This is a genomic window from Streptomyces phyllanthi (assembly GCF_009377205.1).
GTDB lineage: Bacteria > Actinomycetota > Actinomycetes > Streptomycetales > Streptomycetaceae > Streptomyces > Streptomyces phyllanthi.
This window is the reverse complement of sequence record NZ_VJZE01000003.1, coordinates 1-57,671: the sequence shown is the minus strand read 5'-3', so window position 1 is coordinate 57,671 and position 57,671 is coordinate 1. Positions and strand designations below refer to the sequence as shown.

The 57,671-nt window shown below is 69.5% G+C and carries 44 protein-coding genes (1 of these 44 running past the window's edge); 16 read left to right on the top strand and 28 right to left on the bottom strand.

All coding sequences use genetic code 11. From position 1 onward, the window contains the following. From FNH04_RS48830 to panB, 14 genes are all read right to left on the bottom strand, one after another. Nucleotides 1–232, bottom strand: the 5' portion of a protein-coding gene (locus FNH04_RS48830) for a PqqD family protein (protein ID WP_152779384.1). Its footprint begins 56 nt before the window's first position; 232 of the gene's 288 nt are visible here — the first part of the coding sequence; it begins with the start codon at nucleotides 230–232; its stop codon lies off the left edge, out of view. Beyond that, entirely contained in the window at nucleotides 229–1,017 is a 789-nt protein-coding gene (locus tag FNH04_RS01160; protein WP_152779382.1) for a nucleotidyltransferase domain-containing protein, read from the bottom strand. The genes FNH04_RS48830 and FNH04_RS01160 overlap by 4 nt, the downstream gene beginning before the upstream one ends. 31 nt (nucleotides 1,018–1,048) lie before the next feature. Further along, on the bottom strand, nucleotides 1,049–2,305 hold the full coding sequence (locus FNH04_RS01155; RefSeq protein WP_152779380.1) for an MFS transporter: 1,257 nt from the start codon (nucleotides 2,303–2,305) through the stop codon (nucleotides 1,049–1,051). Next, nucleotides 2,283–3,311, bottom strand: coding sequence for a diiron oxygenase (locus tag FNH04_RS01150; protein ID WP_152779378.1), 1,029 nt, complete (start codon nucleotides 3,309–3,311; stop codon nucleotides 2,283–2,285). Before FNH04_RS01150 ends, FNH04_RS01155 begins: the two co-directional genes overlap by 23 nt. Nucleotides 3,312–3,313: 2 nt before the next feature. After that, entirely contained in the window at nucleotides 3,314–5,485 is a 2,172-nt protein-coding gene (gene asnB, locus FNH04_RS01145; RefSeq protein WP_152779376.1) for an asparagine synthase (glutamine-hydrolyzing), read from the bottom strand. A gap of 346 nt (nucleotides 5,486–5,831) precedes the next feature. After that, on the bottom strand, nucleotides 5,832–6,761 hold the full coding sequence (locus tag FNH04_RS01140) for an NAD(P)-dependent oxidoreductase (RefSeq protein ID WP_152779374.1): 930 nt from the start codon (nucleotides 6,759–6,761) through the stop codon (nucleotides 5,832–5,834). Continuing rightward, the gene (locus FNH04_RS01135) at nucleotides 6,748–7,785 is read right to left on the bottom strand and encodes a TauD/TfdA family dioxygenase (RefSeq protein ID WP_152779372.1); all 1,038 of its coding nucleotides are present in this window, start codon (nucleotides 7,783–7,785) and stop codon (nucleotides 6,748–6,750) included. The genes FNH04_RS01140 and FNH04_RS01135 overlap by 14 nt, the downstream gene beginning before the upstream one ends. A 74-nt stretch (nucleotides 7,786–7,859) precedes the next feature. After that, entirely contained in the window at nucleotides 7,860–8,618 is a 759-nt protein-coding gene (locus FNH04_RS01130) for a hypothetical protein (RefSeq protein WP_152779370.1), read from the bottom strand. Continuing rightward, complete coding sequence (locus FNH04_RS01125; RefSeq protein WP_152779368.1) at nucleotides 8,615–9,964, bottom strand: aminotransferase class III-fold pyridoxal phosphate-dependent enzyme; 1,350 nt, start codon at nucleotides 9,962–9,964, stop codon at nucleotides 8,615–8,617. Before FNH04_RS01125 ends, FNH04_RS01130 begins: the two co-directional genes overlap by 4 nt. Continuing rightward, complete coding sequence (gene panC / locus FNH04_RS01120; protein ID WP_194236499.1) at nucleotides 9,961–10,827, bottom strand: pantoate--beta-alanine ligase; 867 nt, start codon at nucleotides 10,825–10,827, stop codon at nucleotides 9,961–9,963. The genes FNH04_RS01125 and panC overlap by 4 nt, the downstream gene beginning before the upstream one ends. Nucleotides 10,828–10,829: 2 nt before the next feature. Beyond that, complete coding sequence (locus FNH04_RS01115) at nucleotides 10,830–11,447, bottom strand: dTMP kinase (protein ID WP_152779364.1); 618 nt, start codon at nucleotides 11,445–11,447, stop codon at nucleotides 10,830–10,832. After that, a complete protein-coding gene (locus tag FNH04_RS01110) occupies nucleotides 11,447–12,583 on the bottom strand; it encodes a serine hydrolase domain-containing protein (RefSeq protein WP_152779362.1) in 1,137 nt (378 codons plus the stop codon). The genes FNH04_RS01115 and FNH04_RS01110 overlap by 1 nt, the downstream gene beginning before the upstream one ends. Continuing rightward, entirely contained in the window at nucleotides 12,580–13,632 is a 1,053-nt protein-coding gene (locus tag FNH04_RS01105; protein WP_194236498.1) for an alcohol dehydrogenase catalytic domain-containing protein, read from the bottom strand. Before FNH04_RS01105 ends, FNH04_RS01110 begins: the two co-directional genes overlap by 4 nt. Nucleotides 13,633–13,762: 130 nt before the next feature. Then, the gene (gene panB, locus FNH04_RS01100) at nucleotides 13,763–14,500 is read right to left on the bottom strand and encodes a 3-methyl-2-oxobutanoate hydroxymethyltransferase (protein ID WP_386573826.1); all 738 of its coding nucleotides are present in this window, start codon (nucleotides 14,498–14,500) and stop codon (nucleotides 13,763–13,765) included. 530 nt (nucleotides 14,501–15,030) lie between these two features. Here panB and FNH04_RS01095 point away from each other — a divergent pair. Continuing rightward, entirely contained in the window at nucleotides 15,031–15,945 is a 915-nt protein-coding gene (locus FNH04_RS01095) for an ArsR/SmtB family transcription factor (RefSeq protein WP_152779356.1), read from the top strand. Here FNH04_RS01095 and aepY read toward each other — a convergent pair. From aepY to FNH04_RS01030, 13 genes are all read right to left on the bottom strand, one after another. Next, the gene (gene aepY, locus FNH04_RS01090) at nucleotides 15,906–17,144 is read right to left on the bottom strand and encodes a phosphonopyruvate decarboxylase (protein WP_322722284.1); all 1,239 of its coding nucleotides are present in this window, start codon (nucleotides 17,142–17,144) and stop codon (nucleotides 15,906–15,908) included. The two genes, FNH04_RS01095 and aepY, sit on opposite strands and share 40 nt — an antisense overlap. Further along, nucleotides 17,141–18,085 carry a phosphoenolpyruvate mutase gene (gene aepX / locus FNH04_RS01085; protein ID WP_152779351.1) on the bottom strand — a complete coding sequence of 315 codons (945 nt, stop codon included), beginning with the start codon at nucleotides 18,083–18,085 and terminating at the stop codon, nucleotides 17,141–17,143. Before aepX ends, aepY begins: the two co-directional genes overlap by 4 nt. 57 nt (nucleotides 18,086–18,142) lie before the next feature. Beyond that, complete coding sequence (locus FNH04_RS01080; RefSeq protein ID WP_152779349.1) at nucleotides 18,143–19,165, bottom strand: C-terminal binding protein; 1,023 nt, start codon at nucleotides 19,163–19,165, stop codon at nucleotides 18,143–18,145. A 77-nt stretch (nucleotides 19,166–19,242) separates the two neighbouring features. Further along, nucleotides 19,243–20,643: an aldehyde dehydrogenase family protein gene (locus FNH04_RS01075; protein ID WP_152779347.1), complete on the bottom strand. Its 1,401-nt coding sequence runs from the start codon at nucleotides 20,641–20,643 to the stop codon at nucleotides 19,243–19,245. After that, the gene (locus FNH04_RS01070) at nucleotides 20,640–22,001 is read right to left on the bottom strand and encodes a cupin domain-containing protein (protein WP_152779345.1); all 1,362 of its coding nucleotides are present in this window, start codon (nucleotides 21,999–22,001) and stop codon (nucleotides 20,640–20,642) included. The genes FNH04_RS01075 and FNH04_RS01070 overlap by 4 nt, the downstream gene beginning before the upstream one ends. A 124-nt stretch (nucleotides 22,002–22,125) precedes the next feature. Continuing rightward, the gene (locus tag FNH04_RS01065; RefSeq protein ID WP_322722279.1) at nucleotides 22,126–22,905 is read right to left on the bottom strand and encodes an SDR family NAD(P)-dependent oxidoreductase; all 780 of its coding nucleotides are present in this window, start codon (nucleotides 22,903–22,905) and stop codon (nucleotides 22,126–22,128) included. Continuing rightward, complete coding sequence (locus FNH04_RS01060; protein WP_152779342.1) at nucleotides 22,902–24,359, bottom strand: condensation domain-containing protein; 1,458 nt, start codon at nucleotides 24,357–24,359, stop codon at nucleotides 22,902–22,904. Before FNH04_RS01060 ends, FNH04_RS01065 begins: the two co-directional genes overlap by 4 nt. Continuing rightward, nucleotides 24,359–29,785, bottom strand: coding sequence for a type I polyketide synthase (locus FNH04_RS01055; RefSeq protein ID WP_152779341.1), 5,427 nt, complete (start codon nucleotides 29,783–29,785; stop codon nucleotides 24,359–24,361). Before FNH04_RS01055 ends, FNH04_RS01060 begins: the two co-directional genes overlap by 1 nt. Beyond that, entirely contained in the window at nucleotides 29,775–34,928 is a 5,154-nt protein-coding gene (locus FNH04_RS01050) for a non-ribosomal peptide synthetase (protein ID WP_194236497.1), read from the bottom strand. Before FNH04_RS01050 ends, FNH04_RS01055 begins: the two co-directional genes overlap by 11 nt. 93 nt (nucleotides 34,929–35,021) lie before the next feature. Further along, nucleotides 35,022–35,807 (bottom strand): ABC transporter permease, encoded by a 786-nt coding sequence (locus FNH04_RS01045; RefSeq protein WP_152779337.1) that lies wholly within the window; start codon nucleotides 35,805–35,807, stop codon nucleotides 35,022–35,024. After that, complete coding sequence (locus FNH04_RS01040; RefSeq protein ID WP_152779335.1) at nucleotides 35,794–36,618, bottom strand: ABC transporter permease; 825 nt, start codon at nucleotides 36,616–36,618, stop codon at nucleotides 35,794–35,796. The genes FNH04_RS01045 and FNH04_RS01040 overlap by 14 nt, the downstream gene beginning before the upstream one ends. Further along, on the bottom strand, nucleotides 36,615–37,589 hold the full coding sequence (locus FNH04_RS01035; RefSeq protein WP_152779333.1) for an ABC transporter ATP-binding protein: 975 nt from the start codon (nucleotides 37,587–37,589) through the stop codon (nucleotides 36,615–36,617). The genes FNH04_RS01040 and FNH04_RS01035 overlap by 4 nt, the downstream gene beginning before the upstream one ends. Beyond that, a complete protein-coding gene (locus FNH04_RS01030; RefSeq protein WP_152779331.1) occupies nucleotides 37,586–38,725 on the bottom strand; it encodes a peptidogalycan biosysnthesis protein in 1,140 nt (379 codons plus the stop codon). The genes FNH04_RS01035 and FNH04_RS01030 overlap by 4 nt, the downstream gene beginning before the upstream one ends. Nucleotides 38,726–39,347: 622 nt before the next feature. Between FNH04_RS01030 and FNH04_RS01025 the strand changes: the two genes are divergently transcribed. From FNH04_RS01025 to FNH04_RS00980, 10 genes are all read left to right on the top strand, one after another. Then, on the top strand, nucleotides 39,348–40,235 hold the full coding sequence (locus tag FNH04_RS01025) for an NAD(P)-dependent oxidoreductase (RefSeq protein ID WP_152779329.1): 888 nt from the start codon (nucleotides 39,348–39,350) through the stop codon (nucleotides 40,233–40,235). Beyond that, nucleotides 40,232–41,515, top strand: a complete 1,284-nt coding sequence (locus FNH04_RS01020; RefSeq protein ID WP_152779326.1) for an ATP-grasp domain-containing protein — start codon at nucleotides 40,232–40,234, stop codon at nucleotides 41,513–41,515. The genes FNH04_RS01025 and FNH04_RS01020 overlap by 4 nt, the downstream gene beginning before the upstream one ends. Nucleotides 41,516–41,567: 52 nt before the next feature. Then, nucleotides 41,568–42,989: a 4-hydroxyphenylacetate 3-hydroxylase N-terminal domain-containing protein gene (locus FNH04_RS01015; protein ID WP_152779324.1), complete on the top strand. Its 1,422-nt coding sequence runs from the start codon at nucleotides 41,568–41,570 to the stop codon at nucleotides 42,987–42,989. Nucleotides 42,990–43,048: 59 nt separating this feature from the next. Further along, entirely contained in the window at nucleotides 43,049–44,065 is a 1,017-nt protein-coding gene (locus FNH04_RS01010) for a methyltransferase domain-containing protein (protein ID WP_152779322.1), read from the top strand. A 2-nt stretch (nucleotides 44,066–44,067) separates the two neighbouring features. Beyond that, nucleotides 44,068–45,060, top strand: a complete 993-nt coding sequence (speB, locus tag FNH04_RS01005; RefSeq protein WP_322722273.1) for an agmatinase — start codon at nucleotides 44,068–44,070, stop codon at nucleotides 45,058–45,060. Continuing rightward, nucleotides 45,057–46,229: an aminotransferase class I/II-fold pyridoxal phosphate-dependent enzyme gene (locus FNH04_RS01000; protein ID WP_152779320.1), complete on the top strand. Its 1,173-nt coding sequence runs from the start codon at nucleotides 45,057–45,059 to the stop codon at nucleotides 46,227–46,229. Before speB ends, FNH04_RS01000 begins: the two co-directional genes overlap by 4 nt. Before the next feature lie 76 nt (nucleotides 46,230–46,305). Then, on the top strand, nucleotides 46,306–47,442 hold the full coding sequence (locus FNH04_RS00995; RefSeq protein ID WP_228030949.1) for a GNAT family N-acetyltransferase: 1,137 nt from the start codon (nucleotides 46,306–46,308) through the stop codon (nucleotides 47,440–47,442). Nucleotides 47,443–47,524: 82 nt separating this feature from the next. Beyond that, the gene (locus FNH04_RS00990; RefSeq protein WP_152779316.1) at nucleotides 47,525–47,905 is read left to right on the top strand and encodes a RidA family protein; all 381 of its coding nucleotides are present in this window, start codon (nucleotides 47,525–47,527) and stop codon (nucleotides 47,903–47,905) included. Nucleotides 47,906–47,939: 34 nt separating this feature from the next. Then, nucleotides 47,940–49,211 (top strand): phosphonoacetaldehyde reductase, encoded by a 1,272-nt coding sequence (locus tag FNH04_RS00985; protein ID WP_152779314.1) that lies wholly within the window; start codon nucleotides 47,940–47,942, stop codon nucleotides 49,209–49,211. Between the two features lie 565 nt (nucleotides 49,212–49,776). Further along, nucleotides 49,777–51,069 (top strand): MFS transporter, encoded by a 1,293-nt coding sequence (locus tag FNH04_RS00980; protein ID WP_152779312.1) that lies wholly within the window; start codon nucleotides 49,777–49,779, stop codon nucleotides 51,067–51,069. A 121-nt stretch (nucleotides 51,070–51,190) separates the two neighbouring features. On the opposite strand, the gene FNH04_RS00975 is transcribed toward FNH04_RS00980, so the two are convergent. Then, entirely contained in the window at nucleotides 51,191–52,156 is a 966-nt protein-coding gene (locus tag FNH04_RS00975; RefSeq protein WP_322722265.1) for a LysR family transcriptional regulator, read from the bottom strand. A gap of 121 nt (nucleotides 52,157–52,277) precedes the next feature. Here FNH04_RS00975 and FNH04_RS00970 point away from each other — a divergent pair, with 121 nt between their 5' ends. From FNH04_RS00970 to FNH04_RS00950, 5 genes are all read left to right on the top strand, one after another. Continuing rightward, nucleotides 52,278–53,258 (top strand): fumarylacetoacetate hydrolase family protein, encoded by a 981-nt coding sequence (locus FNH04_RS00970; protein WP_152779308.1) that lies wholly within the window; start codon nucleotides 52,278–52,280, stop codon nucleotides 53,256–53,258. Continuing rightward, nucleotides 53,255–54,226: a cyclase family protein gene (locus FNH04_RS00965; RefSeq protein ID WP_152779307.1), complete on the top strand. Its 972-nt coding sequence runs from the start codon at nucleotides 53,255–53,257 to the stop codon at nucleotides 54,224–54,226. The genes FNH04_RS00970 and FNH04_RS00965 overlap by 4 nt, the downstream gene beginning before the upstream one ends. A gap of 187 nt (nucleotides 54,227–54,413) precedes the next feature. Beyond that, nucleotides 54,414–55,577 (top strand): FAD-dependent oxidoreductase, encoded by a 1,164-nt coding sequence (locus FNH04_RS00960; RefSeq protein WP_152779305.1) that lies wholly within the window; start codon nucleotides 54,414–54,416, stop codon nucleotides 55,575–55,577. Beyond that, a complete protein-coding gene (locus tag FNH04_RS00955) occupies nucleotides 55,574–56,617 on the top strand; it encodes an amidohydrolase family protein (protein WP_322722261.1) in 1,044 nt (347 codons plus the stop codon). Before FNH04_RS00960 ends, FNH04_RS00955 begins: the two co-directional genes overlap by 4 nt. Before the next feature lie 14 nt (nucleotides 56,618–56,631). Beyond that, nucleotides 56,632–57,570 (top strand): VOC family protein, encoded by a 939-nt coding sequence (locus FNH04_RS00950; protein WP_152779303.1) that lies wholly within the window; start codon nucleotides 56,632–56,634, stop codon nucleotides 57,568–57,570. The last annotated feature ends 101 nt before the right edge of the window (nucleotides 57,571–57,671 follow it).

Below are 57,671 nucleotides of genomic sequence, written 5' to 3'. Positions count from 1 at the left end.
CGACGTCGGCGAGGGCCTGTGCCTCCTCGATGCCGTACTCGGCGGCGACGACGGCCGCGACGTCCGCCACGGTGCGACGCCCGTCCATGCAGCGGTAGATGAGTTCCGCCGAGTCGGACAGCTCCAGGGCCTGGTCCTTGAAGCCGATCACCAGGCCGCTTTCGACCCGGCGTACGCGAAATCCCAGGCTTCTGCGCGGCACGTCGGACGGGCCGACCGAGGCGGCGGTCACGAGGTCTCCACACGCATCGCGATTTCCTGGCAGATGGTCAGGACGTCGTTGATCCAGGGACGCGGGTCGTCCGGATCGTACCCGCGCATGGTCTCCAGAGCCCAGTAGTCCTCGAACGAGAGAAATTCCGAGGACACGGCCCGGAACCGGTTGGGCCGCCACTTGGGCAACTGGCTCCCGTACTCGCCCTGCCCTTCGAGAAGGGCGTCGACGGCGAATCCCAGCGCGGCACGGGCGGAGAGAGTGGCGCTCTCCAGATTGCCCGCGTCCATCTGCCCCAGCGCGTCCTCGACGCAGTCATCAGCGGCGCCGAGCGAGCGAGCCACGACGAAGGAGCGGAAGGCGGACTCCGAGAGCCGCCGGCGACTGGCGTCGATCCATTCCTGACCGAGCAGGACCAGACAGTTCTGCAGACGCGAGAGGGCCAGCTCCTCCCGGGGCGCCAGAACACGGGCGGACACGACCCCCCGGTTGTACTCGCCCCAGGAGACCTTTGCGAACATTTGCTCGAATTGTTCCTTGAGCCAGTAGGTCACCTCCCACTTCCTGTCTCCCGTGTAGAACATCTCGGTCCGCACACGAGGAGGATTCAGGGGCATGGCTATGGTCCCGTAGCCGGTGGACTCCCACTCGTCCGAGCTGACGATGTAGATGTCGAAGTCGCTCCGTTCGTTGTGCCAGCCGCGCGCGGCCGAACCCACGACGAAGGCTGCGAGGCAGCCCTCCGGAACGAGTCCTCGTTCCCGAAGCGGCTGGAGCCAGGTGGCGGTGTCGACGTGTTGCACTCAAGCGCCTTTCGATGGTTGCCGGTTGACGTCAGCCCGCCTTCGGCAGTTGCACGGTGTCGCCCAGCTCACGACGTCGGGCGACGGGGCTGAGCATGAGGATGGCGGGGGCCACGAGAGCCAGCGCGCATGCCGCCGAGAGTGACCACCTCAGACTGCCGAACTCGGCCAGCAGCCCGGCGAGTACGGCCCCCAGTGGCAAGGCACCCCAGGAGACGAACCGGACCGTCGCCATGACGCGTGCGAGCAGATCCGGCGGACTGTCGATCTGGCGGTGGGTACGCGTCAGAATGCTGCCGATCACCGTTCCGGCCGCGAAGCCGCCGTATCCGAGCCCGAAGAACCAGGCGTTGCCGGGCTGCGTGGTCAGTGGCATCGCGAGGGCGAGGACGGCTCCACCGACGCTCGCGCAGAGGAGGGCGCGCGCGGTGCCCACCTTCGCCGCCAGCTTCGTCGCGACCGCGGCACCCGCGAAGGAGCCCACGCCGTCCAGGGCGATGAGGACTCCGACCATGAGAGGCGACATCTCCGCCACTCGGACGAGATAGGTGGGCACGAGCGCCGCCAGGGCCCCGTTGACGAAATTCGTGGCGGTCGCCCACAGCATGCACGGGAACATGACGGGGTGTCCGACGACGAAGGTCCACCCCTCGCGGATCTGCTGGAGGGCGCGGGACCGCGGGGCACTGCCCGCGCGGTACTCGGGCAGGCCCCTGAGAGTCATGGCCGAGATCAGATAACTCGCCGCATCGATCACCATGGCCCCCGCCGGGCCGACGAGCTGGACCAGGGCGCCCCCCAGGGACGGCCCGCCCGTCTGGGTCACCGCGACCGTCCCCGACATGAAGCTGTTGCGCGAGTTCAGCTCCGCCTTGTCGACGATCTTCGGCAGGAACGTCGAACTGCCGATGTCGGACAGGACGTTCGCAAAACTGGTGATCAGCGTCGCCACCAGCAGCTGCCCGTAGGTCAGCGCGCTCAGGGCCCAGGCGAGCGGTATGGAGCCCACGGCCGCCATGCGCAGCAGGTCCATGGTGATCCGCAGGCCCCGAAGGGGGAACCTCTGGACGATGACTCCGGCGGGAAGCCCCAGGACCAGCCAGCCGACCTGGCCGGCCGCCGCCAGCAAGCTCACCTGAAGGGTGGACACATGAAGAGTCGAGACCGCGACCAGGGGAACGGCTATCAGTGTGACGGCGGATCCGACGCCGCTGGCCGTGTTCGCCGTCCAGAAGCGCCAGAAATATCTCGATGACGCCGTGTCATCACCGATCACCACAGTGCCCATTTTCTCTTTCTTCTCCTGCCGTATGGCCCATGAGGCCGGCTTCTTCGAAGCGCTCCCGGGTCTTCCCGTCGTCGAGGGCGCCGACCTCGGCGAAGTAGCGGACAAGGCCGGTCGAGGCGTCGGCCATCTGACGGGCCAGCTGTTCCTTCGGCCAGGATTCCGCGAGGACTTGCTCGATCTGCCCGCTCGTCAGGCCGAGCGTCCGCAGATCCTGGGCCACCCTGGCGTAGTCCGGTTCGAGGAACGCGTGGATCGCCGCCGGGACCTGCGGTCCCACGGCTCTGCGCTCCTGTGCGGTCAGGGCTGCCCACAGATGGTGGAGCAGTGATCGGAAATAGACGTGGTGCCGCCCTTCGTCTTCGGCATGGTCCCGCACCTGCTCGCGAACCGACCGAGGAAGCCGACCGTCCCGGGGAATGTCCGACAGAATTCCGGAGATCAGGGTTTCACTCACGATGGCGAAGACCATCGCTTCCACCCCTCTGATCTCGTGGGGAAGTTCCTCACGAAGGGCGCCAAGACGCCCGACGAACGCCGGCGGATCGTCGTCCGGAAAGGCCTGCGGAACACCGGAGGCAAGCTCGATCTCGTGCGCGAAGTCATACGAGACCTGGGCATGCCACGCCTCGTCCGTGACTATCTTGAACGCGTCCGCCTTCATCCGCTCCGGCAACTGCAGACCGGACCGCCCCCTGCTGATGGCTGTGGCGACCGGGATGACGGCTGAACTTTCGAGTTCCGATGTGAAGTCGAGATAGCCGTAGAGGCGACGCAGCAGCAGCCATTCCACCCGTCCGTCACCGCAGTCCGTGACCAGCGGGTGCATCGCCACGGGATACAGTTCCGGAGGAAAGTAGACGGTCCCGGAACTCTCGAAGGACCGCTGCGGCTTGCGGCGGACGCTCGCCAGTTCGTTCCAGCGCCCGAATCGACTGGTGTAGGAGTCCAGTCGGCCGCGCACTTCACCCTCTCCTTTGGCCAGCGGCTCGACTGCCGTTTGGTACATGGTCAGTCTCCCAGCGAGATGAAACCCAGATCGAGAAGGCTGTCCAGATCGCCTCTGACGTCCGTCATCTCTACATCCGCTGTGGCCAGAATGTCGCTCATCCTGGCCACACCGTCGATTTGCCGGAGAACTCGGAGCACATGGGCGTCCTCTTCCAGCACGAACTCGATCTCCCCGTCCTTGAGGAGATACCACGTGGAGTCGACCGGGTTGGTGAGCAGCAACACACCGTCCGTGAGTGACGGAACGCCACCGGTGTCCGGATCGCCCGTTCGGAAGTGATCGTCCGCTTCGGCAGCCGCGACGGAACTGCCGGAGTACTCAGCGCGGACGGGCCCGGCGGACAGTTCCTCGAGAACGGGCGGATTCCCGGTCAGCTCCGCGAGCAGCCCCATGTTCAGCACGCGCATGAGCATTTCCACAGCCGGGGAATCCGTTGTGCCCTCCCCCAGCACCTTCAGGTACGTCCAGACGGATTCCGCGTCGATGAAGTCGCCGGCTCCGGGGGCGGCGAGCGCCCGCTCCACCAGCTCGTACGAGTTGGCCTTCATGAGGTCTGCGAGCATGCGGTAGGCGTGACGGGTTCCCGATCCATAGAAGAAGGGGGCCTTGGGGCGCTCGGCGATCCGGGCGGGCAGCCGGGTGCCGACCGCGTCCCGGAGTATGCGCTTGTTCCACAGGAGCCGTGGACGCAACCGGTCCGGCACCACTGCGGTCAGCTCGACGAGACGGTGGTCGAGGAAGGGCACTCGTGCCTCGATGCCGCTGCCCGCCGCCGTACGGTCCTCGTGCCAGACGTTGTACTGCTGGACCTTCATGTACTCGGACGCGAAGTAGGAGCGGTACGCGTCACGCGGCCCGTGCGCACCGCGGCCGTCGAGTGCCTGCTCCGCGATGAAGGACGGGCCCTCCGCCCACCAGTGACGCAGAGCCGGATGCCGGTCCAGTCGCGTGTTGCGGTCGAGATAGGCGAGCCCCGCCGCGAAGGAGTCCCAGTCGTCTCCCCCCATCGCATGGGAGTAGCCTCCGTTGAACTCGTCGCCGGCGGCGCCGAGGAGCATTCCGCGCAGCTCGGGTCGTTCCTGGCGGGCGAAGCGGTGGAGTTCGTGCTTGTAGTAGATCTCGGGACCGCACATCGGGGTTTCCGTCAGCCACAGGAGCCGGACCCACTCCTCCGGTGCCGGGGCGTGGGACTGCGGGAAGATCACCTGGTGGTTGGGGACTCCCAGCTCGCGCGCGATCCACTCGGCGTGCTCGGCGTCGCCGTTGTCCCGGGTGCCGCCCGTGAGGGCGGTGAAGGTGTGCATGCCCTCGCGCCTGGTTCCGGCGAGTGCGAGCACGGCGGACGAGTCGATGCCTCCCGAGAGGAACAGTCCGAGCTCGCTGTCCGCATCGGCACAGTCCCGGACGGAGTCCTCGAGGATCTCGCCGTATCGCCGGATGAATTCATCCGCGCCGGTGGCCTGTTCGGTGTGCGAAGGAATCTCCCAGTAGCGATGCTCGGATGTGCGGCCGTCGCGGAGGTCGATGCGGAGGATCGTCGCCGCCGGGACCAGGTCGACGCCGTCGAACCAGGTGCTCACCGAGGACTGGTTGAAACTCGGCGCCGCGGCGAGGGCAGGGGTGGCCAGGGCGCCCTCCCAGTCGAATCGCCTGGGCGTATCCGGGTCGGCGAACAGGCCCTTGATCTCTGATGCCAGCACGATGCGCTCGTCGTTGCGGTGGTAATAGAGCGGCTTGATGCCGAATCGGTCCCGGGCGAGAACCAGCTGGTTGTTCACCCGGTCCCACAGGATGAGGGCGAACATACCCCGTACGTCACGCAGGAATTCCAGTCCGTACTGCCGGTAGAGATAGAGCAGGACTTCGCAGTCCGAGCCCGTCCTGAGCCGCACGCAGCCGGGCAGCGAGGCTGCGAGCTGCTTGTGGTTGTAAATCTCTCCATTGGCAATCAGAACGAGGTTGCCGTCATCACTGACCAGGGGCTGACTGCCGTCTTGGGGGTTGACGAGCGAAAGCCTGGTGAAGGCCAGTCCGACCGGGCCGTCATGGAGTATTTCCCGCTCGTCCGGCCCTCGGTGATCAAGTATGCGGACCAGTTCGTTCAGTACGGTGTCGGCCTCCGGCCCGAGATCACGTCCGTCCAGACGGGCCACTCCCGCGATTCCACACATGGCAATTCTCCCGGATGTCAGGCCTCACGTCATGGACGCCTGGGCGAGAATGGGCGCCCTCGGACAGAGGGCGCCCATCAACTGATGTGATCAGGCGTTGCCCTTCAGAATGGCGCTCTGAGAGACCGGCTTCGCCGACGGCTTGGTGTACTTCTGCATGGTGATCCACCTCCCCCGCGCAACTCGTTGAATTCCGAGGTGTTTTGCACAGAACACGGCCCTGTGGAGAATTTTCCGGGCCGGTGAGCAAATGCTATCCGGGCCGGGCCGAAGTACCCACCGTGTTCGTCGGCTGACGAACACGGTGTCCGGCAAAGCCGGAGATGTCCGGCTGAGGAGGTCCTCGTCATCGCTCCAGGACGAGCTTGATTCGCCGCAGGACCTCGGCCGTCATTCCCTGTCGGGTCGTCGTGGTGGCGCTCCCGATATGCGGAGTGAGTACCGCCCGGGGATTGCGGCGCAACTCGTCGGGGACCAGGGGCTCGTCCTCGAAGACGTCGAGCGCGACTCCACCCAGATGACCCGACTCCAGCAGTTCGACCATGGCCGACTGGACGACCACTCTGCCCCGGGACGTGTTGACGATGACGGCTCCGGGCGGCAGGGCCGCCATCACGGCCTTGTCGACCATCCGGTCGGTCCGCGGGGTCAGGGGAACATGGATCGTCAGGAAGTCACTGACCCGTGCGAGGTCGGCCGGCGTCTCCTGAGGAATCAGGTCCGGTGCGTGAACTGCCTCGGGTCGATGCCGGAGATAGTGGACCTCCATGTCGAAGGCCCGCGCGCGCCTGGCCACCGCCTGACCGATCGCGCCCATTCCCAGCACCCCGAGCCTGTGGCCGGCGAGTTGCGCACCCAGAAACGCGTCGGGCTCCCAGCGCCAGTCCGCCCCGGTCCGGACGAACCGGTCGGCCTCCACGATCCTTCGGGCGCAGGCCAGCATGAGGCCGAAGGTGTGCTCGGCCATCGCCGCCGCGAGAGTGCCCGCCGCTGTCACGACACGCACGCCCGCGCGGGCACACGCTTCGAGGTCGACATGGTCCGTTCCGACGGAATAGGTGCCGATCACGCGCAGGCCGTCGCCGGCCGCCCGCAGCAGGGCCTCGTCGACCCGCTCGTTCGCGGTCACCAGCAGGGCGTCACAACCGGCCACCGCTCGCAGCAGGCTGTCCCGATCATGGCCGTGCCACGGTTTTGGGGACAAGGGCTGGAGCAGGGCGGCGGACAGGCCCGGGAGATCGGCGGTGACCAGGATTCTGTGGTCAGCTGTTCGCATCGCGGCTCGGTCGCATCCCGTATCGGTGACGGCACAGCGTGGTCGGGAAGACCCGCCCGCCGTCGAGGTTGACCCACTGCCGCAGCAGCAGTCGGCCGCGGTCGCCGGTGGAGGCGTCGGTGAACGCCCGACGGGAGTGCACGACCACGTTGTTGTTGACGAGCTGCAGGTCGCCGGCGCGCAGGGCGTACTCGGTGGCCGCTCCCGGCTGGGCCGCGAGCGCCTCGAAGAGGTCCAGGGCGTAGCGCTCCAGATCGCTCACGGGGACGCTGGTCCTGGTCCAGGCCGAGTCGACGTAGTCCCGCAGGAAGTACCGGCAGGTCAGTTGTCCGTCGTAGTAGCCGAAGACCGCGTTGCGGTAGGCCGGTGGCTCCTCCTCCCCCCGGTTCTCGTAGACGAATCCGTTGTAGTAGAGGCCGAGCAGTTCCGGCGCGCGCGTCAGCAGCTCGTTGTAGATCGTCATGGCACTGCTGATCAGCGATGCGCCGCCGTTCTCGGCGGGCCGTACGCACAGCAGCAGCGCGAGGTCGCCGTCGTCGGAGTGGAACCGCAGTGCGCTCGTGGTCTGGTGGCCCCGGACGGCGTTGTTGTCCAGACCGCCCTTGCCGTAGTCGCGCACATCGGCGATGTACTCGCCCTCGGCGTTCTGGATGACCGCGGTACCCATGACCGCGCCGAGCGCACGGTAGAGGCCTCGTGTCTCCTCCGGCGAGAGGTCGTCCACCGGCAGTCCGCGCAGGACGGCCGTACCGATGTGGGTCTCGGTCCGGTGTGCCGTCGCGTGCGTCAGCGCGGACAGTTCGGGCATCGTCTCCCGGGCGAGATCGCGCCAGACCGCCCGATCGGCGTGGAGCGACAGTGCGGCCTTGCCGAGCGCGCTCACGAAGGCCGATATCTCGCCGAGGTGCTGGGGCGTCAGTTCGTGCAGGACGCCCTCGGGCCGCGGGAGGTCGGCGGCGACCCACGCTGTGCCGTCCGTGACCGGCTGCGTGAGGATCGCTTGTGGCATGTCAGGAATCGCCATCCGTACTCAGTCTCCTCGTCATCACGAGTACCGCGCCGTCGATGACCGGCGCGGTGAGAATCGCTTGCGGGATGTCAGGATTGGCCCGCCGCGCCCGGTCTCCTCAGCACCACGAGCACCGTGCCGTCCGTGGCGTCGATGGTGTCCTCGCAGTCCAGGCCGCCCGCCGCCGCCACGGTCGACAGCAGCTCGTCCCTGCTGAAGCGGGCCTCGCGGCCTCTGGCGCGCAAGTGGTCCCGCATGACGTCACCCGAGATGGCGCCCCATACGGGGAGAGGGATGTCGCGGTCGGGGAGCACCGAGTAGTCGACCTCGCCCGCATCCGGTCGCCAGAACAGCGCCTGCTCCGCCGGTGTGAGGGCGGCGTGGATCTCCGAGTCGCGTTCGTACAGGCCGAAGCGTACGGTGACCGCCAGGATCCCGGCCGGCGCGACGAGATCGCGCAGTCCTCGGATGCCGGCCGGCAGATCATGAGCACTGAAGCGGTTGACCAGCCGGTCCGCGAGCACGAGCTCGTACGCCTGCTTCAGGTGCCCGGGGATCGGCCGGGTCACATCGACGAGGTGCCGCCGGTCCTCGACGAGCCCGAGCGTATGGCTCGCCGCCCGCAGGATGCCGGGTGCGAAGTCGAGTACGTGCAGGTCCGCGCCCGCCTGCTGGGCCGCCGTGGACAGGGAGACCGTACTGGCGCCGACCACTGCCGTCCGCGCACCGGGCCGCATCCGCCGTGTGAACTCCCTCTGGTGCTCGGGGGCGGGACCGCCGTAGTAACCGGAGTTCCAGTAGTGCTCGCCGACGAGGTCCCAGGCGCGTGCCTTGGCCGGGCCGTTCACCGGGCCTCCTCGGTGACGGCGGCCACGATCGCCGCCCGCAGCTTCGAGACGATCTCCATGACCTCCGTCGCGCCGGTGATCAGCGGCGGGCAGAGGGCGATCACATCGCCCAGATCCCGAACGATCAGGCCTCGCGCGCGGGCTTCGGCCGCAACCCGCCGCCCGATCCCGCGTTCGGGGTCGAAGGGCCGGCGGGCGACGCCGTCGGCCATCAGTTCCACCGCGGCCAGGCCGCCCACGCAGCGCACCTCGCCGACGACCGGCAGGTTCAGCAGTTCCTCCAGTGAGGTCTCGAGCAGCGTCTCCAGCTCGGCGACCCGCTCGTAGATCTTGCGTTCACGGATGATGCGCAGGTTGGCCCGCGCGACCGCCGCGGCGACGGGGTGGCCGCCGAAGGTCGATCCATGCCCCAGGACACCGTGCGTGTCGGCCGCCGCCGCGATCGCGGCGGTGAGGTCGGCGCCCAGCAGGACCGCGCCCAAGGGGGCGTACCCGGCAGTGATTCCCTTCGCGACCGTCACCGCGGCGGGTTCGAGGCCGAAGCGCTGGTAGCCGAAGAGATGTCCCAGTCGGCCGAACCCGCACACCACCTCGTCGGACACCAGCGGAACGTCCAGTTCTGCCAGCAGCCGCGCCATCGCCGGCCAGTAGCCGTCAGGGGGCACCAGCACGCCTCCCGCCGCCATGACCGGCTCGGCGACCATGGCGGCCACGTTCTCCGGCCCGGCTGCAAGGATGCGCTCGCGTGTCGTGCGGACGATCCGGGCGACGTACTCGTCCTCGCTCTCGCCGTCGAGGTGGTCGCGATAGAAGTGGACCCGGGGCACCCGGACGGTGAAAGGCAGCGGCAGGTCGAATCCGTCGTGCTGGCGCGGGATCCCCGCCAGAGTCGCGGCGCCGAGGGTGGTGCCGTGGAAACCCGAGTCCCGGGTGACGATGAGCTTGCGGGCGGGAGCACCGCCGGTGTTGCCGGCCAGCCAGAGGAACTTCAGGACCGATTCCACGGCCTCCGACCCGGACGCACCGAAGTACACGGAGCGGAACTTTCCGCCCGCGGCCTGCAACAGCTCTTCCGCGAGGAGGACCGTCTCGGCGCTGGTACGGCCCAAGGCACAGGCGAAGGCGGGAAGTTCGGCGTACGCCGCGGTCGCGGCCGCGATCAGGTCCGGCTCCGAGAAGCCCAGGTTGGCGTGCCAGAGGCCGGACAGCGCGTCGATGTACTCCCTGCCGCCCACGTCCCGGACGCGGATACCGTCGCCCTCGGCGATGATCAACGGCGGCTCCTGCCGGTGCACTCGGTGATCGGTGAAGGAGTAGACGACCGGCCGGGTCGCCAGGCCGGTCATGGAGCAACCTCCGTCACGCGCATGTTGTCGATGAGACGGACACCCTCCAGGTGCGCGGCGGCGAACAGCCGTATCGGGGCGTGGAAGTCCAGCGTCCGCACCTCGGTCAGGGACTCCTCCTCGCAGGCCACGAGGTACTCGACTTCGAATCCCCGCTCGGTGAGGCAGTCGCGGGCCGCGGCGAGCACGGTCGGCAGCGGGTCGCCGTCGAGCAGCCTCGCCCGTGACTGCAGGAGAACCCTGTGGATGTGCGGAGCCACGGCCCGCGCGTCGAACAACAAGCCCTTGTTGCGGGAGGACATGGCCAGCCCGTCCGGTTCACGCCTGGTGACGCCCCGTACCACACGGACGGGCAGGCGCAGATCCTGGACCAGGGTCTCGATGATGCGCAGCTGCTGGAAGTCCTTCTCTCCCCAGTAGGTACGGTCGGGCCGGACGAGATTCAGGAAGAGCAGGCTCTCCGTCACCATTCCGTCGAAGTGACCCGGCCGGGTTCTCCCGCAGAGCTGATGGCTCAGGCGGGGCACGGACACATGGGTGCCGAAGTCCTGCAGGGTGCGGGCGCGTCCCGGGAAGATCTCGTCCCAGTCCGGCAGGAACACCACGGTCGTCCCCCGTGCCTCCAGCAGCTTCAGGTCGCGCTCCACGGTCCGTGGGTAGGAGTCGAAGTCCTCGTCCGGTCCGAACTGCAGCGGGTTGACAAAAATGCTGCAGATGACCAGATCGCATTGCTCGCGGGCCAGGTCGACCAGGCTCAGATGGCCCTCGTGCAGCGCGCCCATGGTCGGTACATAGCCGATGACCGAACCCGACAGGCGTCCGGCGTCCCACTCGGCGGCGAGCTCCGGGGCTGTGCTGATCACTCTCACAGGAGCCCGTCCAGTTTCCCCGCGACCGCCGCGACGACCCGCCGGTGCACGTCCTCGGTGGTGCCCTCGGCCTCGACCCAGGTCCATTGGGACGCCTGTGGCAGCTCGGAGTAGGCCGCTCGCATGCGGCTGATGAACCCGAGGTCGATCCACTCCTCGGGGTCGCGGGCCTTGACCCGGTCGAACGCCACGGAGGGCTCAAGGTCCATCATCAGGGTGAGGGTCGGTTCCGGCAGCCCCCTGAACATGCCCTCGATCAGCCACCGGTTGCTGGCTCCCAGTGCCTCGGCCGCGGCGATCTGGCAGTAGGCGTACCGGTCGGCGATGATGAGGTCGGTTCCGTCCGGGGCGGTGCCCAGCGACGACATGGCGACCCACTTCACCGCCGCGGTCATGACCTTGTGGGTGTCCGGGCCGAGCATGGCGAACCGGTCGACGTGGCCGTGTTCGACGGCGATCTCGTCCAGCCGGGTCGACAGCCCCTGCAGGCTCGGGTTGGGGTGGACGAACACGGAGAGACCGCGGTCTTCACAGGCGGCCTTCAGCATCTCGATCTGGGTGCTCTTGCCGGCACCGTCGAGCCCGATGAACGCGACGATCGGTGGTGTGGTCATCACAGGCTCACCTTCCGCTGGAGGTGGTGGTCGGCGAGTTCGGCGAAGGTGGCTTGCAGGACCCTCGTCCGCCCGTAGCACGGCGCCGCGAACAGCATGATCAGCTCTTCCTCGAGATCGACGATGAAACTGGTACCGGCGCGCCCCAGCCAGGCGAGACGGCGGGCTTCGGCCGGGCGGCAGGTGCGCGGCCAGATGCCGAAGTTCAGGCTGAATCCCCACCCCGGGCCCGGGATGTAGTCGGGCCCCGTGTCGTGCAGACCGACGATCTGGTCCGACAGAAGCTCGGCACACGCTGCCTCGCTCAGGAAGGCGGAGCCCGGGGCGGGAAAGAACACGGCCTTGAGGAAGGTCAGATAGTCCCGCAGGCTGGCCAGGCCGCCGCTGCCGGCGGACCTGTACCCCGCCGTTCGGCGATCGAGGTCCGTCAGCGACTCCCCGGTGGGCGGATCCATCGGGGGCTGGAGCACGGACTGCATCCCGAGGCCCGGTGGCAGGAAGAACCCGCTCGACGCCATCCCGAGCGGTTCGAACAGATGCCGGCTGAGGAGCAGGTCGAGCGGTGTCCCGAGGTGGTGTTGGAGCAGCAGGCCGGCCACGTCGGCGGAACGGCCGTACTCCCACTGCTTCCCCGGCGGTGCCGAGAGCCGGCAGTCGAATATGCGGCGCAGGAAGTCGGTCTCGTCCGTGTCGTAGGCGCGGTCGGTGTAGTCGAACGGCAGGACGCCTGCCGCTCGGTACTCCCGCTGCATCCGCTCGTGTTCCTTCGAGCCGGCCAGGCCGGAGGACATGGTCAACAGCTGGCGCAGCGTCATCCCGGCCGGGACCCGCACTGCGGCCAGCCCGGCCGCGAGCTCCCGGACCGGCATGTCGAGACCGGGCAGGAGTCCGGCGTCGATCAGCCGTAGTGCCAGCGTGGCCAGCATCGGCTTGGTCATGGAGTAGAGGCGGATCACGCTGTCCTGCGACACCGGTCGCCCGGTCGGCGAGTTGCGTCCGACGAACACCGCCAGATCTCTGCCGGCCGCGACGTCGTGGATGCACGCCGCACCGCCCACGACACGACCGGCTTCGGCCTCCGCCGTCAGGACGGCTCGGCAGTGTTCGGCGAGGGATTCCAGCTCCGGGCGCGTCACAGGCCACCCCTGTCGAGGTCAGGCACCAGGCTCACTCGTCCGCTCTCGTGGCGCTCGGCGGCGGCGAGGGCGTCGTCGATGTCGTCGAGCGCGTAGTCGGCCAGGGGGATCTCACGCAGTGGAGTCGGCCCGGACAGCAGATCGACGGCAGCGATGAGATGGCGCTGCTGATAGCGGATCACACTGGTGACGGTGACGCCCTTGCGCGTCAGCACACCGGGTATGAAGGACACGGTGTCGGTGGGGCGGGTGTTGATGATCCCCATCATGACGATCTGGCCTCCCGGCCGGACCTGTTCGAGCGCCGTGACAAACGACTCGGGTGATCCTGCCGCGACCACCACGACGTCGTAGACCCCGCCGAGAGTCCCCGCCGACGACACCTCCCCGAGGGAACGCGCGTTCGGAAACCGCTCGGCGATCCGCCGCCGCGAGGGGACTCGGTCGTACACGTCCCACGCCGCCACCGCGGAACCACCCGCGACGGTCGCGAGCCCCAGCGCGCCGGCACCGATCACCAGACACGGTCCGTCCACCAGGTCGGGCCTGATCGCGTCCACCACCGCAAGCCCCTGTGCCACCGCGCAGTTGGCCAGGGCCGCCAGCTCGCTGGGCATCCCGGCCGGAACCTTGACTCTGATCTGTTCCGGGTGCAGCTGGTAATGGCTGGCGAACGCGCCGCGGAAGTGTGGCCGCCGGAGGCTGGAGTGGCCCCATGAGTCGTAGGCGCGCTCACACAGGTGGGTGCGGCCGAGGGCGCACATCGCACAGCTGCCGCAGACCCGGAAGTAGGTGCAGACAAGCCGGTCCCCTTCGGAGAGGGGTTCCCCCCGGGCGTCGACCATCGGGGAGCCGTCCGTTCGCACGATCCGTCCGACGAACTCGTGACCGAGCACGCAGTCGTGCAGGGTGGGGTGCCCGCCCCGCCATACGTGCACGTCACTGCCGCAGATGTTCGCCCGCTCGACAGCGAGCAGTGCCCCTCCGGGCCGTGGCGGCAGCAGCGCGTGTTCCCGCCGTTCGAGGCCGCCGTCCGCGAGAGCGTTCACTGTGACACCTGTCGTCATGGCGTCCCTCCGGCAGTTCTGGGGGAGTGTGTCTTCGGGTGGCACCAGTCGGGCGCGGACACCCGCCCGGTGCGCTCGGGAAGCTGTCGAGGAGCGGGCTCATCGCGTGTGATCATTCGAACGCGTGCTCCGGCCCGGGGAACGCGCCGGTGCGCACCTCGCCGGCGAACGCGCGGACCGCCTCGTCCAGCGTCCCCGCGAGATCGGCGTACCGCTTCACGAACCTGAGTGGCCGACCGGTGCGCAGACCGGCCATGTCCTGCCAGATCATGACCTGCGCGTCGCAGTCGGCGCCTGCGCCGATACCGATGGTCGGCACGGGCAGCTCGGCGGTCAGCTGCTTCGCCACCAGCGCGGGAACCATCTCCAGCACCACGGCGAACGCCCCGGCTTCGACCACCGCCCGGGCATCCTCCAGCACCTCGGAGACGGCCTCGCCGCGGCCCTGCACCCGGTAGCCACCCAGTTGGTGCTCGCTCTGCGGGGTGAACCCGATGTGCGCCATGACGGGGATGCCCGCCTGCACGATCCGGGCGATCTGCGGCGCCACGCGCCGTCCGCCCTCGAGCTTGACGGCCTGGCAGCCGCCCTCCTTCATGAACCGGACGGCGGTACGCAGCGCCTGCTTCGGCCCGTTCTCGTAGGAGCCGAAGGGAAGGTCGCCGACCACGAGTGCGTGCTCCGTACTGCGCACCACGGCCTTCACGAGCGGCAGCAGTTCGTCGACGGTCACGGCGACGGTCGTGTCGTGACCGTAGACGTTGTTCGCGGCCGAGTCGCCGACCAGCAGCGCGGGCACGCCCGCGGCGTCGAAGATGCCGGCCGTGTACTGGTCGTAGCTGGTCAGCATGGCCCATCGGTGCCCCGCCTCCTTTGCCGCGCGCAGGTGTCTCGTGCGAACACGGCCACGGGTCGGCCATTCAAACGTCGCGGGCGGTTCTTCCCTGGAGTCCTCAGGCATGACACATCCTTTGAATCATGGTGCCGTGGATCCCCTCGGCAGAGACGATTTCACCGATGGCCAAGGGGAAATCCCTGAACGCAATACAGCGGCCGTGATGCACCGTCAGCGTTCGGAGGCGGGGAAGTTCACCGTCCAGTTTCGGGCAGCGCAGAATTTCACCATTGAGCCCCCGTTTCCATGCTCAACCCAGCCGCCGCTGACGCGTTTCAGTTTCACAAGATCGTCTGGGATCGGTTTCCGACCCTATCCGACGCCACACGAGAGACACAAGAGTGTCAAACTTCACTCCGACTTACCGTCATAAGTGCCTGGGTATCAATGCCTGGTATCAATGCAGTTGTCTTCACACACTCCTCTGTCGTGCCCAACTACACCCAGACGCCCACTAAGGCGTGTCCTCACATCAGGGAAATCCCGTGATCCGACTGCACCTTGATAACGAGAGCCTGCGTTCGATCAGGCTGGCACTCAGCCCGTTATGGGAGACTCTTGGCAGCCTGGCACTCTTCGCCCGTTACCGCGGCGCGGTTCCGTCACCGTACGCAAGCTGGATGCACTACGCACGGCGATCGGTGCAACCAGAAGTAATGGGTCCACTTCTTGATCTGACACGCAGACAAGAGGCGGCGTTCCTGAAGCGAGCCTACGCCTACATTCCCGACCCGTCCCGAACGACCCTTTCGGCCGAGCTCAACTTCCTGCGGCAGGACGGAAACACACCGGGCGAAGAGCAACTGGTGGACCTGCTCGAACAGTACTGGCACGGGGCGATCGGCCCCTACTGGAACTCGATCCGTACATCACTGGAGGAGGAAGTCCTCTTCAGGGCACGGACGCTGGCCGTCGGCGGCCCGGAGGCGATGCTCGCGGAACTGGGAGGCCGGGTGCATTGGCAGCGGCCGACATTGACCGCCCCCTACCATCTGGACCTCACTCGTTCTGTTGCCCGCGCGCAACTGGTATTGATACCCAGTGTGTTCTCGGGCGGTACGCGCATGTTTACCGTGAATGAACCGACCATTGCGATGTCGTACCAGGCTCGGGCGTCGGGATTCCTCCCCCTGGTCGCGGACACGAAAAGCGATGAGGAGAGCAAGGACCGCTTGGCGCTGCTCATCGGAACCGGCCGGGCGCGGATCATGAGGGCGCTGGAGATGCCCAAGACCACCACCGCCGTCGCCCAGTCGCTCGGTCTGGCGAAGAGCACGGTCTCCCAGCACCTGGCGGTACTCACCTCGGCAGAGCTCGTCTGGAGGCAGCGTCTCGGCGGCCGGGTCTTCTATCAGCTCGATCACAGTGGATTCGCCCTTCTTGAACAGTTGGGGGACTGATACGTCGCGCTCGGCCCGAGGCCCGGCCACGACGACGCGCCGGAGTTCCCTCCGGTCAGCCCCGTCCAGGCCGCGAGCCAGGAGCGGAACCGGTCCGCCACCTCGCGCGGACTGATGGTCGGTCTCCCCAGTCCGGAGACCGACCCCGGCGCGATACGAAGGTGCACCAGGTGCGGACCGGGTGACGAAGTGAGCGTTTCCAACGCCTTGCTGAAACCGGCCAGGGTGTTGCACCGGGTGGCCGTCCGATAGCCGCACGCGGCGGCTATTGCGGCGAAGTCGACCCCCGGGGAGACGGTCGGCTGGCCTCCCGTCGAGTCATGACTCGCGTTGTCGAGAACGATGTGCACGAGGTTGCCCGGCTGCATGGCCCCGATCGTGGCCAGGTTGCCCAGTTTCATCAGCGCGGCGCCGTCCCCGTCCAGGACGACCACGGGCCTCGGTGAGTTGAGGGCCACTCCCAGGCCCACAGCACTGACGCAGCCCATGGAGCCCACCTGGTAGAAGTGCTGATCCCGGTCGGCGAGTGTGTACAGTTCACGCCCACCCTTGCCGGTCGACACCAGGACGGCCGCCTCGTCGGGAACCCACGCCAGGAAGCTCGTCAGGGCCTGGAGCCGGGTCGCTCCGGAGAAGCTCTCCCGGAGATCGGTGATGTCGCCCGTCGACGGCGCAATGGCATGCGGCGCGCTCAGGGGCATGTCCGCCACCGAGCCGGCGGCCATGACCAGTGCGCTGGTCCTGCGGTCCGCCGCTGCCCGGACGGCCCGGTCCAGGGTTCCCCCGACCATGTCGTCGGCGGTGGGGAAGGGCTCGTGGCCGATCTCCATCAGCGCGAGCAGCCCGGGGGTGATCCGGCCCATGAGTTCGTGCTGCGGTTCGTCCGGCTTCCCCGGCTCCCCCCGCCAGGTGCAGATGAGCAGGGTCGGGATGCGGAACGGCCGGTTCAGCGAGGTCAGGGGGTTGACCATGTTCCCCAGGCCGGAGTTCTGGCACATCGTGATCGTCTGTCGGCCCGCCAGCCAGGCGCCGGCCGACAGGGCGATCGCCTCCCCCTCCGAGGTGGCCGGGACGTAGTGCAGGTCGGCATCGGAGATCACATGGTTGATCAGAGGCGTCAGCAGAGAGCAGGGCACCCCGGCGCAGAAGTCGTAGCCGCGCTCCGCAGCCGACCGGACAAAGGTCTGGGCGGAGATCACCAGACCTCCTCACCCAGCGGCATGCGCTGCGGCAGATAGCGGTGCGAGGCCCTCTCCAACTCCGGGTAGTCAAGAAGGTCGAAGACCTCCTTCAGCGGTGCGATGCGACGCTCCACCCCGGTCACCGTCCGCGTCTGCCTGACCTCTCGGCAGGCGGAGCGCATGGCCGCGATCGAGGCCCGCATCATGTGGTTGGCCCAGATCACCGCGGAGACTCCGTGCTCCTGGAACGCGTCGGTCGGGACCGTGTGGTACGTGGTGGGCGTCACGATGAGAGGGCACCGCTCGGCCCACTCCTGCGCGAACCTCAGGATCTCCTTGCCGTCCGTCTTCTTGGAGTGAATGAACACGGCGTCGGCTCCGGCCTCCCGATACGCCTCCGCCCTGCGCAGCGCCTCGCCGAATCCGTGACCGGCCACCAGAGCCTCCACCCGCGCGACCACGGTGAACGCCGGAACGGTCTGGGCGTCCTTGCAAGCCTTGATCTTGCCGCAGAACTCGTCGATCTCCGCCAGCGGATGGCGCTCCCCCACGAAGGAGTTCAGCTTGGGGAAGACCTTGTCCTCGATGCACACACCGGCCACGCCCATGCGGCACAGGCTGGTGACGAGACGTCTGGCGTTGTTGAAGTTCCCGAAGCCGGTGTCACCGTCCATGAGCACCGGAGTGCTCACCACCTCGGTGATCGAGCCCACGACGTCGACGACCTGCGTCCACGACAACTCGTTGCTGTCCCGGACGCCGAAGGCCGTGGCTATGGAGAGGCCGGAGGCCCAGATCGCATCGAACCCCTCGTCCTGGACGATCTTCGCGGACAGGCCGCTGTGCGCCTCCATGAGGAAGCCCAGGGAGTCGCTGGTGAGCAGCTCGCGCAACCGGTCGGCCGGTTGCGAAGGAGCGGGGCCGCGCGGGACCGGTGTGCCGGGTCCTTCGACTGTCATCGATGTTTCTCCGTTCTGAGCATGACGTTCGCGGGGTCTGCCGGCAGAGGACCGGGCTCACACCACCCGGCCGAAGCGCGGGGGCTCGCCGGTGGTGAGGGTGTGGGCCACCTCCTCGGCGACCCTCGTCCGCTGGCTCACCTCCGATTCCTCGGAGAGGAAGGCGCGGTGCGAGCTGACCACGACGTTGTCGAATTTCAGGATCTCCCGGTTGACCTCGCTGCGATTCGGGTCCTCCGGCGTGAACACGTCCGCCGCGTAGCCGTTCAGTCGGCCTCCCCGCAGCGCCTCGAGCACCGCCTCCGGGCGGACGAGCCCGCCCCGGGCCGCGTTGACCAGTACTGCTCCCGGTCGGAGGTGGGCGAGTGAGGTCTCGTTGATGAGGAACCGGGACGAGTCGTCCAGTGCGGCGTGGAGCAGGACCGCGTCCGACTGGGTCAGCAACTCCTCCAGGCTGTGCGCCTTGCGGACGCCGTGGCCGATCATCAAGTCGGCGTGCACCCAGGGGTCGTAGGCGACGACCCGGCCGTAGAAGCCCGTCAGCCTCCTGCTGACGGCGCGTCCGATGCGGCCGAATCCCACCAGGCCTGCGGTCAGTTCCTGAAGCCGCCTGGGACGTCCGCCGGTGAAGATGTTCCAGCGGTCCTCCTTCACCGCCTGGTTCTGCACGCAGATGTGTCTCTCGAGGGCGAGCAGCAGCGCCATCGTGTGCGTGACCACCTCGTCGACGCAGTAGTCCGGCACGTTGAAGGCCGGTATGCCGCGCCGGGCCAGGACCGGCGCGTTGAGATTGTCGACACCGACCCCCTGCCGGGCGACGACCTTGCACGTGCCGGCGAGCACGTCGGCCAGCTCTTCGGTGACCTGGGCGCGGTACACGACGACGGCGTCGGCTCCCGCGATCCACTCCAGGAACTCCGGTCCCTCGGTGACGAACGCCCCATCGCGCATCAGCCCCAGATCGAGTCGGGCGTCGCCGGGGAGAGCGGCATGCTCGATTCCGGCCAGTCGTGGATCGACCTCTCCATGCTCATCCAGCGCCCACGCTGGGTCTGTGTAGACGACTCGGTAGTCGGACATGGGCTTCCCCTCACGGGCTCGGCGGCGTCGGAATCGGGTCGGAATCGGATCTGTGCGTCGTCGTGCGGCTCAGCCCCTCACAGGACGAGGGTCCGCACCGTGGTCATCTCGTGGATCGCGAAACGCACACCCTCGCGTCCGACACCGCTGTCCTTCACCCCTCCGAACGGGATGTTCGGGGAGTCGAACTGAGGGCCGTCGTTGACGATGACCGCGCCGACCTCGAGTTCGTCCATGGCTTGGCGGACGGCGCTCAGCCGTTCGGTGAACAGTCCGGTCTGCAGCCCGTACCGGGTGCCGTTGGTGATCGCGATCGCCTCGTCGAGCCCGCTGACCCGGATGACCGGGGCACACGGTCCGAAGGTCTCCTCTCGGACCAGCCGGACGTGCCGTGGGACCTCGTCGAGCACCGTGGGCCAGAATTGGGCGCCCTCGCGGTGGCCTCCGTGGACGAGCCTGGCCCCGGACCGCACGGCCTCCTGGACGCGTCCCTCGACCGCCAGCGCCGCCGCCTCGTCGATCAGCGTCCCCACGTCCGTCCCGGGGTCCCGGGGGTCGCCGACCACGAGGGCCGCTGCCTGCTCCCGGAGCAGTTCCACGAACTCCCCCGCCACGTCCTCGTGCACCAGGATTCGTTTGACTCCGCGACAGGACTGACCCGACGTGGCGAAAGCGCCTGCCGCCGCCGCCCGGGCCGCCGCCGGAAGGTCCGCGTCGTCCAGGACGATCAGCGCCCCGCTGTCGCCGAGTTCGTAGGTGGACCGGCACATGCCGATGGTGGAGGCGATGTGCCGTCCGACGTCCGCGCTGCCGGTGAAGGTCACCATGTCGATCAAGTCGCTGGTGATGAGCGCCTGCCCGGTCTCCTCCGGCGTGCCGGTCAGCAGCGTCAGCATCGGGGCCGGCAGGCCGGCGTCCAGCAGGCACCGGACGAAGCGGATCGCGGTGAGGGGCGTCTTCTCGGACGGCTTGAGCACCACCCGGTTGCCCGCGGCGATGGCCGGCCCGACCTTGTTGACCACCTGATGGAGCGGTCGGTTGAACGGGGTGATGGCGGCAACCACGCCCACCGGGTCTCGCCTGGTCACGGCGGTTCGACGGTGGCGCGCCGCGGTGACGTCCGTGGGTATCGCCTCGCCGCTAATCCGTTTCGCCTCCTCCGCGCAGAGCCGCAGCAGCGCGAGCGCGCGGCCGACCTCGCGGTCGGCGTCCTTGCGGGCCAGCCCGGACTCCCCGCAGATCGACTCGGCGAAGCCGTCCGCGTCCGCCTCGACCCTGGCCGCCGCCTCGGTGAGGATCTCCGAGCGGTCGAAGGCCGTGAACCGGGGACGGTAGGCACGTGCCGCGCGAAGCGCGGTGCGGACCTGGTCCGCGTCCGCCACGCCGACACCGCCCACGACGTCGCCGGTGTACGGATTGCGGACCTCGACGGTGCGCTCGCAGGCGACCCACTCACCCGCTACGAGAATCTCGTTCATCCCGCGGACTCCTGGTCTCCCCAGCCGATGCGGTCATGGCGTCCGCGGCGCAGTGTCGCGTCGGTGCGGAAGGTGTTCGTCATCTCCATGCGGTCCAGGTAGGAGTACCCCTCCCCGCTGCTCATCTTGATGAGCGCGCCCTGGCCGCTGAATCCATGGGCGACGCAGGCACCCACCCAGAGGCTGTCGTCGACGCCGAGCTCGGCGGAGCGGCTCGTACCGTCCGAGCCGGTCCAGTGCAGCAACGGCGACCCCTCGGTGACGAGGTAGTGGGTCGGGCCGTGTTCGCACAGATCCGGTTCGAACTCCGGGGACCGGTTGTCCACCAGGACGAAGAGGCCGTACAGGTCCGGCAACTGGGGTGAGGCGGCCATCGAGGCGACGGTGTACGACCTGAACCTGCGGATCCCGGCGATGCTGTCGTCGAGCGAGCCGTACGTCTTGCCGACCGCGTCGTGGGAGCGGTGCACCGGCAGCAGTGTCCGGTAGTCGACTCCGAGACACCGGGACAGAGCGGTGATGCCGGCGGGATCGAGTGCGTTCGTCCGGCCCCGGAGGTAGGCCGTCACGCCCTCCGGGTCGATACCCGCGGCCTCAGCGGCGCTCTGCGCGTCGAAGCCCCGGCGGTCCAGCTCGATGGCGAGCAGTGCCGGGCCATGGGGGGCCTCGCCCAGGTCCGCCGTCAGCCGGGCGAAGGCGGGCTCTCCCCAGGTATTGAGCCCTTCCGTGAAGTGGTGAAGGTTGGAACGCGTGGTGTACGAGAGGATCCGCGCGGGCTCGCCGGAGGCCAGGGAGTAGGTGTGCGGGCAGTAGGGAGGCTCGACATAGGAGTCCCCCACGATCCAGGAGCACGCCGAGTCCCGGTTTGCTCGCAGAACGCTCCAGGTGGCGTCGGTGAGTTCGTCTCCCCAGCGGCCGTTGATGTCGCCCGGACCGAGATTGACGGTGATGGCCGGCTCGAGGTGGCCGTTGTTCAGCTCGGGCAGCCGGTCCTGCGGGCAGAGGATGTCGAGGATGACCGGGGCGATCCAGCCCGTCGGCGCGGGCAGGGTGTAGTAGTTGTAGAACTCGATCCCACCGCGTTCCACCGTCCTGCCGGTGGCTTTGAGCTGATCGGCCGTCTGGTGGATGACCGTGGGCAGCTCGTCGTCGCCGCCGAGTTGGCCGACCGTGATGTTCAGGTAGTCGGCCAGCCCGGCGGCGTCCCGGCCCGGGAGCAGTGTGCTGCGGTGACGCAGGATCTCATCCAGTACGGCCGTACTCACCGCGGTGTGCGCGCCGACGAGGTCGGGCGTCACCTTGCGAGCGTTCAGCCAGTGCCTCAGTTTGTAGGGGTCAACGACGACGGATCCGTCCATGCCATCCTCTTCGTCACGGAATTCGGGAACGTAAGCCGACTGTGTGGTCGGGGAACGGGCAACCGCTCGGGGAACGGGCTGACCGGCGGACCGCGGGTGGGTTCACCCCGCGGCGCCCGGTGTCTCAGGAGCTCATCGCGCCGTCCACGACGAGATCGTGTCCCGCGACATATGCGGCTTGCGGCGAGGCGAGCCACAGGACCATGTCCGCGATTTCCTCTGCCGTCCCGATCCGCCCCGAAGGGCTCTCCGCGGCCATGCGCTTTCGCCGGTCCGCCTGGCTCTCGCCGGGGCGCGTTGCCCACATGGGGGTGTCCACCGGCCCCGGTGAGATGGCGTTGATCCGCACGTTCTCCGCGATGAACTCCCGTCCGGCGGCCCGGGTCAGAGAGAGCACGGCGGCCTTGGACGCGGAATAGGCGGCCAGGAGCGGAAGCGTCATGTGCGCGGCGTTCGAGGCACTGTTGACGATGACCCCTCCACCGTTTCGGCGCATATGGTCGACCTCGCGCCTCATCAGCAGGAACGTCCCGGTGAGATTGGTCGAGATGACTTCCTCCCACTGTGCGGTGGAGAACTCGGAGAGGGATCCGACCAGTGAGACTCCGGCGTTGTTGAACGCGATGTCGAGCCCGCCGTAGACGGACACGGTCTCCTCGACGAGCCGGTCCACCTGCTCCGCCGATCTCACATCGCACACGACGGCCGTGGCCTCACCCCCCTCGCCCCGGATGGACGCCACAGCCAGGAGGAGACTCTCGCGGTTGCGCCCGGCGACCACGACGGACGCACCCTGCCGGGCGAAGGCGTGGGCGGTGGCCAGGCCGATCCCCGAACCGCCTCCGGTGACGAGGACGACCTTCCCCTCGAACGCTCCGGTGGGGTCGTCTGCTGCGGGATTCACAGCGTCGGCCTCCAGTCTCCGATGATGCCGCGGAACAACCCGTCCGTCCCTGGCTCCAGGTCGCCCCGGCGCTGCACGGTGACCGGCACCGCCACCGGTTCCAGCTTCTCGACCGGGGTGGTGAGGTCGGTGACCGCGGCGGCCAGCAGACCGAAGAAGTCCCGCGCGAGCCGGATCGCGGTTTCCTGGCCGACCAGCCGAGGCCGGTTCTCCAGTTCCAGAGCGAGTTCCCCGTGGCGCCACCCCAGCGAGAACGTGATGTCGTAGCGGGCGGAGCCCGTGACCAGCTTGTTCGTAGCCAGGGTCGCGTCACCGAGGTGCCGCTTGGGCGCCGGGGTGTTCTGCAGGATGAACATCGTCTGGAAGTAGGGCGTCCGTTCCGGCTCCACGGGCGGAGTCAGTGCGTCCAGGAGCACGCCGTAGGGAAGATCCTGGTGCTCGTGTGCCGCCATCACCGTGCGGTGGGTGTCGCGCACCAACTGGCCCACCGTCGTGCCGGGACGGAAGGTGTAGGGCATGACCATGGTGTTCACGAAGAACCCGACCACGTCGTTCCACTGGGGTGCGGTCCGGCTCGCGAACGGAGTGCCGACGGCCAGGTGGTCGCTTCCGACCAGTCGGCGGAGCGCCAGTTGATAGACCGCGAGCCCCAGCACGAAGAGGGACGTACCGCAGGCGCGCGCGGCCAGCTGGGCCTCGCCGATCAGCGCCTGAGGCAGGCCGAGCCAGGCCATGTCACCGGCCCACCAGGGCGCCTGCGGATCCCTGCCGTCCTCGGGCCAGGGCACAGGCGGCGGCGGTGAGGCGAGCGCCTCCCGCCAGTGGTCGAGCTGGCCCTGAAAGGCGCCTCTCGCGATGCGCCGGCGCTGCCAGAGCGCGAAGTCGACATATCTGTACCGCGGGGCGGCCCGGCCCTCGGTGATGCCCAGCAGTGCCCGGTACCGGTCGTTCAGGTCGTTGAAGAAGACGGGGGAAGACCAGCCGTCGAAGGCGATGTGATGGAAGTTCACGACGACCACGGTCTCGTCTGCGGCCATCATGACCAGGTGCGCCCTCGTGGTCGGCTCCGCCCGTAGATCGAACGGCCGCGCCGCCTCGTCGGATCCGATCTCCCTCAGGCTCAGGATCCGTTCGGTCTCCGGCAGGTGGCGCAGGTCGTGCCGGGCGACGGGAACCTCCTCGGGTCCGTGCAGCCGCGCCATCACTCGTCCGGCGGAGTCGTGGAAGGACGCCCTCAGCGACTCGTGCCGTGCCACCACGGCGCGCAGAGCCCGCTCCAGAACGTCGAGATCCACTTCGCCGCGCAGCAGCACCGCGATCGGCACGTTGAATGCCGCCGACTCCGGAAACCGGAGCTGGTACGCCCAGTGCCGCTCCTGGCCCAGCGAGGACCTCCAGACCGAACCGGAACCGTCCGTCCCCGGATCCGTTCCGACGATGCGTGGCGTGCTCATCACGCGTCACCTCGCTCATCCGCCTTGGCGCCGATCATCACGGCGAGGCCTTCCGGAGTGGGCGCGTCGAAGAGGTCGGCGACACTCATGGGCACCCCGAACCGGTCCTGGAGTCTGGACACGAGCTGGACCGCTGTGAGGGAGTCGCCTCCCAGTACGAAGAAGTCGTCGTCGGGCTTGATCTCGGGAAGCCCGAGGGTCTCCGCGAGCACCCGCAGAATCTCGCCGAGGGAGTCGTCCCTTTCCGTGTCGTCCTGCCCGGTACGCGCCTCAGGAGTCACGGGGTCGGGCAGGATCGCCGTCTCCGGCTGTTCCACGACCGGCCGGACAGCGGCCGGAACCGGCGACGGAGTCCACTCCTCCGCCGGCACGACCGCGACCTGTGGGGGAACGGAATCGGTCAGAAGGCGCATGAGCGTCGCGACGCCTTCCTCCAAGGTGATGCCTGAGGTCAGACCGATCGCCATCGGCTCGTCAGGCGCGCTGCCGGCCGCACTCTTCGCCGGAACGCTCATGGCGGACTCGCCATCGACCGGTCGGCCGGGTTCGAGTCCGATCTTGGTGTAACCACTCACCGTGACGACGGCCCGGCCCAGCATGTCGAACAGTTCCCCGTCGACCGTCGAACGGCCGGCCCGCTCGGGGCGGCGCACCATCCTGGCCCGCAGCTGGCCCGGGACCTCGCCGTACACGACCGCCCTGCGGCAGGTGAACGGGACGTGGTCGCCCGCCGGAATGTCGAGTGCCAGGGACCGGTCGAGGAGGGCCGGGTGGACGACGTGGACGTCGAGATCGGTGAGATGTTCGGAAGAGAGCTCCAGTCGCCCCAGCGTGACGTCCGTCTCCCGGAAGGCTTCGCGGACGCAGGAGAACCGCGGGCCGAAGGAGAAGTCCGTGGCAGAGCCCCGGGGCGCCCCCGGAGCGACGGCCGGCCATGACTCACCGAGCCCGGCCAGATCCGCGGACGGCCGGATCTCGCTCAGCGCGGGGTCGATCGTCACCCGGGCCCGTGCGTGCACCCTCGGCGCTCCGGGCGGCTCCGCCGCGCTGCCGACCGGGGCGGAGCGGACCGTGGCGTTCCAACCGCCTCCGGTCATCTCCGCGAGTTCGACGGTCACTTCGGTCGGATGCGACACGAACAGCGGCTCATGGAGCACCAGGTCCTCGATGACGACGGGGGCGAGATCGTCCGCACCCCCCTCCTCACGGACGGACCGGACGAGAAGGTCGAAGTAGGCCGCCCCGGGCAGCAGCGCACGACCCGCGAGCCGGTGCTCGTCGACCACCCAGTCGCCGGGTTCGATGACAGTGCTCCAGAGCCTGCCGCCGGCCTCGGGCGCGCCCTGCTCCGAGCGGCCCGGGGCCGGAGCGGCCATGCCCACCTCGTGCCAGGCGGGCCAGTTGACGCTGACGGTGAGCGGCGCTTCCGGCGGCGCGGTGAGGGCCGCCGCGTCCATGAACGCGTTGGCCGCCGCGTAGTCGGCACTGCCCAGCAGTCCGTTCAGGGCCGCCCTGCTGGAGAAGAGCATCAGGAAGCGCACGCCCGGGGTACGCGCGGTGATCTTCTGGAGATTCAGTGTGCCGGCCACCTTGGCCCGCAACACGGCCTCCATGTCCGTACGGCGCCGGGCGCGCAGCAGTCCGCCGCCGGCCACGCCCGCTGTGTGCAGCACACCTTGCACGGCGCCGTATCGGTCCCGTAGGTCGTCGAAGACGGCCTGGACCGCCACGGCGTCCGATACGTCGACCGCGTGCAGGGTGAGTTCCGCACCGGCCGACTCCATCGCGGCCAGCCTCGGGGCCACCCGCTCGATCTCCTGAGGATCGTCCGCCTTCCTGCCCAGCAGCGCGAGACGCGGGCGCAGACCGGTGTGGGCGAGCGCCTCGGCCATCTCCAGGCCTATGGCACCGAATCCGCCGGTGATCACATAGACGCCCCGCTCTTCGAGCAGTCCTCCGACGGGGCCTTCGCACTCGATTTCCGTCCGGTCGGGCAGCCAGCGGCGGTTACCGCGCAGCGCCACCACCGCCTCCGCCTCCTCCTGGGCGGCGAGCTCGGCGGCGAGTACGGCCACCGGCGCGTTGCCGACATCGATCAGGCGCACCTGTCCGACGCCCGACTCCAACGCCGCGGAGCGCACCAGCGCGCAGGTGGCTGCCCGCGACGGGGCGAGGTCCTCGGCGCCCGTGACACTGACCGCCGACCGGGTCACCACCGCGATGGGCAGTGAGCGGTTGTCCGGGCGCGGACGTCCCGCGGCGGCCTGGAACAGTTCGACGAAGGACCACAGGGCTTCGTCCAACGCCTCCGGAGCGTCCGCCAGCCGCTCCGGCTCCGGCGCGGCGTACGCCCGGCCGTGCACCAGCAGGCGCACGCTGACCGGCTGTTCGGTGAGGTGACCCAAGTAGTCCGCGATGTCCTCGGGGTGCCCCGCGCGTACGACGCCCCGGTAGCCGCTCGCCTGATACTCCTCGCCCGTGGATACCGGGATGGTTCGATAGCCGGCCAGCTGGACGGCTGTCAGCAGCTCGCGGGCTGCGCCCGGGTCGGCCGGGGTCAGTACCACGGCGTGTCCCCTGCCGCCCGGTGCCGTGCGCGCGGCCGCGGTCACCACGCCCGTCGGGCACCAGCCGGGCAGGGCGAGGACGGGGCCCTCGGGCCTCGCCGCGGGGACCGGCTGTTCCGTGCCGTCCGTCGCGGCCGGGGTGTCCCGGCCGGTCTCCGCGGCGGGTCGGGGATCCTGGGCGGCCGGACGGGGCCGCTGTGCCTCCCCGATGAACGGAAGCCAGAAGTCCGTGCGCTGGTACGGATAGGTCGGCAGGGCCACCCGGTGGGTTCCCTCCGGCCGCGGCAGGGCGTGCCAGGCCAGGTCGGCCCCGTCGCACCACGCCTGAGCGAGGGCATCCAGCAGCGTGGCCCATTCCTCGTCCCTGTGCCCCGGCCCGGTCGTCCGTGGCATGCACGCGACGACACGGTGCCCACCGTCGCGCATGCCCGGGTGCCGCCGGACGAGGCTGGTCAGAGTCTGGCCCGGCCCCACTTCGAGCACGCGGGCCGGGTCCCGCCCGGCCAGGGTGTCCAGGGCGTGCCGGAACAGCACCGGCTCGACGAGCTGGTCGGCCCAGAAGCGGGGTGACGTGGCCGCGGCCGTGTCCAGCAGCCGGCCGGAGGCGGCGGAGATCACGGGAATCCCGGGCGCTCGCAGGGTGCACCCCGCCAGCAGGTCGGTCAGCTCGTCCACCGCGGGAGCCATCATGGGCGTGTGGAACGCGTGCGAGGTGGACAGCGGTCGCGCCTGCACCCCGTGCTCGGCCAGGAGCGCCCGGAAACCGTCCACGGCGTCGGCGGGGCCTCCGACGACCACCTGCTGGTGACCGTTGACGGCCGAGATCGCGACCCCTGCGATGAGCAGTTCCCGTACCTTGTCCTCCCCTGCTGCCACGGCCAGCATCCGGCCGGGCGGCATGCTCTGCATCAGCTCCGCGCGGCGGGCTATGAAGCGCACCGCGTCCGGTAGGGAGAACACCCCGGCCAGAGTGGCCGCCGCCACCTCGCCCACGCTGTGTCCGATCAACGCCGAGGGCGCCAGACCGAACGTGCCGAGTGTCCGGGCCAAGGCGTACTCGATAGAGAAGAGCAGGGGTTGGGCGTGGACGGTACGGGCGATCACGTCGGGATCGGTCTCGTCCTGCCACACCTTGACCAGATCGACGGCCAAGGCGTCCGAGAACTGGGCCAGGCACTCGCGCAGCCGCCTGTCGAACTCCGGAACGGCGGCTGCGAGTCCCAAGGCGGCGCGGGGATGCTGGGAGCCCTGGCCGGGCAGGGCCAGCACCGGGAGCCGGCGCGTGCCGTCCGACTGCGCGGTCAACGTCGTGGCCGGGTCGGCCAGGGCCCTCGCGGCCTCGGTGGTCCGGGAGAAGCGCAGCGCCGCACGGACGGGGAGCGCACGGCGCCCCACCTGGGAGGTGAAGGCGACGTCGGCCGCGGACTCGTCGGGCAGTACGTCGAGCGCCGCCGCCCATCCCGCACGCACTTCCCTGCCCGCCGTCTCGTCGACCGAGCTCCACAGGAGGAGTTCCGGGCGTTCCGCACGGGCCACGGCGGGAGCCGGGAGCGGGCCTTCTTCGACGATCACATGGGCGTTGGTGCCGCCGAAGCCGAAGGAGCTGACACCCGCGCGCCGTGGTGTTCCTTCCTGCCTGGGCCACGGCAGCACGGAGTCCGCGATCCGGAACGGTGTCCGCTCCAGCTTGAGCTGCGGATTGGGGGTGCGCACGTTGATGGTGGGCGGGATCTTCTCGTGATGGAGCGCCAGCACCGTCTTGATCAGGCCGACGATGCCGGACGCCGGCCCGAGATGGCCGATGTTCGACTTCACCGAGCCGATGGCGCAGCTGGACGGCCGCAGCTCGGCCCCGGCCACCGCCAGCATGCCCTCGTGCAGTCCGTGGATCTCGACGGGGTCGCCCATCTGGGTACCGGTTCCGTGCAGTTCGACGTAGGACACCGTGGACGGGTCCACATCGGCGACCGCGAGCGCTTCGGCGATGACCCGGCTCTGGCCCTCGGAGCTGGGAGCCGTGAACCCCGGGCGCTCGTCGCCGTCGTTGTTGACGGCGGACCCCCTGATCACCGCGTAGACCGGGTCTCCGTCCTGCAGCGCGTCGGCGAGTCGCTTGAGGACCACCACTCCCCCGCCGCTGCCGAAGACGGTGCCGCTGGCCTCGGAGTCGAGCGGACGGCAGTGCCCGTCGGCCGAGTCGATCCCCCCGCCCACATGCCGGTAGCCACGGCCGTACGGGGTCTCGATCTCGACCCCTCCGGCCAGCGCGATGTCACAGTCCCCGAGACTCAGGGCCTGACAGGCGAGGTGGGTCGCCACCAGTGAGGTGGAGCAGGCCGTGCGGACCGACAGGCTGGGCCCGCTCAACCCGAGCCGGTACGAGGTGTACGTGGCCAGGTAGTCGATGTTGTTGGACACCAGCGCCACCATCTCGCCGACCTGTGCGAGGAGTTCCGGGTCGGCTTTGATGTGGTCGTCGACATAGCGGTCACTGGCGCAACCGCCGTAGACACCGATCTCCCCCTCGTACAGGGAGGGTTCGAGGCCCGCGTGCTGCAGCGCGGTCGAGCACAGCTCGAGGAAGAGCCGGTGCTGCGGATTGCGCAGTTCGCTCTCCCGCGGGGAGATGCCGAAGAAACGGTTGTCGAACCCTCCGACGTCGTCGAGAAGGGGTCTGGCCCTGATGTAGTGCGGATCCCTGAGGAGCTCCGGGTCCTCGCCCGCGGCCAGCAGCTGTGCCTCGCTGAGCTGATGGATGCTGTCCCGTCCCGCCAGAAGGTTGTCCCAGAACTCCGCGGTGTCGCCGGCGTCGGGTACTCGTGCGGACAGGCCGATGACCGCGATGGCCTCACTGCTCACTGTTCCGGTGTCCCTTCTGTTCCGTTGGGCCTGTGCCCCTGTCCACGGCGGGGTGCTGGGTACGTCGGCGCAGGGCCTCGCGGACGGCGCGCCGCGCGCCTCGCTCGCCAGCGGCCGCCGCCGCGGAGTGCGTCCGTCTGGGTGGCGGGATGACGGTGGTGGGGTGAGGGTCTGAGGTCAGGTGAGCGGCGAGGGCCCGGGCCGTCCCGAAGCGGAAGACGTCCGCCAGCGAAAGAGTGAGGCCGTCCACCGAGGTCAGCCCGTTGAACAGCTGGAACAGCGTCATCGACGTCAGGCCCGCGTCGAAGAACACCGTGTCGGGAGTCAGCGTTCCGCCGTCCGGGCACAGGGCCCGGGCCCTGTCGACGATCAGTCGCGTCAGATCCTCCGACGGCAGGGAGGTCACCTTCACGGACCGGGTCGCGTGCTGTTCCTCCAACCGCCGCAGCAGCGCCGTGACATCGGCCTTGCCGTTGTGGGTCACCGGGAGGTCCGGCATCCGGATCCAGCGCGCGGGCTGCTGCCATCGCGGTACGATCCGCGCCAGTTCGAGGGCGAGTTGTTCGTCCGTGCCGAGGCCGCTCCCCGCGATCCACGCGATGAGACCGTCCGGGTGCCGGGGGTCGGTCGCCACCGCGCAGCGGGTGACTCCGGGCAGCCGGGCGATCGCGCCTTCGACCTCGCCCAGTTCGATCCGGTAGCCGCCGATCGAGACCTGCCGGTCGGCCCGGCCCACGACCGTCACCTCGCCGTGGCGGTCCCGGTACGCGAGGTCTCCGGTCGCATACCGCCGGACACCGTCGGCAACGGGGGTGGTGCCGCCCCTGGCCGGTTCGCCCAGGTATCCCAGGGCCAGACCCCGGCCGACCACGACGAGTTCGCCGACCTCGCCGACCAACGCCGTGCGGCCCGCGTCGGCCACCACCTCCAACGAGCGGTACGGCGTCCCGCGGCCGACGGGGACACCCGAGCGCCCCTCGGACAGGGACCGCGAAGGGTCGGGCCGGTGCCGGCGGTGCAGACTGCTGGCTTGCGGAGTCTCCGTGGTCCCGTAGAGGTTGAGGACACCGGCGTGGGGTGCCAGGGCCGATATCGCCTCGGCGAGGGCGGCGTGCAGGAGCTCGCCGTGGCAGACCACCGACCGTACCGAGGGAAGCACTCTTCGGCCCCGGACCGCGCTGAGAATGCCCGCCTGCGAAGGTGTGAGGTGCAGGATGGTGGCCCCGCACTCCTCCAGCAGGCCCAGGTGGTCCTCGGGCCGCTCGACCTGCCCGGGGCGGGGGATGTGTACCCGTGCCCCGAGAGTCAGCGGAAGCACCAGGGTCCTCAGGACCGGGTCGTGGGCGGCGGGCGTGGTGAGGCAGAACACGTCGTCGTCGCCCAGACCCAGTTCGGTGCCGTACCACTCGAGTGGCTCCGGCAGGGCGTCGGCGGGCAGCACGACGACGGCGGGCCGGCCCGAGGTCCCGGATGTGACCAGGAGGTGTCCCGGCGCGTCCGGTGCGAATTCGCTCTGCTCGGGGTCGGGATCGCAGGCGCTCACCGCGGTCCCGTCCACTCGCTCACAGGGGAACCCGGGCACGGTCTCGGGCCCCATGACGAGTACCAGTGCGGCATCCGCGGCAGACAGCACCTGCTCCCGCCACGCGGCCGGGGCCGTGGCGTCGACCAGCAGAACCGGCCGCCCGGCGTGCCAGGTCCCCAGGATCGCGGCGGCGAGTCCGGCGTCGCGCCGGGCCAGCACCGCGACGGGACGCCGGGGGTCCGTGCGCTCGCGGACCAGGGAGCCGACTCGGCGCACCCATGAGGCGAGACCGCCGTAGGTGACCGTGTCGCCACCGCTCACCAGAGCGGGCCTGCCGGGTTCTCGCTCGGCCCGGCGCAGCACGGCCCGGACGAGGTCCGCACAGGTCCGCCTCGCGGCCGCTCCCCGCGCGAGCCGGTGCTCCGCGGGCGGCTCTGCCGCCACCAGGGACAGGACCGCTTCGCGGCAGCCCGCCATGAAGTCGTGTGCGGTCTCGGCGTCCCAGAAGTCCGTCGCGTACACCAGACGCATGCGGTAACCGCCGTTCGGGCCGCGGGACAGGTACAGCCCCAGGTCGAACAGCGACCAGCGGCTCTCCACGTCCTCGGCCCGCGCGGTCGCTCCGCCGAAGCCGGTCGGCGGGGTTGCCTGTGTCAGGTCGTTGAACCACACCTGGAACAGTGGGTGGACTTCGGGCGACCGCTCCGCGGCGACCTGCGCGACGATCTCCTCGAATGTCGGTGCCATGTGTTCGGAGGCCGTCAGGATGGACTCCGCCACGGGCCGGAACAGAGCACGCGTGTCAGCCTCGCCCGGAATGTCGAGGCGCACGGGTACGGTCCGCATGAAGAAACCGACGGCCTCGTGCTGCTCGTCCGTCTCGCGCCCCGACATCGGCACGCCCACGAGGACACTGCGCTGCTTGGTCCAGGCCGTGAGCACCCTGGCCAAGGCGCTCATGGCGAGTGTGGCCACGGTGATCCGCTCGTCGCGGCACACCTGGTCCAGCTCCGAACTCGTCCGCCGGCCGAAATCGACCACGACCTCGGCCCCGGCGTGATCGGGCAGCCCGGTGCGCGGTTTGCGATGCGGAAGCTCCAAGCGCTGCGGTACGCCGGCCAGCCACTCACGCCAGAAGGCCAGATCGGCGGCGCTCCGAGCCGCGAGGCGTTCCTCCTCTGCGGGCTCCATGGCCAGTGCGTCACCGAACTGAACGGCCTTTTGAAGGTCCTGACCCGTGCCTGCGATGCGGGCGAGGTACAGGTCCGCGAGATCCCGCTGGAGCAGATCCAGGGAGCGCTGGTCGGAGATCAGGTGATCGACGGACAGCACGACACGGGAGGTTTCCACGGTGCCCTCGGCACCGCTGCGTAACAGCCCCACGGCCATGCGCGGCAACCGGTCGGGGGCGAACGGTCTCCCCGCGATGCCGGTGGTGAACTCCCGTACGGCTGCCGGCGTCTCGACCTCGAGGGTGCGTTCCGTGAACCACTCGGGCTCCGACGGAGGCATCACGCGCTGCCGCAGCTCTCCGGAGGGAGACCGTTCGATGACCGTTCGCAGGGACTCGTGCCGGGCGATCAGGTCGGCGCACGCCCCGCGCAGTACGAAGGGGTCGATGTCGCCCTCGACACGGAGCACGCCCACGACGTTGTACGCGGGGCTCTCCGGGAAGAGCTGCTGCCACAACCACAGCCGCCGCTGTTCGGGAGAGACCGGGGTGATGCCGTCGGTCGCCCGGCCAACGGCCTTCGGCCGCCGGGGTGCCGCCGTCGCAGGCAGCCGGGAGCGGAGCTGCGCCAACGACACGTTGTCGCGCAGAAAGGCCGACAGGGGGATTCTGACGTCCCACCGGCCAAGGATCCGGCCGGCCAGCCTCGCCGCGGCCAAGCTGTGGCCTCCTGCGTCGAGGAACCCGGTCGACTCGTCTTCGGGGAGGGCGCCGACCGCCTCACCCCAACAGGCGAGAAGCTCGTCGGCGGACGAATCCGGCGGGCGGCGGCCCGGACCCGGCCCCGCCAGCCTCTCCCGGGCCAGCTCCTTCAGTGCCCTCTGGTTCTGTTTCCCGCTGCTGGTGAGCGGGATGGACTCGGCGGCGACGAAAGCCGCCGGCACGAACGCCTCGGGCAGCGCCGCCGCCACGCGCTCCCGCAGCGAGCGCCAGAGCTCGTCGTCCGCGGTGATGCCCGCCATCGGGACGACGAAGGCGCACACGGCGAGGGCGCCGTCCGAGCCGGGGGCGGCGACCACCGCGGCGTCGCGGACCGCGTCGACGTCCCGCAGGACGTCCTCGGTCTCCCGCAGTTCCACGCGCTGGCCCCGGATTTTCACCTGGTGGTCCTTGCGCCCCAGGTACTCCAGGGCGTCGCCATGGCGGCGCACCAGGTCTCCGGTCAGGTAGAGCCTGGGGACGGGGCACCATGCCGGGGCCGGCACGAACGACGCTTCGGTCAGGTCGTCCCGGTTCAGATAGCCGAGTGCGAGCGGCACACCGCCGATCGCGAGCTGTCCGACCCCACCGTCCGTCACCGGCCGCATGTCCTCGTCGACGATGACGAGCGTGCAGTTGTCGATGGGACCGCCGATCAGGACCGTGTCCAGGTCCTCCACCTGCCGCGGGCACTCCCATGCCGTGACGTCGATGGCCGCTTCCGTCGGTCCGTAGAGGTTGTGCAGCTCCGCCCGGAGGACGGAGCGGAAGCGCCGTACCAGGCCAGGGGTCAGTGCCTCGCCGCTGCAGACGACCGCGCGCAGGGAGTCGCAGCTTTCCGCACCCGGCCAGCGGAGGAACTCCTCGAGCATCGAGGGAACGAAATGGCAGATCGTCACCTCGTGGCCGCGGATGCTCTCCACGATCTCACCGGGGTCCCGGTGGGCTTCGGGCGCCAGGAGCACCTCGGTCGCCCCCGCGATGAGGGGTCCCCACAGCTCCCAGCCCGAGACGTCGAAGGTGACGGGTGTCTTCTGAAGAATGCGGTCGGACGGGGAGAATCCGTAGGCCTCGCGCATCCAGAGCAGCCGGTTGCACAACGCCACGGAGGGTACGACGGCTCCCTTCGGCTCTCCGGTGGAACCAGAGGTGAACAGCACGTAGGCCGGATGCTCGTCCGGCACACGGAGCGGCGGAAGCCACTCCTGCGGCGCCGCGGCGCCGCAGGAGACGGGCAGGGTGTCCACCCGCAGTGCCGTGCGGGCGCTGTCCTCCCACCGCCCGAGGCTGTTCGCGCTCTCCCCTGTGATCAGGGCGAAGCGCGCTTTTGAACTCCGCAGGATGCCCGAGCGCCGCTCCTGGGGGTCCTCGGGCGCCAGGGGAAGGTAGGGCATGCCGGCCTTCAGCGCGCCGAGGAGCGCGAAGATCAGGTGGCGTCCGCGGGGAACGCACACAGCGGCGATGTCCCCGGGCCGGCCACCGGCCTCGATGAGGAGGCGGGCCACCGCGTCGGACGCCGTTTCCATCTCCGCGTAGGTGACGGGTCCCCGATCGTCCACGAGTGCGATGGATTCCGGTGTCGCGGTGGAGACGTCCCGGATCAGACCGGGTACTCCCGAAGGCGCGGAGCATTCCCTGTCAGGTCCGCGGAGGATCGCACCGTTGGCATCGGACGTCGAGTCATCCATGCGCATTCCTTTCGCTACGGTGACGCCCCGGAGAGCGGAGGGGAAGAGAACGGAAGAGAGGGAGAAGGGCTGCCGGAAAGGACGGATGCCGTGTCAGCCGGCGTCCGTGGCGAGCCTGCGCGCCCGGCTGTCGTTGAGCCGCAGAAGCAGCACGCCCGCGCCCAGCCAGACGACGCCGACCAGCGCCTCCAGTGCCGCGTGCGTCCCCCAGGGCCGGCCGTCGGCCAGAGCACGCAGCGCTTCCGCCCCGTGGGTGAGTGGAAGGGTGTGGGAAACCCACCGCACGGGCAGCGGCAACTGGCTGATCGGGGCGACGATGCCGGCCAGGACCAGCAGTGCGTACACCGCGAGATTGGTCAGGACGGCCGACGCCGGATGCAGCGCCGCCACGGCGGTCACCGCGAGGCCGAACGCGGTCGTACTCAGCGCCGTGAGGACGAACAGCGGAGCTCCCTTGAGCAGCGACCCCATGAGGGCCCACTCCCCGAAGAAGGCGCACACGCCGACGACCGCCACCAGTCCCGAAGCCACCGACTCCAGGAGGTAGACCCAGCACCGGGTCAACTGGACGAGGGGCAGACCGAAGCGGCTCATCCGGACCCGGTACAGGGTCCCCTCGACGAGGTCCTCGGTCATGGTGTCCGCCGCCTTGACGACGGTGGCGAGCGACACGACATGGACACAGGCCCCGATGATCGCGAACCGTCGCCCTTCCAACCCCCCTGCCAGATATCCCAGGTAGGCGAGGAACAGAGGTTGCAACACCGCACGCGGCACGCTGGACGCTATGAGTGTCCTGATCGGGTAGACGGCTGAGTAGTCACGCCAGGAGGCTCTGGCCACCACCGAGAGGCCGGAGAGCCGGTCACGAGAGAGCAAGGGTGCCTCGCTTCCTCGCCCGGTGCAGCACGGTCCTGAAGGACCACCATGCCAGTGCCGCGTAGACGCCCGTGGTGGTGACCAGGAGAACCCATGCGACGGCGCTCTGGGGGTGTCCCTCCGCGGCCGCGGTCAGCAGCTGGGTCGCCCAGCGCAGCGAGATCACGTCCGGTACGAACCGCAGCCAGACAGGCAGCATGTCGACCGGGACGATCATTCCGCCCAGGATGGACATGGGGTACACGAGTGCCTCGGCGATCCGCATCGCGGCAGGTGTCAGAAGGAAGAGGCAGCTCAGCAGTGCTCCGAGCACCAGCGCCGAGCAGAAGGTCGCGGCGGTCGCCAGGAGGAAGACACCGGGATGCGCGATCCGCAGCGGCGCACCGGTGAGGAGACCGACGCAGGCGATGGTCAGGACGATCAACAGCGCGCACCGCAATGCCGTACCGATGGTCTTGCCCAGCAACACCGTGCCGAGACCGGTCCGGCGGGTGAGGATGCCGGGCAGCGTGCCGTGCCACAGTTCCTCTCGGAGGATCAGGCCGGTCTGCCAGATGGCGCAGCTCCACAGGGCGAGCACCCCACACCCCAGCTGGATCTGTTCGGCCGAGAGCAGGGAGTTCGGCCTGCGGGCCAGCAGGGTCGCCAGGCACAGGGCCGCCGGGACCACACACCCGGGGATCACGGCACTGAGGATGTGCTGTTGCTTGAGCTGGGAGGTCATGCTCTGTCCGAGGACCGAGAGCCACGCACGGATACCGTGCCGGGCCGGGCCGGGCCGGAAGCCCTCCCTGTTCTCCAGCGCCGTCATCCGGACGCTCCCGACTCGGCGCCGGCCAGATGCTTGAACACTTGCTCGAGCCCGACGGGCTGCACGCGCACGTCCCTGATGACGCCTGACGGCCACAACTGCGCCAGCACCCGTAACGAGTCCCTCGTCCACTCGGCGACCTCGAACTCCGTACGCCAGGACGACTCGTCCGCGGAGGGCTCGCTCACCAGCACCCGGATACCGGAAGCCTCCGTGGCCTCCGTGGCGGCGTGGCAGGGCTCGCTGGACAGGACCGTGACCGTGGTGCCGCCGCCGCTCTGCTCCACCAGGTCGTCGAGCGGCAGGTCATGAGAGACCCGCCCTTCCTGCAGGATGACGACACGGGAGGCGAGACGCTCGATGTCCTGCAGATTGTGACTGGTGAGCAGCACCCCGATGCCCTCGCCCGGAAGTTTCGCCACGGCGGCGCGAAGCCGTTCGGTCTCCAGCGGGTCCAGACCCACGGTCGGCTCGTCGAGCATCACCAGTGCGGGCCGGGCCATGAGACCGACCGCGAGGTGCAGTCGCTGTTTCATCCCCTTGCTGAACGTGTTGACGGAGCGGTCCGCCACGTCGAGGAGCCCCACCGAGGCGAGCGCGTCCCGCGCGGCGTTGGCGAGTGACCGCGTCGGCATACCGCTGAGGGAGCCGAACAGCATGGCGTTGTCGAGCGCGGACAGCCTCGGATAGTGGCCCCGGTCTCCGCCGAAGACCACGGAGAGGCGCGTGCGGGCCTCCTTCGGATCCGCGGCCACGTCGACACCGTCGACCAGAACCCGGCCACGCGTGGCGGTCAGCAGGGTGGCGATGATGCGCAAAAGGGTGGTCTTGCCAGCTCCGTTGACGCCCAGGAGGCCGACGATCTCGCCCCGTCCGACGGAGAAGGAGACCTCGGACAGCGCGGTGACGGCCTTCTTCTTGTCGGTGTAGTCACGGCCGACGCCGTCGACGACGAGCGCGAGGCGGGTCACCGTGCTCCCTCGTTCCTGTCACCGGCGGTTCCATGCGTGTCCCAGTCGACGGCCCAGGGCGGCTGCCACTGCTCCGCCGTGACGGCTCGGGGCCCGTACTCCAGACGCCACTTCGACGTGTCCGACGGGGGCACCGTCGGACGAGGCGACGGTCCACCGGGCAGAGCAACCGACCAGAGGGGGCTGAGCACGGCGCCGCGAGCCACCTTCGCCCGGTACGTCTCCATTCCGAGGTGGAGCTCCCGGAGACCCTTTTGGTGCATGTACTCGATAGGCACGTAGTAGCAGAGTGCGTAATATTCGAAGGCTTTGCCCATCAGGGCGTAGTCGAACCCCACCGCCCGGGCATACAGCACATCACCGAATTCATACATGAGCGAGAAGCCGATGAGCTTTCCGGCGCGGCGCGCAGTGAAGACGATCGAATAACGCCCGAGCACTTCGAGCTGCCCCGCGAGGTACTGCAGCATCCCCTCGTCATGTGCGTCATGACCGTATTTGCGCTGCAGCTGCCCGAGCAGCGGGGCCGCTTCCTCGCAGCAGTCCGCCAGTTTTTCCACGCCGAGTTCGTATCCCGCCTTCAAGAAGGTGGAGTACTCATGTCTCGCAGCGATCCTCCGCTTGCTCGGCAGGGTCGCCAGATAGTCGTCGAAAGGGGCGCCACCGGTCAGAATGGACGACTCGGCACCGTCCAGAGCCACCACCGCACCGCGCTCCCACAGCAGCTTCGCCGTGGACGTCGTGACGAACGGGAATAACAGACCGCGTTCTCCACGGCGCGCCGCTTCCTCCAGGGCGGCGTCCACCAGCACGTCCGTGACGGCGGCCGCGTCCGGCGACAACGCGCCGGGCAGTTCGAACCTGTACCCCCGCCGAGCCCCCGCCATCGTCCACGCGCCATCGAGCCCCAGGATGTCAAGGTGCCTGCTCAGGGCGTAGAACGGATTGTATTCAAGATCGACTTCATACCAAGGCAGGGCCCCTGCGAGCCGCCCCTCCCGGCGAGCGAGGAGATATCCCGCGCGAGCCCCCGGCTCGGCCTCGATCGAGCTCAGCCACGCATGTGACGCATAGAGCCCCCCGGCCGCGGCGACCGCATCCCATTCGGCATCCGCGACATCCCCGAGGGATAACACGGAGCGCACCTCCAGCTCACACAGCAAGATATACAACCCCCGTCCACAGCCGTGATCACGTGCATAAGAGGACCAAAGACCTCCGTATCCGCACAGGAATAGCAAATTCCATGCAGAGGGAAAACGGGCAGCTCCCCAGCACACCCCTTCAGTTAACCAAGAGTACTCCACTCCATACAGTGAGGTAGGTCACACGATCACGGCGCGGCCGGATTGTCCGGAAATAGACGGGCAACCTTCCGACCCCATATCAGGCGACCAGGACATTCCCGAAACGCGCTCCAAAAATCGCTTGCCCCCGCAACACCGGGGTGCTTTACTCCTTCCGGATTCCAACGGGGTGCCTTGCCATGCCCATCGGGCCTCGTATTGGACACATTGTCACGCGGCATATCAATCAGGCTGTCAGAGGGACGCATGGCTTTAAGGGGGAATCATCGACGCCGACCGCACGCCGACGTCCATCGGCGCCCTTGAGGCCGGCGCTCCCGGGCCGGTGGTGTACGAGGCCCTCTCCGAAGAGCTGCGGCACCTCTCCCTCCCCGGCCTTCGCCGGACCCTCGGTTCGTCGTTCGAACACCGCTCATGGCGGAACGCATCGGCAGACGGCGGAGTCCTGCTGATGGCTCCGCACGAACTGTCACCGACGACGCGGGAGACGGTACTGGGCGCCGCGAACTGGTCCTGGGTGCATCTGACGTCCGCGGGAGCCGACTTCATCGACCCCGGCACATGGCCGGCCGACACTCTGCTCACCCGCAGCTGGCGCTGCTACGCCTCCCCGCTTGCCGAGTACTGCCTGCACGCGGTACTGACGCACGAGTGGCGCCGGGGCACCCCCTGGCAGGAGCGGGACACCAGGGCGCAGCCGAGCGCGGACGCCCCGCCCGTACCCGCCACGGGAAGCACCGGAGGCGGCGTGGGCCTGTGGGGGGCCGACATCGGCATCGCGGGGTTCGGTGCGGTGGGGCAGCGTCTTGCCGCCGTCTTCGACGCACTGGGCGCTCGCGTGACCGTCCTGCGGCGTCGGCCGGAGAGCGTGCCGGGCTCCCGCATCACGCAGACCTCCTGCATCGCCCGGGCCCTGGACGCCGATCACCTGGTCGTGGCACTCCCCCTGACGGCCGACACCACCCAGCTCTTCGACCGGGCCGAGCTTTCACGCGCCCGCCCGGGGCTGCATCTGATCAACGTCTCCCGCGCCGACATCCTCGACCAGGACGCGCTCACCGAACTGTGCGCCGCGGGACGGCTCTTCGCCACACTCGATGTCACGGCTCCGGAGCCCTTACCGGCCGACCATCCGCTGAGACATCTGTCCACCGTCCGTCTCTCGCCGCACATCGCATGGCGCAGCCGTGGCAGCGACGTCGCCTTCGTCGACGACTTCGCCATGATCTGGCAGGCACTGCAGCGCACGGGCAGCGATGTGCCCGGTGTTGTCCCGCCCTCCCGGGCCATCCACGCACGAGCCGCTGTCCGCGGCACATCGACGACGGGTGAATCATGACAAGCATCGACTCTCCGCGGTCGGCGGCCTCCGCTGCCGCGCGACCCCTCGCGGTGATCCTCCACTCGCGCCAACCCCTCACGACGGATCCGGCGGCCACGTTCCCGGTGGGCCGATGGAACACGATCGTGCTCACCGATGCCGACGCCGGTGCCGGTGCCGGTGCCGGTGCCGGTGCCGGTGCCGGTGCCGGTGCCGGTGCCGACGTGGTGATGCGCGAGGACGCGCCGGGGAAACGCCCGGAGGTCCGCCACGCGCCGCGTGGCGAGTGGAGCAAGGTGATCAGGTCCCTGGCAGGCGGCTCCCCGGTGGAGATCGTCACCAACGACGAGTACTGCCTCATCACCTGCGCCGAACTGCGCGGCGAATTCGGTCTGGCCGCCCGGCACCCGGACCGCCCCGAGCACTACATCGACAAGGTCCTCATGAAGGAACGCCTCGCGGCGGCCGGCGTCCGCGTGCCGCGGTTCCTGCCGTTCCCCGACGGCGTGCCCGCCCCGGAGACCGCTCATGAGTCGGTCATGTCGCGCATCGGCCTGCCCGCCGTGGCCAAACCCCGACGGGAGGCCAACTCCAGAGGGGTGAGCATTCTCCGCACCGACGCCGATCTGCGCACCTGGCTGGCGGAACATCAGAACGAACTCGGCTGGCAGGTCGAGGAGTTCCTGGACGGCACTTTCCACCACGTGAATGATGTGGTGACCGACGGCACGACGACTCCGGTCCAGGCGGGGACCTATCTCGGGCCGCTGCTCGACCTTCCCTCCGGCCGGCGTCTGGGGGGCTGGACCATCCCGCACGGCAACTCGCTCGCCCGGCGCGCCCACGAGCTGAACCGCTCCGTGGTCGCCGCTCTGGGCGGTCGGGGCGGGTTCGTCGTGCACACCGAGTTCGCCGTCACAGGTGACGACGAACTGGTCGTCGTCGAGGTCGCCGCCCGGGCCCCGGGCGCCCTGGTCTCCGAACTCGCGCGGCTTCACGCGGGGTTGAATCTCGAAGAGGTCAACTTCGCGCTCCAGGCCGGTCTGCCGGTCCCGGCCCCCCGGCCCACCGGGGTGGAGGCCGCCTGGGTATGGGTGCCGGTCATGCCGGGCGAGCGTTATCGGCGGACACCTCCGACGACCGGTGAGCGGCTCGTCCACGTCCGGAAGGCAGCCCAACAGGTCCACACCGGCACATCGGGGGCTCTCGGGGTCTCGGCCCTGCTGTGGAGCACCGATCCCGACGTCCTGGCAGCCGATGTGGAGATCGCGGCCACCTTCGAGTGGTGCGCTGTCTGAGCCCGGGGCCGTACCAGCGACACGATCAGCAATCGGATGAAAGGGGGAGGTCATGAGCATCGCAACGCCGGAACGAAGTCGGACGGGCAAGTCGTACTTAACCGGCCTGGCGGACGGCAGGCGGGTACATCTCGCGGGCCGCCTCGTCGAAGACCTGGCACACGACCCGGCGACGGAGGGCATGGCCGGGTTCCTGGCGGACCTGCTCGACGCCCATCACCCGGGCGGCGGCCTGGTGGCGGCCGACGGACGCCCCTGGGCCTACTCACTGGCGGACTCCGCGCAGATGGTACGCGGCCGGGGCCAAGCCTTCGCGCGAACAGCACGGCTCAGCGGTGGACTGATGGGGCGCAGCCCGGACTTCGTCGCCACGGTACTGACATCCTGGGCAGGAGCAGCCGGGCATTTCGGCGAATACCAGGAAAACATCCGCGAGTTCTGGCAGTTTGCGCGTGAGTCGAACCTCATCCTGACGCATGCCATCAGCGACCCACCCGCCGACCGCCACCTGGGGCCCGACGTCCGGGGCGAGGTGCAGGCGCTGCGGGCCGTGCGGACCACCGGGGAGGGAGTGGTGGTACGCGGCGCCAAGATGCTGGCCACGCTCTCTCCCTTCGCCGACGAACTGGTGGTCTACCCTTTCCGTCCGCTGCGGGACGACGAGGAGGACCAGGCCCTCTGCTTCGCCGTTCCGGTGGCCACACCGGGGCTCACCCTGTACTCGAGGCCCTCTTACGCCACCCTTCCGTCGTCCGACGGCCCGTTGGCGAGCCGCTTCGACGAACTGGACGCCGTGTGCCATTTCGACGACGTCCTCATCCCGTGGAACCGTGTCTTCATCCACGGAGACGTGGCGGCGGCCAACAACCTCCGGCCCGGAACCGGTATGACCGCCTACGCCTGGCACCAGTCGGCGGTCCGCGCGTGGATCAAAGCGGAAACCGTGTTCGACCTCGCGGACAGGTGCGCCCGGGCCGCCGGCCGCGACCGGCAGCAGACGGTTCGTCAACAGCTCGGGGAACTCGCCGGCCTCGTGGAGACACTGCGCGGTCTCGTCGTCTCGGCGGAAACCGACGCCCGGCAGGACCGGTTCGGCCACCACACCTGCCACTCCGTGCCGCTCGCCGCGTCCGGCATGCTGCACGCCAGGCTCTACCCCCGCGCGATCGAGCTGCTCCAGCAGATCGTCAGCAGTGGCCTGGTCATGCATCCCGTGACCGCGGACGAGGACCCCGACTCCGCGGGTCACCAGTTCATGCAGACGTACTTCGCCGGAGTGGACGTCGACGGCATGGCGCACGGACGTCTGCTGCGTGCCGCCGCCGATCTGACGATGAATCGTTTCGGTAGCCGGCAGGTGCTCTACGAGCGGCTCTTCCTCGGCCCGCCGGACGCCTTCCAGGCCAAGTTCTACGACCTCTTCATCGAGCGCCGGGAAAGCACGGCCACCGTCCTCGACGACCTCGACAGCTGAGTCCGGTCGCCATACACCCGGCGCTGTTCCCCAGTCCACCGACATTGATTGGATCCCGCATGCCCATTCGCGAGTCCCACCTGGTCCAGGCCCTCGAACCCTTCAAGGGCTTCGTTCTGAGCACCATGATCTTCACGCTCCAGCAGTCCGGTCTCCAGGCCGCTCTCGCCGAAGGCACCACGGTCGACGCCCTGGTACGGGACAAGGGTCTCGACCGGGCCCGCCTCACGGCCATGGCCGACTACTGGGTCGCCGCGGGCCTGCTCGACCGCTCCGAGACCGGCGTTCTCACCCTCACCCCGCTCGCCCACCGCTACGAGGAGGCGCGCCCCTGGTACGAGATGATGGTGGGCGGCTACGGAGGTACTTTCCTGGCGCTCGGCGACCATCTGGCCCAAGGCACGGGACCGGCTCCACGACGTGGCGGTTACGTGGGCAGCGGGAGCTGCGGCATCAGCATGCACGACTCCATCCCCCTGCTGCGCAGACTGCTCGCGGAAGACGGCCGCTCCTACCGCCGATTGGTGGACCTCGGTTGCGGCAGCGGTGTCTACCTGACCGAACTGTGCGGCGACTACCCGGAGATGACCGCGGTGGGCATCGAGCCCAATGCGGACGGCGCTGCCGCCGCACGCGCGTGGGTGGCCGGGCAGCCGACCGCGGACCGTGTGACGATCGAGCAGGTCGACGCGGTGCAGTGGATCGAGAACACCGAGGAGAAGCCCGACCTCGCGGTTCTGGCCTTCGTGATCCACGAGGTGCTCGGCCAGGAGGGCGAGGAAGGCGTCCGGCGCATGCTCACCAAGCTCTTCGCCGAGTCACCCGACCTGACCCTGGCCATCATCGACATCGACCTGAAGTCGTCCGACCCCGAGGCGATGGCCCAGCCGCTCGCGCAGGCCTACTACAACGCGTACCTCTTGATGCACCCCTTCACCAGTCAGCGCCTGGAGACCAAGGACTGGTGGAACAAGCTGTTCGCCGAGTGCGGTCTGCGCGTCGACGCCTTCGACACCACCGATCCGTCCATGGACTCCACCGGCTTCGCGGTCGGCTGGCTCCTGAGGAAGGCCTGAGCGTGACCGAGCACTATCGTCCGCGGGACAGCATGACCAAACCCCGGATCGCTTCGGGACCCCGCACCTTCATGCGACTGCCGTGGGTGGACGACCCGCTGACGGCCGAGGGCCACATCGACGTGGCCGTCATCGGCGTCCCCACGGACTCGGCGGTGTCCTACCGCTCCGGGGCCCGCTTCGGGCCGGAGGCGATCCGGGCGGCCAGCATCCTGTTGCGTGATCACAACCCCGCGACCGGGGTGGACGTCACCCAGGCGCTCTCGATGGTGGACGCGGGCGACGCCCCCGTCGTCCCCGGCTATCACGAGCTGACGCTGGAGCGGCTCGAGGCGTTCCTGACGCCGCTCTACGAACAGGGCATCGTTCCACTTCTGTTGGGCGGTGACCACAGTCTCGTCATGGCGGAGATGCGGGCCATGGCCCGGACCCTCGGCCCCGTCAGCGTCGTCCACTTCGACGCGCACGGGGACGTCCTCGACGACTACTACGGCGTCAAGCACTTTCACGGCACGATGTTCCGCCGTGGTGTGGAGGAGGGCGTCGTGGACCCTCACCACAGTGTTCAGGTCGGCATGCGCGGATCCGTGCACCCCGACGACGTCGACTCCGGCCGGAAACTCGGTTACGACGTCATCGGATGGCCGGAACTGGCGGAGACCCCACCGCGGGAGTTCGGCAGAAGGGTGCGCGAACGGGTGGGCGACCGTCCGGTCATGGTGTCGTTCGACATCGACTTCATCGACCCCGCCTATGCGCCGGGCACCGGAACGCCCGAAGTGGGTGGGCCCACCTCGTACCAGACACTGCAGTACCTCAGGGCCCTGGGACCGCTCAACTACCGCAGCCTGGACATCGTCGAGGTCGCGCCGCCGTACGACCACGCCGACATCACCAGCCACGCGGCGTCGGTCGTCGCGTTCGAACTTCTGGGCCAAGTCGCGCTGCGCTCCCCGACGCTGTCGGCAGCCGAGACGAAGAGGAGTACGCCATGACTGCCACCTCCAGCAACTCCGTTGCGGCCGGCAACGCCACACGCAATCTGACCTCCATGGAGACCGACGCGCTCCTCGGCGGGCTCAACGTCTCGGACGGGCACCCCAGGATGGCGCTCACCGAGACGCAACGCGACATCGTGGAAAGCCTGCCCGCCCTCTTCGACGAGGCCGACAAGCGTCTCTTCGAGGAGATCGAGGCCGAGGCGCAGCGCGCCTTCCTGCACGGCATCGGCCAGCATCAGGCACCGATCGGAACGGGTCGGCTCGTGAGCTGCTACTCGTCGTCCGTGGCCATGGACATCACGGCCCGCGCGCTCGCGCACCGGACCGGCCATGTCGCCTTGGTGCACCCGACCTTCGACAACATCCCGGACCTCCTCAAGGGCCGTGGCCTCACCTTGGCGCCGGTGACAGAAGCCGAACTGGAGCAGGGCGAACCCGACTTACCCGAAGAAGTGGGTGCCGTGTTCGTCACCACCCCCAACAACCCCACGGGATGGGTGCTGTCCGAGGACGCCCTGCGCCGCCTTGCCGCGTACTGTGCCCGGACCGGCCGGGTCCTGGCCATGGACACCTGCTTTCGCGCGCAGGACGCCCGGGCCCAGTACGACACGTACCGCATCCTCCAGGACTCGGGCGTGGAGTGGGTTGTCATCGAGGACACGGGCAAGCTGTGGCCCACGCTCGAACTCAAGGCGGGGTTCCTCGCCTGGGGGGAGAACACCGATCTCCCCCTGCTCGAGTACTTCAGTGATGTGCTGTTGTCGGTGTCACCACTGATCCTCCTGATGATCACGAGATTCGCCCAGGACGCCTCGACCGGCGGTTATGCGGAGCTGCACGGCCTGATCCGGAGGAACCGTCTGGCGCTGGCCGAGATCCTCGGCGGCAGCCCGGTGGAGCTCACCGATCCCGATGCCCGCATCAGCGTGGCACGGATAACGCTCCCCCCGGACGGCCCGGACGCGGTCACGCTCTACGACGAGCTGGCGCGAAAGGGAACCCATGTCCTGCCGTGCGGCCCCTTCCACTGGGCACGGCAGGGTGACGGACTGCGCCAGGTCAGACTGGCCCTGGCCCGGCCCGAGGACGATGTCGTCCGAGCGGCCGAGATCGTCGTGAACGCGGTGCGCCGACGCCTCGAGGCGACGAACGGCGCCCACTGACTCCGGATGCGGGACGGCCCGCACCCGTCTCCCCATGAACGACCAACCGGTCCTATTCCATAGGCAGTTGACTGCGATGCACAGCTCTTCCCCCGGTCTGCGCATAGAGACCACGACCACCCTGGACAAGGTGTCACCACAGGACTGGGACACCCTCGCGGAACCCGAGGGGTTCTACATGTCCCACGGATGGCTGCGCTCCGTCGAGCTCGAGAGCGGCGCCTCGGTGTCGTACCTTCTCGCGTACGCGGGAGACCGTTTGGTCGGAGGGCTGCCCGTGTACGAGATCGAGCGCGAGAACAACGTGTTCTACTCACTCGCGCCCCGACTCGAACAAATGGGCACGTCAGGCGACTGGGGCGTGATGGGATCCCACCGGGGGTACAGCAGCGGCATCCTCCGGGCACCGGACTCGGAGGATGCCGTCGTCGACGAGCTGCTGGACGCCGGCAGGGAATTCCACCGTCCCCCCAGGAAGGGCTCGCTCTTCCTCTTCGCCACCAGCCGCACCGCGCGGACACTCCACCGGCGCGGAGCCGCCATCGACTTCGACTGTGGCGACGCCTCCTTGTTCACCGGGGGCCTGAGCTTCACGGATTACTGCGGCACGCTGCGCAGTCGCCATCGTGTCAGTCTCAAACGTGAATACGCTCGTTTTCTCCAAGCCGGCTACCAGCTGGGCCATCAGCGCCTCAGCGAGTGCCTGGAGGAAGCCGCCCCTCTCCTGGCCAACCTGCAGACGAAGTACGGCCACTCCACCACAGCCGAACAGGCTTTCCACATGTTCGCCGAGCAGGCCGCCTGTCTCGACGATCAATCCGTGGTGTTCACCGCCCGCAGTCAGGGACGGCTCGTCGCCGTCTCGGTGATGTACGAGTGGCATGGCAAGCTTTATGCCCGCGCTGCCGGATTCGACTACGAGGCACTCCGCGGCGCCTACGAGTACTTCGGGATCTGCTACTACTTCCCCATCGACTACATGAGCACGCGGGGACTGACCGAACTCCACCTGGGAATCGGGGCGTACAGCGCCAAGGTGAAACGCGGCGCGCGTCTGTCGCCCCTGTGGACGGTCGCGCTCGCGGACGACCCGGCCGATGTCCCGCACCCCGCCCCCGTCGACCTCACGTCGTGGTACACCGACCACGGAGCCGATGCCGTCCAGCCCGGGCTGTGGACATTCCCCTGGACACAACCGCTCCGCACGAACTGAGCACACGCCGGCGATCAGCCGCGCCCGTGCCGACAGGCGGACTTCCCTCTCGGCTCCCTGTGATCCCCGCTCAGGAGACAGCATGTCCTTCACCACCATCACCACCCCGGCCGCCCCCGACCCGGTCGGTGCCTACAGCCAAGGCCGCCGTATAGGCCCCTTCCTGCAGGTCTGTGGCCAGGTGGCCACGGACCCCGCGACCGGCGCGGTCCTTCGAGCCGACGTCGCCGAACAGACCCGACGCGCCCTGAAGCAGGTGGAGGCGGTCCTCGCCGCCGACGGGGCCGGATGGCAGGACGTCCTGATGGTCCGCGTCCATCTCGCCCACGACGACGACTTCGAGGCCATGGACGCCGCCTACCGCGATGTCCTCGTCGAGCCGTTCCCCGCGCGCACCACCGTTACCGTCGGCCTTGCCCCCGGAGCGCTCGTCGAAGTGGACGCGCTCGCGGTCCGTCCGTGACGGCCGACGGCCGGCGTCCGACGACAGGGCTGTCATGTCCACACCTCGACCGGGTGGGGGTGACCTGGTGACCGGCTCACTCGGCGAGCGTGCGTCAGGCAGTCGGCCGGTCGGGGAAGACCCCGCGGGCTTCGCCGACGCCTGGCCCGGCCTGGAGCGAATCCCCGGCCATCCGGCAGCCCATGTGGGGCGTGGAGCCGCAGAACGCCTGGGCGAGGCGCTGGCCCGGCTGAGCGTCAAGCGGGTCCTGGTGGTGCACGGCCGGACCTCCTATGAGCGCTCGGGCGCCCACCGGTTCGTCACGGCCCTGTCGGCGCGGCACGAGGTGGAGCACTTCGACGGTGTGCGGCCCAACCCGGGCATCGAGCAGATCAGGGCCGGGATCACCACCATGCGGCGCTTCGGACCCCAGGCGGTGATCGGCATCGGCGGCGGCAGCAGCCTCGACGTGGCCAAGGCGATCGCGGTGTTGGCAGTGCAGCGGCGGAGCCCCGAGGAGTGCCTGCGGCACCCCGAACTCATCACCGAAGTCCGCCGGTGCGCCCTCGTGCTGATGCCCACGACCGCGGGCTCCGGAAGCGAGATGACACGGTTCGCCACTGTCTACATCGAAGGGCACAAACATTCCCTCGACGTGGACCAAGCCAGAGCCGACCTGGTCCTCGTCGACCAGGACCTCACCGAATCACTGCCGCTCGGGGACTCCGTCTCGGCCGGTCTGGACGCGCTGAGCCAGAGCATCGAGTCGTACTGGTCCGTCGCGGCGACGCCGGTCTCGCAGGCGCTGGCACTGGAGGCGCTGGACAAGCTGCTGCCCGCGCTCGCCCGCGCGGCGGATACCGGTGCCTTCACGGATCCACGGGTACGCACCGAACTGGCTCACGGCGCCTCCCTGGCGGGCGCAGCGATCGACATCAGCCGCACCACGGCGGCACATGCCCTGTCGTACGACCTGACGGTGCGCCTCGGTCTCGCCCACGGCACGGCCGTGGCCTTGCATCTGCCCTGGCTACTGGAGCGCCACGCCGAGGTGAGCGATCCGGACTGCCGGCATCCGCAGGGCTCCGCGGCCGTGCGCGACGCGGTGGCCGACATCGAGAACATCGCGCACAGCCAAGCCGGGCGCGGCGTAAGGCAGTTGACTGAACAACTCCTGGCCTTGGCCGGCCGGCCGAGCAGGATCGAGCAACTCGCCCTGCCCGCGGACCGTTGGCTTGCCCCCATGACGGCGGCTCTCGCTTCCGGCCGAAGCGCCAACAACCCCTGCGTGCTGACCGTGGCCGACGTGCTGCCGCTCCTTGGCTGACCGGGGCCGCAGAAGACCGGCCGCCGACGCGCCGGGACCTCTTCGGCGGAGCAGGCTTCTCCCAGGGGCTCACTCCGGTGACAAGTGGTGGCCCCAGGCACCGAGAACTGCGTCGAGCAGACGGCGGTGGGTCCCGATCCAGTCGACGGGCAAGTCGATGGGGACCCGTACGGACGCCATCGGCGGACGGTGTTCCCCTCGTCATCCGAGAACAGAGCCAGATCCAGCTGCCCGACGTCCCGCACGTCGCCTCCCCATCCCGATGAGGCGATCTTGGTGCACGTCCGGTCAACAGGCCGGCGACTTCCACCAGGGCGGCCTTCCACCCTGGACTCTGCGTCGGCCCGGGTGCGCCGGGGCAAGCCCATCCACGGTGTGGATGGGACGGATACGGGATTCGGATCACGCGGAGGATGGTGCGGGGCCCCCGGACCGCTCATAGTCGTCCCTACCGCACGCCGCTGTCCGGACCAGCCGCCGGCGTGCGGCCGCCCTCAGCATGCCGTGCGCCGCAGGCGCCCGTGAAAGGCATGCCCGCTCCCGCACGCCGTCCCCTGGAGTCGCCATGCCCGGTTCCGTTCCGACGCCGTCCGCCACCGCGGTCGACGACCCCGCTCCGTCACCCGTCGCCGTCTCGGGCCCGGCGCATCTGCTGCGCCTGACCTTGCTGATGGCGGGCAGCTGTCTGCCGATCCTGGGGGCGGTGCTGATCGCCCCGGTGCTGCCGAAGATGCAGGACCACTTCGCCTCGACCCCGGGGGCCAAGGCGCTGGTGCCCCTCGCGCTGACCGTTCCCGCGCTGTCACTGGCCCTGCTGGCCCCGTTCGCCGGGGTGATCGTGGACCGGCTCGGCCGCAAGCGCCTGCTGATCGTGGCGACCGTCCTGTACGCCGTGTTCGGAACGGCACCGCTCTGGCTGGACTCTCTGGGCGCGATCATCGCCGGCCGTGCCCTGGTCGGCGTCACCGAGGCCGCGATCATGACCTGCTGCACGACGCTGATCGGCGACTACTACTCCGGGCACCAGCGGGTGAAGTACCTCGCCCTGCAGACCATGTGTGCCTCGGCGTCGGCGACCGTCTTCTTCGTGGTCGGCGGTGCCGCCGGCGCGGCGGGCTGGCGCGTGCCTTTCTGGATCTACGCCGTGAGCCTGGTAATCGCCCCGCTGATGGCCGGCGCTCTGCCCAGCCCGGCGGCCCGCGCGACCGCCGACGGGCCCCCGGCCGAGGCCACGGCTGAAGCCACGGCCGAGACCACGACCCGTCGTCCGTTCCCCTGGCGACCGCTGGCGGGGATCTGCGCCCTCACCTTCTTCGGAGCGATGGTCTTCTACACGGTCCCGGTGGAGATGGCGTACCTGCTCGACGACCTCGGCGTGGAGAACACCGGTGTGATCGGCCTGGCCACCGCGATCGCGAGTGCCGCGACGGTGGCCGGAGCGGTCGTGTTCGCCCGGCTGAAGCGCTCCCCGGACCCGATGCTGCCCGCCGTCTTCACGGTCTGCGCCGCCGGTTTCGGGGTGATGTTCCTCGCCGGCGACGCGCCGCTGCTGGTCGTCGGGGCGGTGGTCAACTGCCTGGGCACGGGCATGCTGCTGCCCGCCCTTCTGACCAGTGCCATGTCCCGTCTGGCGTTCGAGGACCGCGGCCGCGGCACGGGGCTGTGGATGGCGGCCTTCTTCGGCGGTGAGTTCGTCTGCCCGCTGGTGCTGCTCGCCCTGGAGCCGGCGGTCGGCAGTCTCGCGGGTGCGGTGGGCCTGCTGGGCCTGGCCGCAGCGGTCGTCGCGGCGGGGCTGTGGGGTGCCCTGCGCCGCGCGGGCGCCGCGGATCCCCGGCCGCTGCCGGAGCAGCCGGCCTGAGGCCGCGGAACCTGACGGGCCGGGCGTACCGCCAGGGCGGTGCCCCGGACCCGTCACGCGTGTCGAACACCCCTGGAATGCGATGGGGTGTCGCCGGTCGCCGGCTGCCGCCGGGGCCACATCAGAGCCGGCCCGGTGCCGTCCCCGCGCCCCGTACGACGGACACGGCCTCGTCCGCACCGTGGATCTTCAGTGTCGCGCCCACCTCCGTGGCCTTCTGCCGCAGCCAGATGTGGGCCGCGTCCTGGGTGTGCACCGGGTGCCACCACATCGCCTCCTGTACCGGTACCGCCTCGAAGGGACAGGGCAGGACGCGCACCGCGGCGGAGCGGACCGCCTTGCGGGCCAGACGCTCCTGGATCATCGCGACCCGGCGGGTGCCCTCGATCATGTGCGGCAGCAGCTGGAAGGTCTGGACGGACACCTCCACCTGGGGGCTGATGCCGAGCATGCTCAGCTGGCGGGCGGCCGGAGCGTCGTAGGGGCGCTGGTAGACGGCCCAGGGCAGGCGGGCCAGCTGGTCGAGCGTGAGTTCGTGGCCGATCTCGGGGTGGTCGTCCGCGACCAGGCACAGCCAGCGGTCCTGGTGGAGGTCGACGGCGGGGAAGCCGTCGATGACGCCGTGCGGCATCAGCAGTCCGTCGACGGTGCTCAGCAGGGCGGCGGTGTTCTCCACGACGGAGGGCGCCGGGTGCTGGAAGGTGAGCCGGATGCCGGGCGCCTCCTGGTGCAGGACCCGGGCGAGCGCGGCGCCGAACACGGCCGCGCCGTAGTCGGAGGCGAGCAGGGTGAACTCACGGGTCTCCGCCGCCGGGTCGAATTCCGCCTGGCTGGAGAAGACGCGCTCGAGCAGGTCGCACGCGGTGGCGCTGCGGTCCCGCAGGGCCACACCGAGCGGTGTCAGCTCGTAGCTGTTGCCGGTGCGGGCGAGCAGTTCGTCGTCGAAGTGGCGGCGCAGCCGGGACAGCGCCGCGCTCATCGCGGGCTGGCTCAGTCCGATGCGCTCGCCGGCCCGGGTGACGTTGCGCTCCTCCAGCAGCGCGCGGAGGGCGACCACCAGGTTGAGGTCGAGTCGGGACAGGTTCACCGGGCACCACCTAGGTGAGCGAGAGCCATCCATGGCATGGATTCGACGCATCCACAGGATTGATTTCCGTGATTTGCCGATGGGGGTCAGAGTAGACCGCAACCCAGCAGGAGGAAATCTGATGGCAACGCTCGCGCAACCGGCCGGCCCGTTCGCGCTCGGCACGTTCTCCGCTCCGGGCGGGGGGCCGTTCCCCGGTCTCCTGTCCGAGGGCCGGGTACTCGACCTGAGCAGAGCCCTGGACCGGACACCCTCCGGATTGCGTGCCGTACTGGAACGGTGGGAGGAGACCCTCCCCGTCCTGCGCGACCTGGCGGACGACGACTCCCTCGACTGGCGGCCGCTGGACGGCCTGCACGTGCACGCCCCGCTGGAGCCCCGCCAGATCTTCCAGTCCGGCGCCAACTACCGCCAGCACGTGATCGACCTCGAGGTCGCCCACCGCTCCGCCGACGACCCGCGCACCGTCGAGGAGGCGCGCGCCGAGATCGCCGCGATCATGGACCGGCGGGCCGCCGAGGACCTGCCGTACGTGTTCATCGGCCTGCCCAGCACCATCGCGGGCCCGTACGACGACGTCGTGCTCCCTTCCTGGGCGAGGAAGCCCGACTGGGAGCTGGAGCTGGCGGCCGTCATCGCCAAGCCCGCCTACCGGGTCTCCGTCGAAGAGGCCCTGGAGTACGTCGCCGGCTACACGATCGCCAACGACCTCACCGACCGCGCCACCGTCTTCCGCCGGGACATGCCCGCCATCGGCACCGACTGGCTGCGCTGCAAGAACGCCCCCGGCTTCACCCCGCTCGGGCCCTGGATCGTTCCCGCGGAGTCCGTCGCCGACCTGGGTGACCTGCGGGTCACGCTGAAGCTGAACGGCGAGACCATGCAGGACGAGTCCACCAAGGACATGCTCTTCGGCGTCGCGCGGCTGGTGTCGTACATCTCGCAGACGTCCCGGCTCCTGCCCGGCGACCTGGTGCTGACCGGCAGCCCGGCCGGCAACGGCATCCACTGGGGGCGGCTGCTGCGCGACGGCGACGTCATGGAGGGTTCCATCACAGGACTGGGCGTGCAGCGCACCCGCTGTGTGGAGGAAACGCGATGAGCCTCGATCGCAACGACCCGGAGGGCGCGATCGCGGAGGCGGCCAAGGCGTACTCCAACTGGGGACGCTGGGGTGGGGACGACGTACTCGGCACGCTGAACTTCCTCGACGAGGCCAAGCGGCGCGAGGGCGCGGCGCTCGTGCGCCGAGGCGTCAGTTTCTCCCTGTCGCAGCGGTTCGACATGAACGGCCCGCAGAAGGGCTGGCGCCGGCGGACCAACCCGGTGCACACCATGCTCGACACCGGCACCGACGCCGCCCTCGGCAACCAGGGCTTCCCGCACGGTATCGGCGGCGCGGACGACGTGATCGCGATGCCGCTGCAGTGCTCCACCCAGTGGGACGGCCTCGGGCACATCTTCGACCACGGCAAGGCCTGGAACGGACGTGACGCGGAGAAGGTCGTCACCTCCGACGGCGACCTGGTCACCGGCATCGAGCACATGGCCCCGTACGTGGCCGGTCGCGGCGTACTGCTGGACGTGGCCCGGGTCATCGGTGACGACGACGGTGAGCCGGAGCTGCCGGACGGTTTCGCGATCACCGCGGAGCACCTGACCGCGACCGCCGAGGCCCACGGTGTGAGCGTCGGCCGCGGCGACATCGTCCTCGTCCGCACCGGACAGCTCGCCCGCGCCCGGCGCGACGGCTGGGGCGACTACGCGGGCGGCCCCGCGCCCGGACTGTCGTTCACCACCGCCGGCTGGCTGTACGGCACCGAGATCGCCGCGATCGCCACCGACACCTGGGGTTTCGAGGTACGGCCGAACGAGTTCGAGAACGCCTTCCAGCCGCTGCACCAGGTGGTCATCCCCAACATGGGCCTGCTGATCGGCGAGATGTGGGACCTCGACGCCCTCGCCGCGGACTGCGCCGCCGACGGCGTGTACGAGTTCTGGCTCACCGCCGCTCCGCTCCCCATCACCGGCGCCGTCGGCTCCCCCGTGAACCCCGTCGCCGTCAAGTAGCCCGAGCAGCCCACAGCTCAAGCAGCCCGCTCGGCTCCCGGCCGCCGGACGCGTCCCTCCCCGGACATCGACGACGCATCCGCCAGGCCCGCCCCTCGCATCATCCCTGACCCGCGCTCCCAGCGGGCGGGAGCCGCACCCCCGCCGCCCGAAGCCGCGCGGCCCAACCCCGGGAGGTATCCCCGACATGGCTGACAGCCTCACCCTCACCCAGCCTCCGGCTGCGGGCACCCCCACCGTCCTGGTCATCGGCGGAGGCACCTCCGGAAACGCCCTGACGGTCCTGCTGCGCCGGGCCGGGATCGCCGTCGACCTCGTCGAGGCGAGCCCCGACTGGAAGGCCTCCGCGGGATCCGGCATCACCCTTCAGGGCAACGCGCTGCGCGTACTGCGCGAGGTCGGCGTCCTCGAAGGCATCGAGAAGGACGGATACGCCGCCGACGGCGTCGCCGTCCTCGCCCCCGACGGCACCGTGCTGCACGCCCACGAGGAACTCCGCACCGGCGGCGACGACCTGCCCCCTCACATCGGTATGCAGCGGCCCAGGCTCCAGCAGCTCCTCATCGACCAGGTGCGCGCCTCGGGCGCCGACGTCCGCCTCGGCACCACGGCCACCGCCCTCCAGCAGGACGGGGCGGGCGTGGACGTCACCTTCTCGGACGGCACGAGCCGCCGCTACGACCTGGTCGTCGGAGCCGACGGACTGCACTCCGCCACCCGCTCCATGATCGGCATCACCGACAGGCCCGAGCCCACCGGAATGGGCATCTGGCGCGCCCCGGCGCCCCGCCCGGCCGGTGTCCGCCGCACCGAGATGATGTACGGCGGCCGTTGTTTCATCGCCGGGTACTGCCCGACCAGCGAGGACACGGTCTACACGTACCTCGTCGAACCGGCCCGCGACCGGGCCTCGCTGGACCCGGACGCGTACGCCGACGAGATGCGGGCGCTCAGCGAGGGCTACGGCGGCGCGTGGGAGGAGCTCCGCGCCGCGTTCACCGACCCGAAGGCCGTCAACTACACCTGCTTCGACCGGCACCTGGTGGACGGTCCGTGGCACCGCGGCCGGGTCGTGCTCGTCGGGGACTCCGCCCACGCCTGCCCGCCCACCTTCGCCCAGGGTGCCGCGATGTCCCTGGAGGACGTCCAGGTCCTCGCCGAGCTGCTGACCGGCCGGGACGACTGGGACGACCGGCTCCTCACCGACTACCACGCCAGACGGCTGCCCCGGGTACGCATGGTCGTCGACGCCTCCGTCCAGCTCGCCCAGTGGCTGCTCGACGGGGTGCGCGACGCGGACGTGCCGGGGCTGATGCACCGCACCCTGAGCGCGCTGAAGGAACTCCCGTGACCGACCTGACCGACCTCACCGACCCTCCGCCGATACCGACGATCGACGTCCACGCCCACCTGCTGCTCCCGGAGGTCGAGGAGGCCGTCGCCGGTCAGCCCGGCCTCGCCGAGGCCCGCGACCTCGACACCCGCCGCAACGGGCCGGCGGCCCTCGCCGTGAACGGTCCCATGGTGGGCGCGCGCGTGCCGAGGCTGACGGACGTGACCGTGCGCCTGGCGGCCATGGACACGGCCGGCGTGGACGTACAGCTGGTGAGCCCGTCCCCGTCGCACTACCACTACTGGGCCGGGCCCCGGCTGGCCGAACGGGTGTGCCGGCTGGCCAACGAGGGGACCGCCGATCACTGCGCCAAGGCCCCCGACCGGCTGCACGGCCTCGGCCTGATCCCCCTGCAGCACCCCGGCCTCGCGGTCGCTCTGCTCGACCACGCGCTGGACCTGGGACTGCGGGGCGTGGAGATCTCCTCGCACGCGCCGGGGCCGGGCGGAACACGGGAGGTGGAGCTCTCCGACCCGCGGCTCGCGCCCTTCTGGGCGCGCGCGGAGGAGACCGGCGCCCTGGTCTTCCTGCACCCGTTCGGCTGCACGCTCGACGAGCGCCTGGACCAGTGGTACCTGTCCAACACGGTCGGCCAGCCCACCGAGAACGCCGTCGCCCTCTCGCATCTGATCTTCTCCGGCGTCCTGGACCGCCATCCGGGCCTGAAGCTGATCGCCGCGCACGGCGGCGGCTACCTCCCCACACACATCGGCCGCTCCGACCACGCCTGGGGCGCCCGTCCCGACGCCCGGGACTGCGCCCATGAGCCGAGCAGCTATCTGAAGCGGCTGTACTTCGACTCCCTCGTCCACGACCCGCACGTGCTGCGGGAGCTGGTCCGCGCCGCCGGACCGGGCCGGGTCCTGCTCGGCTCCGACTACCCCTTCGACATGGGCACCGAGGACCCGCTGGGCGCGCTGCGCGCCGCGGACCTCCCCGACGCCGACTTCCACGCCGTGCGCGGCGGCAACGCCACCGCCCTGCTCAATCCCGCCTGACCGAGGACTCCCCCATGGCCAACCGTCTGCTCACCCATCTGCGGCACGTCGACCTCGCTGTGCCCGACTACGACAAGCAGCTCGACTTCTACGCCGGCGTCTGGGGCCTGACCAAGGTCGCCGAGGACTCCGGTATCTCCTTCCTCGCCGCCGAGGGCAGCCCCGAACAGTACGTCGTACGGCTGCGCAAGGCCGACGAGAAGCGCCTCGACCTGGTCTCCTACGGGGCGGGCAGCCCGGCGGACGTCGACGCCCTGGCCGAGCGACTCCTCTCCCAGGGCGTGCGGTTGATCTCTCAGCCGGGCAAGATCGACACCCCGGGCGGCGGTTACGGCTTCCGCTTCTTCGACGTCGACGGCCGCACCGTCGAGGTCTCCGCCGACGTGGAGGCGCGGCAGCACCGCAGGGTCGAGGAGAAGGAGTCGATCCCGGTCCGCCTGTCGCACGTGGTGCTCAACTCCCCCGACCTGAACAGGACCCGTGAGTGGTACGAGCGCCACCTCGGCTTCCGTCTCTCCGACACGCTCAGCTCGCCGCACATGGGCGAGGTCATGCACTTCATGCGGATCAGCAACCAGCACCACTCGATGGCCATCGCGCAGTGCCCGCACACCTCCCTGCACCACATCTCCTTCGAGATGCGCGGCCTGGACGAGTACATGCGCGGCTCCGGCCGCGTGATGCGGGCCGGCTTCCGCAAGATCTGGGGCCCCGGCCGGCACATGGCGGGCGACAACACGTTCACGTACTTCCTCGACCCGCACGGCAACACGGTCGAGTACACCACCGAGCTGGAGGAGCTGGACGAGGACACCTGGCACCCCCACGTGTACGACTTCTCCAGGCCCGAGGTCACCGACCAGTGGGGCACCGCGAACCCGATGAACGAACTGGTCGCCAAGGAATCGTTCAACGACGTGGACCGCGGCGTGTTCGTCGCCCCGCCGGTCTGACCGCCCGACTGACTCCCACTGGCAAGGTCCCTGGTCACCGGGGGCGCGGCGATCTCCTTTCATGCCCTGAGCGCCCGCCCGTGCCCCCGGTCCTCCGTGCC

Bases quoted from the DNA above. Each gene is read 5' to 3' on its own strand.
- FNH04_RS01155 (WP_152779380.1), bottom strand. From the start codon at position 2,305: ATGGGCACTGTGGTGATCGGTGATGACACGGCGTCATCGAGATATTTC.
- FNH04_RS01150 (WP_152779378.1), bottom strand. From the start codon at position 3,311: ATGTACCAAACGGCAGTCGAGCCGCTGGCCAAAGGAGAGGGTGAAGTG.
- asnB (WP_152779376.1), bottom strand. From the start codon at position 5,485: ATGTGTGGAATCGCGGGAGTGGCCCGTCTGGACGGACGTGATCTCGGG.
- FNH04_RS01140 (WP_152779374.1), bottom strand. From the start codon at position 6,761: ATGCGAACAGCTGACCACAGAATCCTGGTCACCGCCGATCTCCCGGGC.
- FNH04_RS01135 (WP_152779372.1), bottom strand. From the start codon at position 7,785: ATGGCGATTCCTGACATGCCACAAGCGATCCTCACGCAGCCGGTCACG.
- FNH04_RS01125 (WP_152779368.1), bottom strand. From the start codon at position 9,964: ATGACCGGCCTGGCGACCCGGCCGGTCGTCTACTCCTTCACCGATCAC.
- FNH04_RS01115 (WP_152779364.1), bottom strand. From the start codon at position 11,447: ATGACCACACCACCGATCGTCGCGTTCATCGGGCTCGACGGTGCCGGC.
- panB (WP_386573826.1), bottom strand. From the start codon at position 14,500: ATGCTGACCAGCTACGACCAGTACACGGCCGGCATCTTCGACGCCGCG.
- aepX (WP_152779351.1), bottom strand. From the start codon at position 18,085: ATGACAGTCGAAGGACCCGGCACACCGGTCCCGCGCGGCCCCGCTCCT.
- FNH04_RS01080 (WP_152779349.1), bottom strand. From the start codon at position 19,165: ATGTCCGACTACCGAGTCGTCTACACAGACCCAGCGTGGGCGCTGGAT.
- FNH04_RS01075 (WP_152779347.1), bottom strand. From the start codon at position 20,643: ATGAACGAGATTCTCGTAGCGGGTGAGTGGGTCGCCTGCGAGCGCACC.
- FNH04_RS01070 (WP_152779345.1), bottom strand. From the start codon at position 22,001: ATGGACGGATCCGTCGTCGTTGACCCCTACAAACTGAGGCACTGGCTG.
- FNH04_RS01060 (WP_152779342.1), bottom strand. From the start codon at position 24,359: ATGAGCACGCCACGCATCGTCGGAACGGATCCGGGGACGGACGGTTCC.
- FNH04_RS01050 (WP_194236497.1), bottom strand. From the start codon at position 34,928: ATGGATGACTCGACGTCCGATGCCAACGGTGCGATCCTCCGCGGACCT.
- FNH04_RS01040 (WP_152779335.1), bottom strand. From the start codon at position 36,618: ATGACGGCGCTGGAGAACAGGGAGGGCTTCCGGCCCGGCCCGGCCCGG.
- FNH04_RS01025 (WP_152779329.1), top strand. From the start codon at position 39,348: ATGGCTCCGCACGAACTGTCACCGACGACGCGGGAGACGGTACTGGGC.
- FNH04_RS01020 (WP_152779326.1), top strand. From the start codon at position 40,232: ATGACAAGCATCGACTCTCCGCGGTCGGCGGCCTCCGCTGCCGCGCGA.
- FNH04_RS01015 (WP_152779324.1), top strand. From the start codon at position 41,568: ATGAGCATCGCAACGCCGGAACGAAGTCGGACGGGCAAGTCGTACTTA.
- FNH04_RS01010 (WP_152779322.1), top strand. From the start codon at position 43,049: ATGCCCATTCGCGAGTCCCACCTGGTCCAGGCCCTCGAACCCTTCAAG.
- FNH04_RS01000 (WP_152779320.1), top strand. From the start codon at position 45,057: ATGACTGCCACCTCCAGCAACTCCGTTGCGGCCGGCAACGCCACACGC.
- FNH04_RS00995 (WP_228030949.1), top strand. From the start codon at position 46,306: ATGCACAGCTCTTCCCCCGGTCTGCGCATAGAGACCACGACCACCCTG.
- FNH04_RS00990 (WP_152779316.1), top strand. From the start codon at position 47,525: ATGTCCTTCACCACCATCACCACCCCGGCCGCCCCCGACCCGGTCGGT.
- FNH04_RS00985 (WP_152779314.1), top strand. From the start codon at position 47,940: ATGTCCACACCTCGACCGGGTGGGGGTGACCTGGTGACCGGCTCACTC.
- FNH04_RS00980 (WP_152779312.1), top strand. From the start codon at position 49,777: ATGCCCGGTTCCGTTCCGACGCCGTCCGCCACCGCGGTCGACGACCCC.
- FNH04_RS00970 (WP_152779308.1), top strand. From the start codon at position 52,278: ATGGCAACGCTCGCGCAACCGGCCGGCCCGTTCGCGCTCGGCACGTTC.
- FNH04_RS00965 (WP_152779307.1), top strand. From the start codon at position 53,255: ATGAGCCTCGATCGCAACGACCCGGAGGGCGCGATCGCGGAGGCGGCC.
- FNH04_RS00960 (WP_152779305.1), top strand. From the start codon at position 54,414: ATGGCTGACAGCCTCACCCTCACCCAGCCTCCGGCTGCGGGCACCCCC.
- FNH04_RS00950 (WP_152779303.1), top strand. From the start codon at position 56,632: ATGGCCAACCGTCTGCTCACCCATCTGCGGCACGTCGACCTCGCTGTG.